This is a genomic window from Luteimonas sp. AC640a (assembly GCF_979256585.1).
This window is the reverse complement of the sequence record NZ_CEEDOV010000007.1, coordinates 659,257-716,927: the sequence shown is the minus strand read 5'-3', so window position 1 is coordinate 716,927 and position 57,671 is coordinate 659,257. Positions and strand designations below refer to the sequence as shown.

Below are 57,671 nucleotides of genomic sequence, written 5' to 3'. Positions count from 1 at the left end.
CGGCAAGGCACTCGTCGCCGGCGCATCGACGGTGATGATCGGTGGCCTGTTCGCCGGTACCGAAGAAGCCCCGGGCGAAGTCGAACTGTTCCAAGGCCGCAGCTACAAGAGCTACCGCGGCATGGGCTCGCTGGGCGCGATGGAGCAGGGCTCCAAGGACCGCTACTTCCAGGATTCGTCGGATGCCGACAAGCTCGTCCCCGAAGGCATCGAAGGCCGCGTGCCGTACCGCGGCGCGCTGGGCGGGATCATCCACCAGCTCGCCGGCGGCCTGCGCGCGACCATGGGCTACGTGGGCTGCGCGACGATCGAAGACATGCGCACCCAGCCCAAGTTCGTGAAGATCACCGGCGCCGGCCAGCGCGAGAGCCACGTGCACGACGTGCAGATCACCAAGCAGCCGCCGAATTACCAGGCGGGTTGAGGCGAGCGGCCATGGACGCGCCGGGCTGGTTGACGCTGATTGCGGCGCCCCTGGTCCTGAGTGCGTCCATCGGCCTGGTGTTTCCCCGCCTCTGGCAGCGCATTCTTTTCAGCGGCTTCGCGGCCGCGGCGCTGTACGCGGTGGCGCATTACCTGCTGCAGGCCGAGATGATTCCGCAGAGTGGGGCAGCGATGCCCGGCCATGCGCTCTCGGTACGCGCCGCAATCGTATTCGCACTGTGCACGGTGCCGGTCGGGTGTCTCGCCGGCTACGTATTCCATCTCTTCTCGCGCTTCATTCGGACTCCCAAGGCATGACTTCCCAGGCAACGCCAGACCTCCACGCCGACAAGATCCTCATCCTCGACTTCGGCGCGCAGTACACGCAGCTGATCGCCCGCCGCATCCGCGAGCTGGGCGTCTACTGCGAAATCTGGGCCTGGGACCACGATCCGGCCCAGATCGCCGCGTTCGCGCCCAAGGGCATCATCCTGTCTGGCGGCCCGGAATCGACGATCGAACACGATTCGCCGCGCGCACCGCAGCAGGTGTTCGACGCCGGCCTGCCGCTGCTGGGCATCTGCTACGGCATGCAGACGATGGCCAAGCAGCTGGGCGGCGAGACCGAAGCCGCCGACGCGCGCGAATACGGCCATGCCGAAGTCGCCATCGTCGCCAAGGACAGCCTGTTCGAAGGCCTGAGCGACCACGCCGGCGCCCAGCGTCTCGACGTGTGGATGAGCCACGGCGACCACGTCAGCGCCGCACCGCCGGACTTCACCGTCACCGCCAGCACCGACCGTGTGCCGGTGGCCGCGTTCGCCAACGAGGACAAGCGCTGGTACGGCGTGCAGTTCCATCCCGAAGTCACGCACACCAAGCAGGGCCTCGCGCTGCTGCGCCGTTTCGTCGTCGACATCTGCGGCTGCGCCACGCTGTGGACCGCGGCCAACATCATCGACGACCAGATCGCGCGCGTGCGCGAGCAGGTGGGCAGCGACGAGGTGATCCTGGGCCTGTCGGGCGGCGTGGATTCGTCCGTCGTCGCCGCGCTGCTGCACAAGGCCATCGGCGAGCAGCTGACCTGCGTGTTCGTCGACACAGGCCTGCTGCGGCTGGGCGAGGGCGACCAGGTCATGACGACCTTCGCCGATGCGTCCAGCTCGCACTCCTTGAGCGTGCGCGTGATCCGCGTCGACGCACGTGATCGCTATTTCAGCGCCCTCGCAGGCGTGAGCGATCCGGAAGCCAAGCGCAAGATCATCGGCAACCTGTTCGTCGAGATCTTCGACGAAGAGTCCAACAAGCTCAGCAACGCCAAGTGGCTGGCGCAGGGCACCATCTATCCCGACGTCATCGAGTCGGCCGGCAGCAAGACCGGCAAGGCCCACGTCATCAAGAGCCACCACAACGTCGGCGGCCTGCCCGAGCACATGAAGATGGGCCTGGTCGAACCGCTGCGCGAGCTGTTCAAGGATGAAGTGCGCAGGCTCGGCGTCGAACTCGGCCTGCCGCGCGAGATGGTCTACCGTCACCCGTTCCCGGGCCCGGGCCTGGGCGTGCGCATTCTCGGTGAAGTCAAAGCCGAGTACGCCGAGATCCTGGCCAAGGCCGACCACATCTTCATCGATGAACTGCGCAAGGCCGACCTCTACGACAAGACCAGCCAGGCCTTCGCCGTGTTCCTGCCGGTCAAGTCCGTCGGCGTCGTCGGCGACGCACGCGCGTACGAATGGGTGATCTCGCTGCGCGCCGTGGAGACCATCGACTTCATGACCGCCCACTGGGCGCACCTGCCGTACGACTTCCTCGGCCGCGTCTCGAACCGGATCATCAATGAAGTCCGCGGCGTCTCGCGCGTGGTCTACGACATCAGTGGGAAGCCGCCAGCGACGATTGAGTGGGAGTGAGTTGGGTGCTGCGATGTCTGGGAGACTTACCGACGCGCGCATCGCGCCAGCTTGGAGATGTTCTCTGAAGCGCGTTTCTAAGCTGCGGCTTAGATGTGCTGCACCGGCGAGCTGATTCGGAAGGAATCTTAGCGCAAGCATAGATTTCGGGAGGACGGTGGGCAGATCGAGTGGGAGACGTTCGGCGAGATCGGGCGCTGCATTCGCCATTCCGGAGGCGCAAGGGATTCTACGGGTGCTGGAGCAGTCGGCGAGATGCGCGAACAAGGCAACCGCGAGTCGTTGACGTGGTTCCGAGTGCAGACGGTAATTCCGAGCCGTTGTTTCTCCGGGTTCTCGCCTTGGCTTCGATCGGCTATTCGCAGACGACAAGTGCGCTGTTCGCGTCGCCGCGCGCTGGGAGTGGAGTGCACTTTGAGCGAAGCCGCCCCGCTGGCGCTGTCCTCGAGTTCTGAGTCCGGTTGGTTTTATCGAAGTAGCCCTGCCGCGCCTCGCGGTAGGCTTGATGATTGTTGCCGTAAGGTCATGTCCTTCCGAAGTGGATCGGAATGCCCCACTAGAAATGACTTGGGCAAGTTGTTCTCTGGTTCGAGTTTCATAGCCAGCGCTGAAGATCATCGGAAGTGGGCTAGGTGCTAATCTCCAAACTTGAAACGCAGGATTCGCGTTGCCCTTGGGGGAGGGATGGAGTGGAGCTTGGCGAAGGATGGAAGTCGCTACTAGCGTCTCGAGGCATTGATCGTCCTGATGGCCGGCCGCTGTATGCATACAAATTTGCGCGTTCTGAATTCGATCACTTAAGTGGGATCCTTCAGCGAAACAGCTCTACGGTTCTTGAGGACCTCAATGGACCAGCGCTTGTCGTGTCTTACGTCGCTGAATGGTTCAGGCGCGAGCGTGCTGGCGGTCACTGGGACTGGATTCGTCCACTCCATGCCATCGGTTTAACCTATGGACCGAACGCGCTCGTTCGCTATAGCGATATCGAATCGCTTGTGGATCGTGGCCTCGCTGGCTGGCGGCGGCCGAAACCTAAAGGCGGTGAACGCCTGCTCTGCGTGGTTCGTGAGGCTGGCTTTCCGGTTGCTTCGGTACGCGAAGACCCGCGCATAGCTTCTTGGCTAAGGCATGCGGTGCTCGCGGCCGAAAAGGGGCTTGAGGTCAGCGAGTCGATCAAGGCTGAAGGCTGGCGAGTCTCTGAGCGGTTGGCGCAGGCACTAGCTGAACCTGCTACTGAGCTCTGCGCAAGAATCGTCGATCTGAGGGCAAGGCTTCCGCATGAAGAAGGGCGTGATCCGGTCGATGCGCTGGACCGGATCGTGCCCAACTGGCGCGACGAGCTGCCTTTCGACATCGAGTCAGATGACATCCGGACGATGGTTGAGCAAATCGTCCGGGTGCGTGATGGCGTAAGTACAGCACTTGAAATCAAGCGCTATTTGACCCTTGTTGACAATCACTGGATGCCGAGGGCAACCATCAGTCTGACCGGGGATCTGGATTCCAGACGCATGCCTAGCGTTGTCAACATGGCGGTTGACGGAGCGCGTCGTGTCAGGATCACTCCGCTTCCTCCATTCTGCGACCAGCAGGTTGCGATTGCAGCAATTGAATCTTGCGAGCGCGATGGTCAAGACGCAATTGCGCTTCGTGCGCTTGTCTCTCGGTTTGACGCGCCGCTATGCCTGAGTAGTGAGGCAAAACTTGCGGTTCTGATCGGCAACACGAGTGCAGTTGAGTTCATCGCGCCCGGCGGTGAGGCCTTGGATGCGCAGGTGATCGCGATGCATGTCGAGCGCATGGACGAGAACGGTGCTCCACTCGCTTTGCGAGTAATAGGAACTTCACCGATCAGAACCAGTCGTCCAATGCTTGTCTTGGCGGTGCATGCCAATAGCTTAGATCGACTTGCATTTTCCGCCGGTTACTCGTCCCTTGGTCAATGCAAACTTTCGGGTCGACTGATCGTTAGCTTCAGTGGAACGGCGACCTTCATACAGGACGGCATTACGTGGAAGTGGCGGACAGCAGTCAATGACGTTAATGATGGCACGCTAGTCTTGGTGGGAAATCTTCTGCGCAGTTCGCATGAGTCGGTGTATCGCGGGTTTCCGGCACTTTGGATCAAGCGGGAGGGGCTCACACGGCAGGCCAAGGACCATGAAATCCACTGGCGGCCTAGGGGGCGGGGCGGCTGGCGCAGACTCCATGACGGGAAGCCTTGGGGAAAGATCGACATCGCGGTGATCATTGGTGGCGAAATGCAGTTGAGCGCGACAGCAGTAGTTGTTCCGCCAAACTTCGCCCAAAGCCTAGACCGAGGCGCAAGAGAGCTGCACGTCACCGGAAGTGGTGCCCGGCAAATTACGGCAAAAGGTGCTTGCGAACTTCGTGTCCGCCGGGAGACGGACATCGATATCGTCGAGCTCGGCCCGCCGGCTTGTGCGCCGAAAGTAATCCTGGGGCTTCGTTGGGACGCGGAGCTAGAGTTGTCTTTCACTGATCCGAGCTACGAGCTTCGGCTACTAAGCGCCTCAGATGCCATCCTGCCCTCTCACTCCACCTTTGCAGTTGATGATCTCAAGGGCATCCGTCTTTGCGCGACGAGCAAGACGCTCCTAACGTTGGAACTACACGCCAGTGACGCGCCGCGTCTGGCGGTCAGTCGCCAGATTGTCGGTGACGTGCCTTTGTCAATATTTGCCAACAGCATTAAGCAGTTATTGGGCAGTTCGGAAGAAATCGATGCTTATGTCGAGTTGAGCGCGAATGGTGGGAGCGAGCATATTGCCCAGGTGCGCCGGTATGCTAAGGAAATCGATCCGTTCGCTGTCGCAAGCGCTAGCCCGTTTGCGGTGCTGGCTGCAACTCGCGGAATGAAGCTGCATGGCGTGTCGCTAGTCCAGCCTTCAGTTGGCGTGGTGGAAGTTGAGGGGCCCGCCAGTCAAGAGGCGATGCGAGATGTGCTGAGTAAATCGCGGCGAAAGGGGCCATGGTTGATTTATGGGTTTGACAGGAACGGCTCACGCATTCGGCCCAAGATTGTCCCAGTCTCGCCGAACAGGTCGGCGCGCGAGAGTGCATTCGAACAAGCCGTTGCCCTCGATAAATCATGCGATCGCGCCAGTGCGATGCGCGCGATCTATGCTGATCCCGCAGGTCTTGATGTACGCGAGCGCAGAGCGCTGATCGATCTGCTTCTACTGGCTCGGCGCGAAGAACTGCCGTTGGCTTCAATCGATGCGCTCAGGCTTATCGCGCAGGCCCCCAGTCTTGCGACTAGGCTGCTTGTCGATTGCCAGACCATGAATGAGCGCAGCGCCTTGCTTGATATTCAGCGTGACCTCCCGTTCCTATGGTGTGCGACGCCCGTGGGAGATTGGGTGTCTTCATTCACCAGCCGAATCGTCAGGGTAAAGGCCGCGCTCGCTGGACATGACATTCACACATCTACAATTTACCGCCGCGAGCTCGCGATATTGGCGGAAATCGTAAGCCTCCGCCCTGAGTTATCTGCACATGTAAATGCTGTATTTCTGAGGGTTATTGTCAGCCAAATGTTGGCTGATGGGCATGCGATTGATGGAACGAGTATGGTCTTGCCGCCCATTGGCCGAACCGACAGCATCCGCAGAGAAATTGACCGCATGGTCGCGCGCCATGAGGAGATCGGCCAGCCCCCGAATGATCTGCTCTCATCTAGGCACCGTGATCGACATATGGCACGTTGGGCCAGCTATGACAGACGCTTAGCGGGCGTGATATCGGTTCCCTTCGCGCTGGCTGATCACGCTAGCGGACTGGAAATTCTCAATAGAAAAGAGCTCGCACGTTGCCGTGATGTCTGGCTTTACGACGCGGAATATTTTGAGGCAATCTTTCCAATTTGCCTGAATGCCTCTCTTCAAGCTGGCGACAATAGCGATCAAGGAAGAATATGATCGATCTCGATAGGTTGATAATGCGGCTGCCCGAGCAAGCGGCCGATGCGATAATCGGCATGATCAGACCGCGCTCAAGGACCCTTGCCCGTCACCTCAAATCGGTCTGGGCCGGGTCGGCCGGGAGCGAAGGCTCCCTGTTGGCTGAGCCTTTCATTGAGGGCGCTTATCCCTGGTTACCACTGGACAAGGGCTGGGATGGTCTTGAAGAAGGAGTATTGGACCCAAGGACGATTGAAGTTCTGAAGCGTGTCTCGTTCCCACCCTATCGGCACCAGGCGGAGGCTTGGGGCCATCTCACGCCGAGCACGCCTTCCTCGGTAATTGTCTCCAGTGGTACCGGGTCGGGTAAGACCGAGTGCTTCCTAGTTCCGATCCTTGATCGCCTAGTCAGGCTTTCGGAAGGGGGAGCGAAGGGGCTGACCGGTGTGCGAGCTCTGATGCTTTACCCGCTCAACGCATTGATCAGCAGCCAAGAAGAGCGCCTTGCACGCTGGTTCGAACCCTTCGAGGGTTCTCTCAGATACTGCCTGTACAACGGGGAGACGCCAAAATCCGTTCGTCAAGTGAGCCGTTCGCCCGAACCATGGCGTGTCGGCGACCGAGCGGCACTGCACGCTTCGCCGCCTCCCGTGCTGGTCACCAATGCGACCATGCTTGAGTACATGCTCATCCGTCAGAGTGATGCCCCGATTCTTGAGAAATCCCAAGGGACGCTGGATTTCATCATCTTGGACGAAGCGCATTCCTATATGGGGGCGCAGGCAGCGGAAATCTCTCTGCTATTGCGCAGAGTGGCGTTGGCGTTCGGTCGCAGACCAGAGCAGATCCGGTATGTCGCCACTTCGGCGACGATTGGCGGTGATAATGCAAAGCAGGAGCTGCGAGCCTTCCTTCGCGACCTGTCGGGAGCGCCGGAGCATGCGATCCACGTTGTCGAGGGCACGCGCGCGCCGCTGCCACCGCCGCCTGAAACCCGCAGTGAGCGGCCTGTGCAGATTGATGGCTTGCGCGATCAGACGGCGCAGGTGGCGGGACAGATCTTGGCTGAGTCCGTGCAGCTTCGCGCAGTACGCGAGGAGTTGCGTTCGGGCAAGCTCTATTCTTGGGGGCAATGGAAGCAGAGCTTGACTGCATTCACCCAAGGATCAAGTGATCCGACGGCAGTGCTGGTCGAGGCTGCCCGCGCTAGAGACCCCAATGCCCCACCAGCGCTGCTCTCCAATGGCGGCGCTTCAATACTGCCTAGTCGCATACACCTGTTCCATCGGACTGTCTCTGGCTTATGGACGTGCATCAACCCCGAATGCAGTGCCAGTCCTTCACGCAAAGACGGCTCTGATTGGGAGTACGGCGCGATCTTGCTAGACGCTAGGGAGCGCTGCCCCCACTGCGAATCGTTAGTCCTTGAATGGGTCTGCTGCACGTTGTGCGGGGAGGGAGCTCTACGGGCGGAAGAATGCGATGAGGGCATGCGCATAGCGCCATGGACCGAAAGCCATGACGATGACGGATTCGAGCAGACGCTTGAGCGCGAGGATCCTGATCTTGCCAAGGAGGAGGAAGAGGAGGCCGAGACCGTCGTTGTGGTGGTCAAACCACTCCGACGTTATCTATTCCTCCCGCCAAAATCGGGAGGCAATCGCGTTGCCGTCGCACACAAGTCCGGATCGCTCGATCCAGACGGCGAGCCCTCAACCCAGTTCTCCGCTGGCGATACTTCAAGTTGCCCAGGTTGTGCGCGCGCGCCGCATCGGGTGGATCCAGAGCGCGGCGCATTACGACCAGTTGTGGCCGGGGCTCCATTCTTGATGGGGCAGATCACGCCAGGATTACTTGCAGATCTATCCGCAGAAACCGCTTCAGACCAGCATTTGCCATTTGAAGGACGTCGGCTGATTACTTTTACCGATGCCCGTCAGGGCACGGCGCGCCACGCGGCCAATATCCAGGTCGCTTCAGAGAGGTCTTTTATCCGTAGCTTCATCTATCACTTCGTGCAAGAAGACCGGACGGATGACCCGCAAGCTCTGGAGAAGATCGAAAGCAAGATCAGCAAGCTCAAAGTATTGATGGGAGATAATCTAGATCCTGATATCGCTGGAATTGTTGAGCAGCTTGAAACGGAACGCTCAACAATGTTGCAGGTTTCGTCCAAACCTTGGACAGATTTGGTCCGGAGGCTAGCTGGCGATGCGACCGTGGAGCATTGCCTGAGAGATCTTTGGTCTGCAAGCAACCGCGACGCGCGTTTTCAGAATTCTTCCATGCTCGCAGAGTTTTTGCTGTATCGCGAGGCGATGCGTCGCCCGGTTCGGGCGAACTCCGCTGAGACGCTTGGACTCTTCAGGTTCGAGATTCCTGGGATCGACGATAAGCGGGGGTTGTTGCCCGCATCGGCAGGATCCTTGGGACTTGGCTACCAAGACTGGGCAGATCTGCTACGGCTTCTGGTCACGCACTTCCTGCGGACCAACGTTGCGCTGGATTTAGAGCGTTGGTGGTTGAACTGGATTGATCGGCGCCAGAGTCATATCGAGGTAAAACCGTGGCAGGCTGGCGATAAGTCAAGCAAGTATGTGCGCTTGTGGCCCAACGCCTATAGCAAACTGCCCACACGCGTTGTCCGGATGATCTTCCAGTCCCTGAACTTGCAGTATGAAAATCAGCGGCACAAGGAAATGGTTGGCGCACTGCTTCACGATGCTTGGCTTGCACTGAAGCCATTCATGGCCGGAAGCCCTAACGGAAATCGTTTTAAGTTGGGAAGCTTGTCTGTCGCCCGCGTTGAAAAAGCGTTCTGGTGTCCGACGACGCGCCGTATCCTAGATACGACGTTTAGAGGATTGAGTCCTTACGATATAAATGGTGTCCATCCGCCGGCAGAATCGATCACGATGCCGCGCTTGCCGTTCTCTTGGCGCCGTGATTGCGCAGGATTGCGAGTGACTGAAGCCGAGATTGATCACTGGCTTGCGACAGATCCTGATGTCAGTGCACTACGCGATGTGAGTCGCTGGGGCGACCAGCAGGATCGCGCGGCCAAACTGTCATCTTGGATTCGTGCAGCGGAGCACTCCGCGCAACAGGCAGCTCATACGCTTAGAAAATACGAGACGCAGTTCAAGGCCGGTAAGATCAACGTGATCAGCTGTTCCACTACGATGGAGATGGGAGTGGACATCGGCAGCGTGGAGGCCGTGCTCAACACTAATGCCCCTCCGCAGATCGCAAACTATCGTCAGCGTGTCGGTCGCGCCGGACGTCAGAGGCAGCCGATCGCACTGGGACTGACCTTATGTAAAAACCGTCCCCTTGACCAAATGATCATCGCTAATCCTGCCGGCTATTTAGCTCGCCAGGTCGCGACCCCCAAGGTCAGCCTTCAAAGTGCCAGCATCGCAACCAGACACGCTGGAGCACTGTTGCTTGCTAACTACCTTTCTCAATGCGGTTCCGAGCTTCACAAACTCAATAATGGCAAGTTCTTCGCACTCGATGCCAGCACGCAAGCGCAAGACAATCCAAGCGCGGCTGACCAGTTCATCGTCTGGCTCGATTTGGCTCTGTCCAATCCGATTTTGGAATCTGCGCTGCTGACACTACTGGCCGGAACGACAGTTGTGCCTAACCAGGACCTAATCGACGTCCTGCGTGATCGACTGCAGGTCATTCGCACCGAGATCAAATCCGAATGGCAGGCGTTGGGTAGCGGTCCTGAAGTTAGATCAGCCGGGGAAACAGAAGTCGCGCTGGTAAACAAGGCTCGCGAGCTGCAGCGTAAGCGTTTAGAGCAGGGCTATCTGCTTGGAGAGCTGGCTTCCAGAGGCTTTTTGCCATCCTACGGTTTTCCCACCGACGTCGTGCAATTCGTCACCGAGACCAAGTTCAGCAGCAAAGGCAACGCAGGCTCCGGGCAGCATTACGAACCGCGGGAAAGCAGTCTGGGCCGCGGATATCCGGCGCGCTCTCGTGAAATCGGTATCTACGAGTACGCGCCTGGCCGCGGCATAGTGGTGGACGGTGTGGTGATGGAGTCAGCCGGTCTTACGCTCAACTGGCAGCGCCCCCTGGATGAGGCTGGGCGTCGCGAGGTACAGAGCTTGCGGACGATGTGGTCGTGCAAATCCTGCGGAGCCCTCTCTTCAAGACCGTCGGCGTTGGATAAAACGCCATGTACCGAATGCCATTCAGATAATCTGACGCCGATGAGCTTTATCAGTCCCGGTGGGTTTTCGGTCGACGCGCGATTCAATGTCCACGACGATCCGACCGATGTTGGTGCTGGCCGGAGCATCGATCCTTGGGTATCAGTGCGCGATGGCTGTTGGCGTGCACTTCCAGATCCAGCGGTTGGCCGCCTTCGTGCGAGCCCGAATGGGATCGTTTTTTGGTTCAACCCCGGCGAACATCGTCAGGGGTATGCCATCTGTTTGCACTGTGGTCGTGCCGAAGCTGAGACAGGAAAGCCCGGAGCCAAGGGGTTAGCAGAACACCAGCCCCTGCGCGGAGCTCCGCTGTCATCGGACGGAATAACCTGCACGGGAGCGCCAGAGCTCGCGCCATACGCGGTAGTGCGCAACTTGGCGCTAGGTCATGAAATTCGGACCGATCTATGCGAGGTCCAGCTCTATGACTGCGGTTCGAAGGCCATCGCTTTGACGATAGGGTTGGCTCTTCGCGAAGCTATTGCAAAGATTCTGGGTGTCGATGCAGATGAGATGGGGTATGCCGCCCCGCAAGCGCCCAGCCAAGCAGCGGGCGAGAGCTGGAGCAGTGTTGTGTTCGACAGGGCCAGCGGCGGAGCGGGGTTTGCGGCCACGCTGGCGCGTGATCCCGTGGGCGTCCTGCGCGAGGCGCGTTCCTTCCTTGACTGTGCGTCAACGGGGAGATGTGGCGACCTGGGAGCGCAGCGTGCTTGCCCGCGATGTGTTCTCGCGCCCGATGCGCAGCAGGATGTAGATGAAACCGATCGGCAGGGAGCTTTTGAACTGTTAAGCGACACGCTCTCAAGGATCGCCATCCCGGGGGAACATCAGCTCTTTGGAGACACGACTACATACGAGCCTTCGCCACTATCCGAGGCGTTGGGTGAGGTACTGCATGATCCTGAGGCCAAGCTGGCAGCGATGCTGCACGGGGATCCTGCTGAGTGGGATTTCGAGGAGTGGCCCATGGCATCGGTAGTGGAGCGGTGGGGCGCACGCGAACGCCGCATCTACGTCGAGGTCGAGGCTAATGCCTTGCATGAAGCGGATGCCGTGACGCGGCGACGCCTCGCTTTGTGGATCGAGCGTGCCAGAGCAACTCTTCGTGTAAAGCCGCCAGAGCACGCCAGCCTCCTAGCTTGCGTGATGCGCAATGACAAAGTCACAGGCTGGGCGTCGCTTGACCGCGAGGCGTACCGTGTCGGGCCGAGCTGGGCGTCCACATCTGCCGCCCCCGTCGTTCGAGGGCAGCTCGGCGGCGTGTCGTTTACTTCAGACGTGATTGATTCCAGGGCTCTTCTTATCGAGCGGAACCGTGAGGCGATCTTCGAGGTTACCAGTGAGCTGGATGGTCCTGCCGAGGAATTTGGACGACGCCTCAAAGCCATGGTAACGGGTCGTGACGAGGCATTGGCCGATGTTCTTTCTGGCCCATGCACCCAGATCCGCTACTCCGACCGTTATCTATTCAGTCCGCTTACCGTCAGGCTCGTCGTTGAGATGTTGGCAGCTTTCTGCGATGAGAAGACGTCAATCGTCGTCGATACGGTTGCGCAGCGTCGCGATCATCGCCGCCTGCGTGTCGGCAAGATGCTAAGGGACGACTGGGCAGAGATTTCAGACCGCAATCTGTTGTTCCAGCATCTTCTGGCCGACGTTTCACCGACCGCCACCTTGAACTTCCATCAGAATGTCCCCCACAGGCGAAGATTGGACTTCCACACTGCTAAGGGAGCCGGGACCATCTTCTTTGACCAAGGGGTCGGCGCTTGGTCGGCAATCGAACCGGTACCTTTTGATCAGAGTAAAGCTGTTGCCGAACAGCGTCATGCAATTGGTTTGCCATTCCTCATTCGAGGAAACGCACACGGCACGTTCTTTGCGTGCAAACTGTCTAGATGATGATTTCAGTGCTTAGAAAAAGGGCGTTGCGAGTAGCCAAGATGGTGGTGAGGGGAGCTTTTTTGTGAAGGTTGCGGGCTTGTTTGCAGGTATCGGTGGATTTGAGTCGGGGCTCGCTGCTGCTGGACATGACACCATGCTCCTGTGCGAGCTATGGGAACCTGCGCGTGCTGTTCTTTCGGCGAGATTTCCCGATATCGAGTGCAGCCACGACGTTCGCGACCTCAAATCGCTTCCCAATGACGTTGATCTACTGGTTGCGGGCTTTCCCTGCCAGGACTTGAGCCAAGCCGGCACGACGGCCGGCATCGATGGAGAGCGCTCCGGCTTGGTAGGCGAGGTTTTCAGACTTCTAGATAAGAGACAAGCGCCCTGGGTTGTGCTTGAAAACGTTCCATTCATGCTGCAACTTGGCAAAGGACGCGCCATGCAGGTGCTGACCGATGCGTTCCAACAGCGAGGCTATCGCTGGGCGTATCGCGTAGTGAGCAGCTTGGCTTTCTTGCCGCAGCGTCGTGAGCGTGTTCTCTTTGTGGCAACAACAACCGACATCGATCCCTCGACCGTTTTGATGTCTGACGAGGTCAGTCCGCAGAAGATTGCCGCCGACCTTTGTACCCACGCCCACGGCTTCTATTGGACGGAGGGGTTACGCGGACTGGGGTGGGTACCCGACGGCGTTCCGACGCTCAAGCGAGGATCAGCTGTAGGAATTGCCTCGCCGCCTGCGATTCTCCTTCCTTCAGGCGACGTGATCACGCCTGACATCCGCGATGCTGAAAGACTGCAAGGCTTCTCTGAAAACTGGACCAAGCCGGCGGAAAATGCGGGGCGATCGTCGCTGCGTTGGTCGCTTGTAGGGAATGCAGTGTCGGTGCCGGTCGCCAAGTGGCTTGGCGCTTGTTTGAAGCGCCCAGGAACTTATGACACAGCACGTGATAGCGAACTGGATCTGGCAGGCGCTTGGCCAAAAGCTGCCCGCTTCGATGGGCGGCAAAGATATGCGGTACAAATTAACGCTTTTCCAAAGTGGGAAGCCAGACCACCGCTGACTGAGTTCCTTCGACACGACGGGAATCTTTTATCGGCGCGGGCGACGCGCGGTTTCATCTCTAGAACAGAGATCGCAAAACTTAAGTTCGTCGACGGTTTTCAAAATCGCCTGCGAAATCATCTGGCACGCATGGAGCATGTGGAAGGACGTCAGCCTGCTTGACGCCGGAATCGATTGATCTCGATCCATTCGTATTCGAGCAGGCAACATAGGCGCGCAGGTGCTGGGCTAGGTCTTCGCCAGTGGTGCCGTAAGCTCCCCCTACGACAGGGGCGAAATCTGACCTACGCCAAGGATCGTCTCTCATAGCGGCCGCGCCGCCTACAAGTGCAAGATTGGGTCGTTGTCCTGGCCACCTCACCTAACCTATACGTTAGGGGACGAGGGCAAGAACCCTCAACAAAGCGCCGACGACCAAAGCTCCGCTAGCGGGGCTTTGTTTAATACGGGATTGGCGTCCCGTCATCTAGGCGCACGAACGCGCCCATCGGTCACGATGCCGGCGCTTTTTTTAGGGTCCGCTTTTTGGTCGGGCCTCGCTTGCCAGCGTATGGCGGGCGGTGCGCGGGGCCTTCGGGCCACCGGTCCTAGATCCGGTACGCCAACCCGCACCGTCCGCCACCTAGTTCGATAAGGCGATTCGCTCGCCACTAGGAGACTGCCATGCCCGATGCTGCTCATGTGCCTGTCTTACATCTGTCGATCGCGAAGTCCGCGTCGGTCTGAGAAACCGTCGGTTTTGAGTCAAGGGTTTCGCGGTTGCAGCCGAGTAGCGGCTCGTAGCGCCTTCACGATAGCACTGCGCGCAAGGTACTGGCTTACTTTCGCGACCCACTTATTGATGGGGTAGGGCATAGCCGTTACGCGACATCATTCAAAGCAGAGAGGGATTTCCGCTCTTGCCAAAGGCATCGAGGGAAGATCCCGCGATTTCCATCCATCGACGGGTTGTATCGCCACCATGGCAAGTCGAACGTCCCGAAGACTGCGTGCCGAAGATGCTGCGAGCGTGCTGTGGCTGGCGGGAGGACGCTTCTGCATGGGTTTTCGAATTGCGTCGCCGGAGTCGCAACTGCGATGAACCAATGCGACCGACATCTCGCTTTGAACGAGCTCGCATTGGAGGAGGACGCTAAGCGACTGCGTTCCCATTTCGATGAGGCGATAACGGCTCATCGAGATGAACTGCTGAAGTATCTGTATCGCCGCACTCGCGATGCCGAGCTGGCTGCAGATCTGACGCAGGAAACCCTGTCGCGAATGATGGTGTATCGCGACAACTCGAAGGTCGAAAGCTACGAGCTCCTGATGTACCGCGTTGCTCACAACCTCGTGCTTGAACATCAGCGCGCCCGATTCCGTCGACATGCGTCAGACCACGTTTCGCTGAGCGTGGTGGGTCCCCTTCCCGCGGACGAGACGCCGGTTGACGAGATCGTGGATGCGCGGATGTCACTTGAACTGCTAAAACGCGCTTTGATCGGATTGCCTCCCAAACGACGTCTCGCTTTCATGCTCAGTCGCTTCGAGGGCATGACCTATCCAGAAGTTGCAGCCCGAATGGGCATCTCAGTGAAAATGGTCGAAAAGCACATCAGCAAGGCCTTGCTAACTTTTCGAGCCGCGGTCGGCGAGCGGGACGGGTAGCGCAGGGCTGTAGAAGTACAAACCGTCTAGAACATTGGTAGCATCGTTCACCCGCGTGAACAGGCGCCCTGCATGGGCGTGTCAGTTATGGCTACAGAGAACGAGCGACTTGCCGAGCTTGCAGCAGATTTCTTGGCGCGAAGCCGCGAGGAAACACCGACTGAGCGTCAGGCGCGCGAGGCTTGGCTGGCCGAGGATACGCGTCACCTGCGTATCTACCGATCTTTGGAACAGCTCGATAAAGACGCGACAGCGCTTCTGGACGATCCCGAACTGCGAGCGCTTCTTAAACGCGACTCCGAATGACGGCACCGGTGAATCAGCTGGCCATTGCGGCGTACTGTTAGGATCGTTTTTCCGGCTGACGCACTCGCCGCATCCGTCAGATTGACGATGAGCCACGAATACGATCGTATCGTTCAACGGGCCGCAGGTTTCTTGGCCCGGAGCTGCGAGGAGTCGCCCCGACAGCGAGCGAACCGCGAGAAGTGGTTGGCTGCCGACCCACGACACGAGCGGGCGTATCGGTATCTTGAGCGGTTGGACGAAGATGCCCGTCGCCTTGGCAGCGACCCCGATCTGCGTTCACTCATCGATAGTGACCTCTAGGCGACGTAATGGAGACAAGTCGCCGAATGCTCGCCGTGGTCGACCGTTCGTTGGGCGCTTGTATGCACAGTTGGCACTGCACGTCTTTGCTGCATTACTGAATTTCCATAATAGGTAGGGCCTTTCTCTTAACCGACATCAAATCTCGTTGGGAGGCGCACCGGCGATCTTGCCGCGCCATGGACGAGGCAATGACATGCGGAAGAGATATGCCCGGCGATGCGGGCCATTTGCAACAAACACACTGGCTGCTGCGGTAGCCGCTTTGCTCCCGCTGGCTGGCGCTGGAGCTCAGTTCAGTGGCGCGCCCATTGAGCAGGATGCGACCGTGGCCTCTCGCACGAAAGATCCTGACGCGGTCGAACTCGGCACTGTGCAGGTCACCGGCACGCGCATCCGCGGTGGTGTGACGCCTTCGCCTGTGGTGACCATCGGCATCGAGAGCATCCGAGAAGAGGGTTTCAAGGACCTCGGCGAGGTCATCCGCAGCATTCCGCAGAACTTCGGCGGTGGGCAGAACCCGGGCGTGGCGGCGGGTGCGTCGACGGGGTCGGGTGGTCTGGCCAACCAGAACATCACGGGCGGCTCGTCCTTGAATCTGCGCGGCCTGGGCCCGGATGCCACGCTCACGCTGCTCAATGGCCGGCGCATGACCTACGGCGGCTTCGTGCAGACCGTGGACATCAGCGCCATTCCGGTGGAGGCGGTGGAGCGCATTGAGGTTGTGGCCGATGGCGCATCCGCCATCTACGGCTCGGATGCGGTGGCCGGCGTGGGCAATGTGATCCTGCGGCGCGACTACGAGGGCGTCCAGGTGGGTGCCCGCTATGGCGATTCCGCGGATGGCGGATTGGGCACACGCGAGTACACCGCCACGGCTGGTGCGATGTGGTCGAGCGGTGGGTTCATCGCGGCGTTCAAGGACAGCACGGTTGATCCGATCCATGCGGCCGAGCGCGACTACACCCGGCAGCTGCGCCCGCCCACCACCTTGTATCCCGGCAGTGATCTGCGCAGCGGGCTGCTGAGCCTGCATCAGTCGCTTGGCGACTCCGTGGATGTGCGTGTGGATGCGCTGCGCACGCGCCGCGACCAGCGCTATGCAAACTGGCCGTCCGCGGCGGTGAACTACTACCACGCGTTTGCGCCGCGGACGACGGCGCATTTGCTCTCACCGACGGTGGAGTTCCACGGCCCAGGGGATTGGACACTATGGGCCGGCGCCACGTGGGGCCGGGACGAGCGCGAGCAGTTCGAAACGCGTGTGTTCCCCGACGCCGATGCGGTGCTCAGGACCAACGACTGCTACTGCAACGAAAGCCGTGCCTATGAGGTGGGCGGGGAAGGGCCGCTGCTTGCGATGCGTGGTGGCGAGGCGCGCGTGGCAGTGGGGGCGGGGTACCGCTCGAACGATTTCCTGCATGCGAACTACCTCACGGGCACCACCACGACGGAAGGGCGGGACGCCAGCCGCTTTGCGTATGCCGAACTCAGCTTGCCTCTCATCGGGTCGGAGACGGCGGTGACCGGCGTGCGCCGGCTCGAGGCCACGGCCGCGCTTCGCAGCGAGGACTACGACAGCTTCGGTCGGGTGACCACGCCGAAGCTGGGGCTGGTGTACGCGCCGAGCGCGGACGTCACCTTGAAGTCGTCGTGGGGACGCTCGTTCAAGACGCCTACGCTGTTCGAGCAACACTGGGACAGGCAAGCGGTGCTGTACAAGGCGCCGACGCTGGGCGCGGTGGGTGCGCCTGCTGGCGCGACCGCGCTGGTACTGGGCGGCGGCAATCCGGATCTCGATCCCGAGCGGGCACGCACGCTCACGGCGTCGGTGGCATTCCATCCCGTGGCGGCACCGAACCTGGAGATGGAACTGACCTGGTTCGACATCGACTACACCGATCGCGTGGTGCAGCCGGTCACCGACTACGCGCAGGCGCTGCGCAACCCCCTGTATGCCCAGTTCGTCCAGCGTGCGCCGAGTGCGGCCGAGCTGCAGGCGGTCATCGAATCGGCAGATGCGTTCTACAACGTGGCCGGCGCGCCGTATGTGCCCGGCAACGTGCTGGCACTGGTGCGCGCGGAATACGTCAACGTGGCGCGGCAACGGATTCGCGGGCTTGATCTGTCGGGCTCGTACCGGATGGATCTCGGGGCAGGGCGATTGACGCTGCGTGGCTCCGGCAGCTTGCTGGACAGTTCGCAGCAGAGCGCGGCGGGGCAGGCGGACTATGCGCTCTCGGGTGTGCTGTTCAATCCGGCCAAGGTCAATGCGCGGCTTGGCGGTGTGTGGGCAGTGGGCGGCTTGTCCGCATCCACGTTCGCCAACTACACCGGCGGCGTGACCAACACCGCGGACGACGAGAAGACGGCCTCGTTCACCACCTGGGACGCCACGCTGCGCTATGCAAGCGACCGGCCGGGCGCGTGGTCCGGGCTGGAACTTTCGCTGTCGGCGCAGAACCTGCTCAACCGCGCGCCGCCGCTCCACACCATGCTCAACAGCCTGCACGCGCCCTTCGACTCCACGAACTACTCCGCCATCGGGCGATTCGTGAGTGTCTCCGTGTCCAAGCACTTCTGATGTGGTGATGAAGCGGCTTGGAAGCTTCGGTCTGGGCGGGGGCGTGCCGTTTGGGCACGCCCTTCCGCTACCGCTTCGGCGCCAGTGGCGCGGGCTGGGGGCGGCATGCGTGCTGTTTGCAGCGTTTGGCCATGCAGTAGCCGCGGACGTCGCGCCGCGCAGGTTGCTGGAAGTCGTCGACTTCGGCACGCCCGTCATGTCGCCCGATGGATCGCGCGTGGCATTTCGCGTCGAGCAGGCGAGCGTCGAGCGGAATACATACGACACCACGTGGTACGTGCAATCGATGGACGGCGGGCCACCACGGCGTGTGGCCGATGGTGGCGTGCCGCTGCGTGATTCGGCAGGCAACGCTGTGCCGCCTGATGCCACGTGGTCACCGGATGGGCGCTGGATCTACTACCGCGCCTTGCACGACGACCGGATCGATGTGTGGCGCGCCGCTGCGGATGGTGCAGGCAGCCAGACACTGACGCACGATCCTGCCGACGTGCGTGCCCTCGCAGTGAGCCAGGACGGCGCCACGCTGACGTACAGCGTGGGCGCTAAACGCGGGGAGGTGGCCGACGCCGAGCAACGCGAGTACGACATCGGCATCCGTGTCGATGGGTCTGTGCCAGTGGGGCAACCGCTGTTCCGCTCTGGCCTGCTGGAAGGGCGGCCGGCGACGCAGCGGTATGGCGGTGTCTGGTTTGACCGGGGCGGGTTGCTGTCCACGGTTCCCGATCGATGGAAGACGCTCGATCTGCGGCACACGGATGCGGGCGTCGTTCCTGCCCGAGCGCCTGCCGCGCGGCTCGTTGCTGAGGACGTCAAGGGAGGCGAGGGCGTGCCGACGCTTGTGGCCGAAGAACGCGATGGCGCGCGTATCGCAGTGGTGCGCCGCACGGCGGTGGGCGTTGCGCTGTCGATGCGCCCGCGTCGCGATGCAGGCCGCGAGGTGATCTGCCAGGCCGAGCTGTGCACGGGCAAGACGATCACGTCAGTGCAATGGCGTCCTGACGGCGACGAAATCCTGTTCACGGTGACGGATCCGCTCGCAGGCCTGGCGCAGTCGATCTTGGCGTGGAACGTGCTCAGGGATGAGGTGCGCGAGGTTGTCGCCGCGCGTGGCCTGTTGAGCGGCGGCCGGGACAGCCGCAGCCAATGCGCGGCGTCGACCGGGACGCTTGCGTGCGTCACCTCGGAAGCCGATCGGCCGCCGAGGCTGGAGCGGATCGACCTGGAGACAGGCGCGCGGCGCGTGCTGTTCGAGCCCAATCTGGCACTCGCCCAGGACATCGCAGCGCGCACGCCGGCCGCGCTGCTGCGCTGGACCGATGCGCACGGCGATGTGTTTACCGGCCAGCTGTTTGCCGCACCTCGCCGGGATGGCAGGCCGCCGCCACTCTTCATCGCGTACTACACATGCCCGGGGTTCCTGCGTGGCGGGATGGGCGACGAGTGGCCGCTGGCCTCGCTTGCGGCCAATGGCATCTCAGCGCTGTGCATTAACCAGCACCATGTGCGTCTGTCCGACAGAGTGGCCCTCTATGACCAGACACTGGGCGCGGTGGAAGCAGTCATCGATCTTCTAGCGGCGCAGGGCGCGATCGATCCCGAGCGCATCGGGATGGGCGGGCTCAGCCTTGGCAGTGCGATCACGCTGTGGGCGGCCATGCATTCCGACCGGATATCGGCGGTCTCGGTGGCGTCGCCGGTGGTTTCGTACAACTACTACCTGATGGGCAGCCTGAAAGGCGATGCGTTTACGGCCGGCCTGCACGGCATCTGGCAACTCGGCGCGCCGAACGAAACCCCGGAGCGTTGGGCGCAGCTGTCGCCCGCCTTGAACATCGATCGAATCCGCGCGCCGGTGCTGATGCAGATCCCGGAGCAGGAATATCTGTACGCGTTGGACTACACGATCCCGCTGCTTCGGGCGCAGCGGGCTGATCTCTACGTGTTCCCCAACGAGCCGCACCAGAAGTTCCAGCCGCGTCACAAGCTCGCAGTGTACGAACGCAATCTGGACTGGTTCCGCTTCTGGTTGTTGGATATGGAAGACGATGCACCGGGAAAAGCTGCGCAGTACGCCATCTGGCGCGGCATGCGTGAAGCGCAGGGGCGCGCTCATGTGGCGCATCGCTCACCTGATCGGTGACGTTCGGTTGCGCACCCAGTTTTCGGCCATGCACAGGGCGAAGATCCGCATGAACGATGTATCGCGGGCGGCGAGCTCGGCGTCGAAGTAGGCCTCCAGTGCCGGCACCTCCAGCAGGCCGCGCTCGCGCAGCTGGCCGTCGAGCAGAAAGGTGCGCATCCCGTGTTTGCTACGTCGGTAGACCGCGCCCGAGTAGGCGGCGAACGAACCCTTGCTGCGTCGCTCAAGGATGGGCGGCGGCAACTGGTCAGCGAAAGCGGCACGAGCTACCGCGCGGTTCCGGCCGCCTGCGATCCACATCCATGACGGCGTCCGCAGGCAGGTTTCCACGACGGGCTGAGAGAGCAGGGGAAGCCGCATCCAACGCTTGGTGCCGCGCAGAGTGATGTCCCGAAAGATCTGTGTGCCCGCGAGGTCAGTGATCCGCTCGATATCGCCGGCGTAGGCGCGAGCCGGCGGCACGGTCCATGGGTGCGGGGTAGGGCGCCCAGGGGCAACGCTTGCGGGGATGAAGCTTCTGTCTTCCGCGGGCCCGGACCGCGGCGGACGCCGCAGCTTTCTCAGTGTCAGACGACCCGCCTTCCAGAGCGTGCATTGGTGAAGCCTTGAAAGATCCCGGACTGAAGCCAGACCTGCAGCGAGTACACGTTCCCGGTAGGCATCGGCTGCGGGCGCCGCACTGCGGAGGTAACCGAAGACGGTGTCACCGCCGCCACCTGAGAAGAAGCTGCTTGTCCCGAACGATTCGGCTGCGCGCTCCATGGTCTGATCGACTGCGTGCTGCAGCGCCGCCACACCCGGGCTGGCGGTGTGTGGCGGCAGGGCAAACGAAAATGCTGCGTCTTCGAACCTCAAGGTGCCTAGGCGCAGGGGGACGCCCAGCTCAAAGGCCATGAGCTCGGCGTAATGCTGTTCGTCCGCACCGGGCACCGGCGTGCTGAGGTTGAAGCAAGTGAGCTCGGCACGCGTGTCGCGAAGGCAAGTCGCCACGATCGACGAGTCGAGACCGCCGGAGAGCTCCAGCAACACGGATCTATCCGCATCCGCCCAAGCCGCCACCACGGTCTGCACAGCGGAACGGACGTCGTCAGCGGCATCTCCCAGCACGTTGTGCCGATGCCCGCACTCGACGAATGCCCAAGGCGACCAGACTTCACGCACCGCCGCGGCATCCGGGGTGAGCAGAAGAGATGTGCCTGGCAGGAGCTCGTTGACGTGCTTGAGGCCGGTACGCACGGTTTTGACATGCGGAAAGACGAGCGACTGCGCAATGAAATCCCAGTCGATCTCGCTACGCGAAACGCCGAAGGCACCACACAGCGAGATGTCGGAAGTCACGATGCCAAGCCCGCGCCCACGCGTGTAGACGCACGGCACGCCGCCGGATGGCTCTCGCATGACTATCAGATGCGGCGAGTCGCTGGACGGGCACAGCAGGAGGTAGTCGCCCCAGCATTGCGAAAGCAGGTGAGAGGCGAGGGCATCGGCATCGAGCGAATGCGGGAGGTCGTTGGCTGTGGCAGGCCGACCACTCCGCAGGAAGAGGTGGCCGACAACCACGCCTTGCTGCAGACGCAGGACCGGCGTATCTGGTGCGGTGAAGATGGAGACCGATTCCGACGCATGCTGCAGCTGCAGGCCTGAGCGACCGAGGGCTTCCGCGGCAGCAGCGTTCGTCTCTGGACGGGTCGCTTCGGTACCCGAGCCGGTCACGCAAGCGAGATAGCGATAGCCCATCAGATTGTCCGGATCGGGGCGTGGGCCATGACGTTTCCCACGGAGTCGTTGAGGACGAGATCGTCCGTTTGCAGCCAGCAATGCGCTGCGAAAGGATCCGTCGAGACGCCGAAGACCAAATGCGCGTGCAGGCCCCGTCGTGCGAGGAAGCGCAGCAGCGACAGTGAATCCAACAAGCAGCGCGGTTCGATTGGAACAACGAGGCGGGCACGCGTGAAAGCATCGACTGCGCGCAGAAGGTCGGCCTCGCTGCTCATGCCTCGTTGATGACCCGTGTGGCATTGGCGATACGCTGATGCCCTGGCTACCAGGTGAAGAAGAGGCACGTGTTGGGACCGCAGCTGACTCCGCACGTAGGCGACGACTGCTGCGACTTCGGGAACTGCGAGTAGAGCAGCACGGCCAGACGAGTCGTCGCGCTCAAGCGCGCTGCGATGCGGCGCGGGAGTAGAAAACTGCGGGTGCAGTTCGCCATCTTCAGCGTCGACCAGAACCCGGTGTGTCGTCAGCTCGGCGAGTGCCGCCGAAGACACTTCTCCGGTTTGCACGAATGTTCGAAAGATACTCTCCAGCACTTCTGAAAGACGGAAGTACCGGTCTGATTCGAGATCGAGGAAGATCAGCTGACCGTCGATCTCGCAGTACGAAACTGCGTTTGCAATTCGATAGGGCATATCGGTCGATCCGAGACAAAGGGCGCGCCTTGCGGCGCGCCCTGCCGGTCAGTCGGCGGAGATGCCCAGTGCGGGCGTGAAGCCCAGCTCTTCGTTCTGCATGCCCACGATGCCCTGGGTCTCGATGCTGGCCACGCCGAGCTCGATGACCGCAACCGGGGCCGCGGTGCGGGTGGTGGTGTCGTTCGTATCCATCTCAGTCTCCTCGGGTTGTGTCATGGCGATTCCATGACGAGCCGAGTGTCGAGACGCGGAAACGTAATTTTCAATTGATTCTTGTTGTGTACTTTCTGTATTACCTGGAAATGTGAGGCGCGTCGTATACACGTTCGCGCATGCTGCGAACGTGTCAGTGCAGCGCGTCACGTGCCTCGGTCAGCAGGTGCACGGTTGTCGGCACAAGCTTGCGGCGACGCGCGTGGTAGGCGCGCAGCGCGCATTTCAGGTGCGGAACCTCGGCGCGCTCCCAGGCATCGATGAGATCTGCGAGCTCCGCTCGCGCGTCAGCGACAAGCGTTCGCTTCGCGGTGCGGATCGGGGCGAGTCGATCGTTGGCATTCCGTGCCGCGATGTGCAGTTCCGGCTGCGGCGTACGCCGCGCGATGGTGTCGAACAGCTGCCAGGTTGCTTTGGCAATGTTTTCCTGCGCATCGAGATCTCGCTGCCGCGTGCCATTGGGCAGAGCGCCGTGGTCGAGGGACGCTATCAACTGGATTTCCATCCACTCGTAGAGCGCGCGCAAGGCGGCTTCGGTAGGCAAGGGCATATGGAATCCATCGCGGCCCTTGTCCACGACCAGCCGCTCACCGCTCAGGTGATGCAACGCGAAACGCACTGGCGTGAGACTGGCGTCGAACTCGGTGGCCAATGTGGCCGGTTCGAGGCGCTCACCGGGCGCGAAGCGCCCGCACTGCAAAGCGCGACGGATTTGTCCGTACAGGCGCGCTCCTTTCGACTGGCTCGCGATCATCGCGGCACTCCATGTCTGCGTATCCCAGGTCCTGCAGTCGATATTACATACGCGTGACCGGGCTGCAATGCGCGCTGGAGGAATCTTGGCCTCGGTCCGGTCGTGCATGCACGCAGCATGTGAGTCCGGCTCTTGCGAAATCGGAAACCATGAACCGCGGCGTCTCACGTCCGCCGAAATCAGAAATGCTCGGGGAGCGTTTCATCCTTATGCTCAGTTCGAGCCAATCGACCGGGTTGGTTGACTGCCAATGATCATTCATTGACGATCGAGCGCTTCTCGACCCTATCTTTCCGACGTGCCAGACGCACTCCTGCTCCAGAGATCTGAACTGCTGCTTCAGAACATTCTTGAAGTGACACAGCGCCCCCTGTACGACGACTCGTCAAGAGTCACGATCTCGGCGTGTTTGTGTCGTATGGCGGTACGTCACTCGGCTGCGTTTCGAGCTTTGGCTGAAAGAGAGATGTTCGTGAGTGGGTTCGTCGTGCTACGTGCCCAATTCGAAGCCACCCTTCGTGCCGTGTGGACTCTCTATTCCGCTACAGATTTGCAGATTGAGAAGATCTCAGCCCCACTGTCTTCGGAGTCGGAGCTGGCCGCAAAAAACCTGCCTCAAGTGCAAGGAATGTTGGAGGCAATCAGTAAAGTCCCGAACGCGTCCATTCCGCATGCAGCGCTGTTGGAGTTCAAGGGGAGCGCTTGGCATGCATTGAACTCGTATGTCCACAGTGGCATCCATCCGGTTAACAGACTCGCGGAAGGTTATCCTCTTGAACTGATCCTGCAGAACGTGAAGTTCAGCAACGGTCTCGCGATGATTGCAGCTATGCAATTCTGCGTCCTTACTGGAATTCCGGGATTGCAGAAAGACCTTGACCCTCTGTTCGAGCGCTATGAGGACTGCTTCCAACTAGCTCGCTAGCGCCAGACTCCTAAGCGTGCTCTGCATTCAGCATCCACGCCGGACATTGCGTTTGGTAACGGCCAAAAGCGGACACGCGCGTCGACGTGACTCTTGAGCCTTCGTCACTACTCTCCACGCCTATTTTCAATGCTAGGTCACATCGTTTTGGAATGATCCTAGATTGATCCGAAAGGCCTAAGCGAAATAGCCAGCCGCATGCCACGCATGCCTTCGAGCCAGCATGCGCATGCCCCTTGTCAAACTGGGCCGTCCTGTCACCCTTGAGCCTCAGCACAGGATGCATCTGCGTCCGTGCTTGGAGGGAAGCAACGCATGAAGCTATCTCGGATGTCGAGGCTCGCCCTTTTCTGCTGCCTGCTCTTGGGCGGAGCAAGCGTCGCAGCAGAAGGACCGCCCGTGCCGCCCCAACAGGAAGATCGCACCGGCGCGGTCGACCTGCGAGGACTTCCGGCAGAAGTACAGTCCACAAGGGCGAAATTCGAGTTCTTGCAGCGCTGCTCTGCTTACTGGCGAATGAAAGTGCACTACGAGCGAAACCGGAACGAACCCGGGAGTATTTTCAACAACCCTGGCGCCGTGGCGGCGAAGCCACCGATCGAGCGACGTCTGTTCGAGCGCAGCCAGGCGATCATCGCTGCAGGAGATCCCGGCTGCGAGCACTGGATGCGCGAAGTCTCGATTCCGGATGCGAATTGGCAGTTCTACAACGCCACGATTGCGGAAGCCCTGAACGGGAGCGGGGTAGCAGCGCTCTGCTTCGTCACGAGCTCATGGAACCCGCTCGACGTGCCAGGATCGGTCTATCCATTTCTCCGCCGCAATTACGCCCACTATGCGCGTCACTTCATCGACCGCGAGATCGCGAACGGCTCTTGGCCGATGGTGCTGGCGGCTTACAACGCGCAGCGTGCGTATCACGGGGTGCAGACCGCAGTCGCGCTGTCCAAGGAAAGCCGCTACCTCTGGTCGCGGCTTATGGAGCTTGGTGCTCACGATCCCAACTTTCGATCGGCCTTCGGCCAAGACGCTGCTGAGCACGGTGCTGGTTTGACGCTGACGGAATTTGCCGAAGCTGATGAAAAAGCGAATGCTCTGTATCGCGGAGCGTTTGGGTCTCGTCGGATGACGGAAGACGAGTTCTATGAGAACTGCGGAAATCTATAGCCGCAGTCGGCAACTGCGCCCTCGTAGCGCGGGGCTCTCGCCATCAATGCCCGTTTCCCGCCATAAGCGAACGCGATCGAACCGTTTAATCTGGAGCATCACGTCAGCCGTCGCATTGCCCGGTATTCACGAAGACGTCGATGGCCCTGCCAACGCGAAAGCCAGAGTGTCCCCAGCGCGCAGACTCCGGCGTAAGCCAGCAAGTCCCTGGCAGGTGCTTGCCAGGCAGGGTCACCAATAGCGAATGCAATGATCGCGGCAACACTGGCGTAGGCGAGCAGGGCAATTGCGGCGATCCGGGCAATGCGCAGCTCACGCATGCCGGCGCGCAACTGGGTCAGCCGGGTGTACGCATAGGTGAGCACACTCTGTGCGGCGTCGACCGGAGATGGCTGCGTGTCGCGTAGGAGCAGCCACCAGATGGTGGGCAGGTAAGCGACGAAGAAGGGCATCACCAGCCAATACGCAGGTGTTGTCGTGCCGCCGAACAGTGGCCGGGCCAGAAGCGCGATTCCGACGAGTGTCAGCACGATTTCGAAGCACCGCCGAAGCCGTTGATGCCAGCGGGTGCGATGAACGCTTGCGGCCAGCGCTGCGGCGTCGGCCGGTGGGCGCGCAGTCTGCCAGGCGGACTGCATCAACTTGTCGAACTCGGTCATGCGATGTCTTCCTGCGAAAGCAGTGTTTTCAGGATGGCGCGGCCCCGATACAGGCGGACGCCAACGTTTTCTTGCGAGATTCCAAGCAGGCTGGCGATCTCGCCGTAGTCGAAGCCCTCCAACTGCAGCATCAAAGGTTGTCGCAGCCGCAATGGCAGGGTGACAAGCGCTTCGAACAGCCACTCGCTACGTGCACGCCCGGCTTCGTCGGTGGTGGCGGGGTCGGGAACGTCGTGCTGGATGGGATCCAACTGCAGCGGTGCGGGCGCACGCGTCGCGGTGCGCACATGGCTGGCGCCGAGGTTGTGTGCGACCCGCAGAACGAATGGGAGCAGCCGGTCGTGCGCACGCAGCGTCGGCAGGGCCTGCCAGATCGCGAGCAGCACCTCCTGCATCAGTTCTTCGCGCAGCGCAGGGTTGAGCTCGTAGCCGCAGACAGCGCGCCACAGTTGCGGATGGAAGGCGTTGACCTGGGACCACGAGGGCGGCATCGGACTCGGATTCGGTGGGATCAGATAGTCAGTCGTCGAGCAGCGCCGGTTTCTTACAAAAAGATTTTCGCGAGTTTGTGCGTAAGAAACCGGATGGACGGCGCGACTTAGCCGGGTACACCCACACCGGATTTCAACATGCATCGTCTCATCTCATGGTCTCTCACCGGACTGCTGGCCTGCGGGCCCGCGCTGTCCCTCCAGGCGGCTTCGAAGCCGCTGGCACTGGACCGGGTGCGCATCGTCGACCTCGAAGCGGGTCGCAGCGGTGAGGCGCAATGCGTCCGGATCGAGCAGGGACGCATCGCGCGCATCGCGAGTGCCGGCAGCCGTGCCTGCCGACGTGGCGCCACCGTCGTGGCGCTCGATGGCCGCTATCTGATGCCTGGTCTCATCGACATGCACGCGCATCTGACGCTGGGCCCACTCGAGGTGCGCCGGGAGGGAGAGGAGGTGATCATCGAGGCACTGCCCGACGACGCCATTGCCGACCACAACGCTGCACGGCTGGTCGGATTCGGCATCACCACAATCCGCAATCCCGCGGGCGATCTCGCGGCAGCCATGCGCTATCGCATGCGGCGGGCCGAGGGCGCGGTTATCGGCCCCGAGAGTTTCGACGCAGGCAAAGTGCTCAACGACGCCGACCTGCCAGGCCTCGGCACCGGCGTCCGCACGGTGGACGACGTGCGTCAGGCCGTGGCCGCGCAGGTCGACGCGGACGCCGACTGGATCAAGCTCTACACGGGTCTGACGCCCGAGTTGCTGCAGGCCGGTATCGACGCGGCGCATGCGCATGACCGGCCGGCGGTGGCGCACCTGGAGGACGTGGCGTGGACGGCCGCGTTGCCGATGGGACTCGATGGCATCGTGCATCTGATGCCGATCAGCCCGGAGCTGTTGGCCCCTGAGGATGTCGAGGCGTATCGCGACGCGCGCCGTCCCGGGACGTTCGGCTTCTTCGAGTGGTGGGAGCGTTTCGACCCGGAGGGCGCGGAGGCTGACCGCATGGTTGCCGCTTTCGATCGCTACCGTCCCGTGTTCGACGCCACGCTCGTCGCCTTCCATGCCGCATTCGTGCAGGACCAGGCCGATAGCCCCTATCTGGAAGAGGCCCGGCGCTACGCGCATCCGCGTCTGTTCGAAAACTGGACGTCGTTCTTCACTTTCGCGATCGGCTGGGAGCCAGACGACTTTGCGCGCGCACGTGCCGTGTGGCCGAAGGTGCAACGCATGGCCGTGCGTTTGTACGCGAGCAATGCACGCATGACGATCGGCACCGACATGAGCAATCCCTGGATCGCGCCGGGCGTCAGCTTTCATCGCGAGATGAACCTGTTGGCCGATGCCGGTGTTCCGACCGCCCGAGTACTGACGGCGGCGACGTGGCAGGCAGCCGGTGCGTTGGGAGTCGGCGATCGCCTGGGGCGGGTCGCGACTGGTTACGAGGCCGATCTGCTGGTACTCGATGACAATCCACTCAAGGACCTGGCGCATGCGCGTGAGGCTCACGCGGTGGTCGTCGATGGCCGCTATCTCGATTCGGCTGCACTGGCGACACTGCGGGGTGACGAATGAGCCCGCGCGAAGAACGCGCCGCGCCGGAGGCTGCACGCAGAGTCAGGCGACCGTGGCGCTGGATCGCTCTTGGCGGCGTCGTTTGCCTGCTGGCTTGGCTCGCTCTTGGCATCGGGTTGGTCACAGGCGTGGACAGGACGACACGCCTGGTGCTGGTCACAGTTGCAGCGGTCGCCACCGAAGGTCTTGTCTGGCTGAGCGCCGCGCTGCTCGGGCTGCGGGTATTCGAAGCCCGGCGCCAACTGTGGCAGACCCTGCGGGCACGTGTAATGCGCTGAGCCACGCCCTCGAAGAAAGCGGGCGCCGCTCGGCGCCCGTTCTGGCATCACATCCGCGCTTGGTCGTGGCATCCGACCCTCTAAGGATTTCCGGTCGCACTCGGCGTACCGCTCGACATCGCACGCCGGACCAGGAGGGTGTCGGTGAACTGTTCAAACGCGGTCACCTGTCCGCCCTCCAGTCTCCAGACGTGGGCCACGCGCGCCTGCATCGGCATGCCGGTGGCGCGCCAGACGCCGTGGTAGGTACCCACGACGACAACGTGTTCTCCGCCGTCGATCAGTTGCTCAAGCTCGAAGCGGTAGTCGGCCCATTCGCGGCCTAGCACCGCGAACACGTTGTCGACGATGGCCTGTGGACCCACCCAAGTGCCGGCGCAGGGGAAGCCGGCCATTTCGGTCCACCGCACGTCGGACGCCATGTCGGCCATCATCGCGTCGACATCGCCCCTGGCCGACGCCTCGTAGTGGGCGCGCACGATCTCGATCGAAGTCGTCATCACCATCAGCCCCAGGGCATCTCGCCCAGTGCGACTTTGGCGCCGATCTGCAGCGCGACGCCCATACCGGCATCCGGGTAGCGGCGGGTCATGGCCGCGATCAGCACGGCACTGTCGGTCGCGGTGGACAACTCTTCTTCGAACGCGAGCAGATAATCGCGTGTGTAGCGGATTGCCGCTGCGTCGGTGGCGGCGCCAGGCGCCATGTGGCCAGGCACCACGACCGCAGGACGGCGCGCGGCCATGGCGTCGAGGGTCTTGATCCACTGCGCGCGTGCCTCGGCCCCGGCCGTGTCAGCGGTCCATACATGCACGCCGGAGAACACCAGCACGCCGCCGAACACCGCGCCGAGCGCAGGCACCCAGAGGTAGCGCCGATTAGCCAGGCCCTCCGCATCTATGATCTCGATGGTGTGGCCTTCCAGCGTGAGAGTGGGCGCGTCGAAGGGTTCGGGCATCACGATGTCCGACAGGGACTGCGGCCCGTTCTCCTTGAGCTGCGGTCCCCAGGTTTCGAGCTTCTTGGCGACGTTGCGGCGGATGGCCTCGATCGTCGCCGACGCGGCGATCACGCGCGCCTCAGGAAACGCGGTCTGGATGGGGCCGAGGCTGAAGTAGTAGTCCGGGTCACTCTGGCTGACGTAGATCGTGGTCAGCCGCTTGCCACTGGCCTGGATCGCGGCGGCGAGCGCCACGCCGTCGGGCAGCGTGAAACCGCCGTCGATCAGGATTGCTTCGTGTTCGGCGGACAACAGGACTGGGGCGCGGAAGAAGCCGTGCTCGCCAGCAGGGAAATGTGTCCACGTCAGGGGTGCATCTGCAGCCATCACGTTATGTACTCCGAAAAAGGCCGTCGCCACACCGGCGGCGGCTACAGTTTTGATCACGTCTCGTCGGGTTGCCATTGGATCGTGCCTTGTGAGTGGTTCGCGGAAAGGAAAGCCCGGACTTCGTGAGGCCAGGCAGGCGTGGGTTAGCCGACCTGCAGCCTGGCCAACAGCGCGTGCGGCTTGGCGTAGGCCTCTTGATGGGCGACGACCCGGCGCGTGCCACCCGATTCGACGAGCAGCGTCGGCACGCCAGCGGCATTGCTGGCCTGCAGCAGCGCCTGCGCCCCATGGGTACGCGAGCGGTTCTCGGCAATCAGGTCCGCGTCGGTGGACGAAAGCCGGGACGCGGCCTCCTCGAGATTCCACGATGTAAGCAAGGCGATCAGCGTGGCCTGCGAGGTCAGGTCGCTGCCGTCCACGTAACGCGCCTGCTGGAAACCATGCAACACCTCCAGCTCACGCGCCGGCGCGGTCAGGGCCACTGCGGTGAGCGCGAGCGTCGCGGGGCCGCTGTCGAAACGTCCGGCGCGATCGCCGAGCACGCGCTCCCGGTACTGCGCGCTGAAACGCTGGCCCGTCATCGCTTCGATGCGCTGGTCGTTGGCCCAGGCGTACGCCGCGAAGTCGTCATCCATTGGACGGCTGCCAAGCCCCGAAAACAGTCCCGTGGGGTGCAACCGCAGCTTGATGCCGGGCATGCCCCCTACCACCCGCGATATGGCAGGCGAGAGGCCGTAGCACCAGCCACAGAAGGGGTCGAACAGGTAGTGGAGGGTCTTGTCCATGCTGGATCTTCCGGAGCTGTTGCAGACCGACAGCCTAAGGAAGTTCGATTGACCATTAAATACATACGTGATAAACGAAATGTATGCTGAAAGCACACAATCACGACACTGGCAGCATTGGGGGACTCGGCAACCTGCGGCGCCTGGCGTACTTCGTCGCCGTGGTTGAGACGGGCTCGTTCACCGCAGCCGCAGATCGGCTGGGTATCACCAAGGCCGTCGTCAGCCAGCAGGTCGCGCGCCTGGAACGCGAGTTCCGCACTTCGCTGCTGATCCGCACCACGCGCAAGGTCCACACCACCGAACGGGGGCAGGCGTTCTATCTCCGCTGCGCGATGATCCTGCGCGAGGCCGAGCACGCATTCGACGATCTCACCGATACGTCAGCTGAGCCCTCCGGGCTGCTGCGGCTTACGGCACCTTTCGACTACGGCGTCGGCGTCGTCGTGCCGGCCATCGCCGCTTTCATCCGGCGCTATCCGACCTGCAAGGTTGATGCAGTCCTCAGCGACCAGACGCTGGACATCATGTCCGGCGATATCGAGCTGGCCATCCGCGTGGGCTGGCTGGAGGCAACGAGCCAGCAGGCGCGGAAGATCGGCGCCTTCCGACAGCTGCTCGTTGCATCGGCGGAACTGGCGCCACAACTGGCTGGCATCGCTGCTCCCGGCGAAATCGCACGTCTGCCATTCGTCGCCAACACCGCCCTGCGCGACCCGCTGCGCTGGCGCTTCATGTGCGACGGCGCAGAGCCCGCCACCGTCACCTTGCAGGCCTCCATCTTTCTCGACGCGACGCTCGCCGTCCGCGAAGCCGTGCGTCAGGGGGCCGGACTGTCCGTGCTGCCGGACTACGCGGTCGTAGACGATATAGCCGAAGGCCGCCTGGTACACGTGCTGCCGCAGTGGCAGTTGCCTGCCGGCGGCATCCACGCTGTTTTTCCCGCAGCGCGCTTCCGCCCGGCAAAGGTCCGGGCGTTCGTCGACCTGCTGGCGGAGATGGCGTCGCAACGCGAGCACAGCGGCGGACCCGACGCGGAAACAGTCGTGCCACGCGACGGGCCAAAACCAACATAAGAGCATCCGACATCGAGGGCTACGAGCACGCGATCCAGACGGCGTTCAACGAAGTTTCTGACTCCATTGCTGACTGAAAAAAAAGCTGGACGAACAACTCGAAGCGCAACGTGCCCTGGTCGACGCGAGCGAGCGCAGCAACACCCCCCGCGTACGCGCGTATCGCAACAGTGTCGATAGCTATCTCGACGCACTCGACGCGCAACGCACGTTGTACGCGGCGCGGTAGGAATTCTTCTCCCTTTGCCCGGCCGAGGCCAGCAATCGGGTCACGCTGTACGCGGTGCTAATCGATGGGGGCAGACGCACATTGAAGAGAGGGCCAGTTCGCACTACCAGTACCAGAAGAGGTTTGACGTCGTCGAAGGCATGATGAAGAAACTTTTCAATGCGTCGCATTTCCATGCTGCGTCATCTTGAGGAGGGCGCGCGTTACAGAATTTCCGAATCGCGGCAGGCAAGAGGTCTGCTATCGGCCAGAAGCGGACACACGCGTAGATGTGACTCTTCAGCATTCGTCGCTAGTCTCCACGCCTATTACTAGTCTCCACGCCTATTATTAGTGCCGGTTCGCATCGTTTTGGAGCGATCCTAGATTGATCCGAAAGGCCTAAGCCAAATAGCCAGCCGCATGCCATGCGTCGCTCGACGCAGCAATGCGAATGCCCCTTCCGGCCTGTCACCCTTGAGCCTCAGCACAGGATGCACCTGCGTTCGTGCTTGGAGGAAAGCAACGCATGAAGCTATCTCGAACGTTGAGGCTCTCCCTCTTCTGCTGCCTGCTGGTGGGCGGGGCAAGCGTCGCCGCAGACGGGCCGCCCGTGCCGCCCCAAGAGGAAGATCGCACCGTCATGATTGATCTGCGAGGACTCCCGGCAGAAGTGATATCCACACGGGCGAAGTTCGAGTTCTTGCAGCGCTGCTCTGCTTATTGGCGGCTAAAGGTGCATTACGAGCGAAACCGGGACGATCCGGCGAGCGTTTTCAACAACCCTAGCGCCGTGGCGGCGATGCGGACGATCGAGCAACAAATGTTTGTGCGCAGCCAGAGGGCCATCGCCGCAGGAGATCCCGGCTGCGAGCGCTGGATGCGCGAGGTCTCGGTACCGGATGCGAATTGGCAGTTCTACAACGCGACGCTCGCGGAGGCACTGGACGGGAGCGGGGCGGCAGCGCTCTGCTTTGTCTCGAGCTCATGGAGCCCGCTCGATGTGCCAGGATCGGTCTATCCCTTTCTCAACCGCAACTACGCTCGCTACGCGCGTCGCTTCATCGACCGCGAGATCGCGAACGGCTCTTGGCCGATGGTGCTGGCGGCTTACAACGCGCAGCGTGCGCATCACGGAGTGCAGACCGCAGTCACGCTGTCCAAGGAGAGCCGCTATCTCTGGTCGCGACTCATGGAGCTCGGCGCTTACGATCCCAACTTTCGGTCAGGCTTCGCTCAAGACGCTGCCGAGTACGGCGCTGGTTTGACGCTGACAGAGTTTGCCGAGGCGGATTCAAAAGCGAATGCGCTGTATCGCGGAGCGTTTAGGTCTCGCCAGATGACGGAAGACGAGTTCTATGAGAACTGCGGAAATCTATAACGTGCCTGCAGTAGGCAACTGCGCCCTCGCAGCGCGGCGTTCTCCCCAATAATGTCTGCTTCCGGCCGGAAGCGGACTTACCACTTGACAGCAGGATCAGTGCTCGCGAACAGAGCCTGGCGGCTGCATGAACTCGATGGTCGCGCCGTCAGGGCCAACGACGTAGATCACCCGCGTTCCAGCCCGCGCGCCACCCGCGATCGGCTGCGGCGTGCCTTGTGCCTTCCAACCATAGGTGGCGATCTGCGACAAGAGCGCGTCGATGTTATCGACCACGAAGGCGACATGCGCGAAGCCTGGGTCGAACGGCTTGGCCGGTGAGCTCGGCCGATCTACGCCCTGATACTCCAGGAGTTCGATCGTCTGACCTGCCAACGACACGATTGCAAGGCGTACCTCTGCCCCGTGCGCACCCGTCACTTGGCTGAGGAACTCGCCCCCCATCTCGCCCGTACGCACGAGCTCCGCCCCAAGCCCATCAAGCCAAAACCGAAGCGCCTCATCGAGGGAGGCGACCGCGAAGCCGACGTGGTCGGCACATCGCACCTTGAAACTTGCATGCTCGCTCATACGGACAATCGTACTGGCCAAAGCTGTTCGTCTGCTACCGGCCAGAGCGGACATCTAGTGCTAAATCAAGCCATACCACGAAGTGGCGTCGGCTTGAATGATTGGCGAGACGCTGCTCTTGCGCTCAACGACGAGAATCTTGGCCTCATCGAAAGAATGGACGACATGCTCCGTGCCACAGCGGCATAGAAGACGTTACCCGTCTCAAGAATGACGCTGCGCTCGACGCCGGAGTCCTTGGAGCGCATTTCCACCCGCCCATTGAGGACTGCGAAGATCTCCTCTCAATCATTGATGTTCCACTTGTGGGGCCTATCCGGCCAATGAAAGAGTTAGGCGCCTTCATGCCCGACGCTCATCGACCCATGAGCTGAATATCGGGTAGGCAGCCTTAGCGGCCTCAATGATTGGGGCTGCGGTTGAAGGGATTTGAAAGTTGTAGCGATTTGTCATGAACTCTCGCAAAGGCGCGGTCTCAAGAAAGTCTTGAGGTTCAGACGCGGGGTCGTCCAGCCCAATTTCAGAGTAGCCGAGGCAGAGCAGCCTACAAAACTGCTCGGAGTCGGTTGCCAAGACCTCAAGTTCTCCCTCAGAACCGAACATGACAACTGGTGCTAGTTCGGTGGCATCTCCGTCGACAAGCCACACAGCGTATACATCTCCGCAGGCACCTCTACCAAAGGGGAGAAACTGTTCATACGACGCGGGGTCGTCGCGAAACCAAAGTTTTAAATCATCCATGCCGATGGTAGAGAGTTCGAAGCACCCGCTAATCGGATACCCGTTTTTTTGAAGGAAGGCACATAGATCAACGATTGGCCGAGGTAGAGCGGGCGCCTTCGGATGCGCCAGTTCAATGTCGGTTGGCTTCATGAGAGTGAGGCTCTTAAAGCTTGAATTAAGCCGTGCCGCGAAGAGGCAGGGACTTCCTTCGAATAAAAGTGGACACCTGATAGTCAGGTGCATGCACGTTCGTAGTCGACTGCGGTAGTCGGAGTCGAGTGTAGGCGCTAGTGATTGCGCAAATCACGTACGAATTTCGGTCTGCAGGCCATGAGCGCTGTTGGAGTTCTGCTGGGGGTCGAGATGGGGCTTCACGGCCTTGTTGCATGATTCCATGTGCGCGTTGTCGGTCATGAGGCGCGACCAATCTATCGATCGCACGAAGCCAGTAAAAACAGGTGTCAGAGTGCGGTTTCCGAGTCCCGCGTTCTGACGCTGGACCAGATCGACGCACTCAACCGGCTACTCGAACTGATCTCGGCGCATGGCGATGTGGTGTCGGCCGGCGAGATGGCGGACTACGCCACGCAGACGATGCCCGTGGTGGGCCACGCGATCTTCGATCACGCGGCCGAGGTGCAGAAAATCCTGCTGCAGGTGGAGCACCAGCGCATCGATGGCGGCGCGCTACGTTCGAACCGGGTGCGCGAAGCGCCGGCGGCTTACGGCGTGCTGCCTATGCGTAGCGCCTTGAGGCGCGTCCAGTCGCCTGTCGGCGTTCGGCCGCACTGACGTTGCCGGCATGAGAGCGGACAGGCATGGCGTCTGTCCGCTCTCGGGTACGGAGCGGTTGGGTCAGCGCGACGCCGATGCCGGTCGCGCTGGCGTGGCTGCGGCCGAGCTGGTGTCGCAGGCCGACGCGGTGCAGGCGCTTGATTGCATCGGCACGAGGCGTTGGTCCCGGCACGCCTTTAGGGCTCTTATATGAACTATTAAGTGCTAAAGAACCGATAAGAGGGCATAAGTGATCTCTTGACATGGCTTTATATAAGCTCTTATATGATCCACAAGACGCAATTTCGCGTGGAAGGGTTCTGATATGAACCGTTATCTAGAAGGCGCGACGGCATCACCCGAGGCCGTCCAGCGCGCTCTCGGCGCGCGGCTCGCCGGCTTGCGGCTGGGCCGCAACCTGACCCAGGCGCATCTGGCCCGGGAGGCGGGGGCGTCGCTCAGCAGCATCAAACGCCTGGAGGCGGGTGAGAACACCTCGGTGAACACGTTGCTGCGGGTGCTCGCGGTACTCGGCCTGGACGGGCGCTTGCTGGACAGCCTGCCGGATCCCGCCGTGCGGCCGGTCGAGCGGGTCCGGCACGGAGGCCGCGAGCGTCGCCGTGCGCGCGACACGCAGGCGCCGCCCAAGGCGACCGACTGGGCCTGGGGTGACGACGGCGATGGCGACGCCGAGGAGACGGGCGCGTGACCGATGCGACCGTACGGCTCTGGGGGCGCGATATCGGCGCGGTGAGCTGGCTCGCCGATCGCGGGGTCGCGTCGTTCCAGTACATGCCGGAATTCATCGACAGCGGCATCCAGCTGGCGCCGGTGGAGATGCCGCTGCGGTCCGAGCCCTACGAGTTTCCGGGCCTGCCCCGGGAGGCCTTCAAGGGCCTGCCCGGGATGCTGGCCGACGCGTTGCCGGACAAGTTCGGCAATGCGCTGATCGATGCCTGGCTGGTGGCGCAGGGCCGGGCGGCCGGCCGGTTCAATCCGGTCGAGCGGCTGTGCTACATCGGTACCCGCGGCATGGGCGCGCTCGAGTTCCATCCGATGCTGGCCGGCGTGGCGGGGCGATCGCGCCCGGTCGACATCGATGCGCTCACGCGGCTGGCGAATGACGTACTCAATCACCGCGGGCAACTGGCCGGCGTGCTGGGCGGCGAGGACGACCAGGAAGCGCTGGAGGACATCCTGCGCGTGGGGACCTCGGCCGGCGGTGCGCGCGCCAAGGCGATCCTGGCCTGGGACCCGCAGAGCGGGGAGTTCCGCTCCGGGCAGGTCAAGGCGGGGGAGGGGTTCTCGTACTGGCTGCTGAAGTTCGACGGCATTTCCGGCAATCGCGACAAGGAACTGGCCGATCCCCAGGGCTTCGGCTTGGTGGAGTACGGCTTCCACCTGCTGGCCGTGGCCGCCGGGATCGACATGAGCGAATGCCGCATCCACCGCGAGGGCGGGCGGGCACACTTCATGACCCGTCGCTTCGACCGCAGTGCCAGCGGCCGCAAGTTGCACATGCAGTCGCTGGCGGCGATGCGGCATTTCGATTTCAATGCGGCTGGCGCCTACTCGTACGAGCAGGCCGTGGAGACCATTCGCAGACTGGGATTGCCGGCGCTGGATGTCGAACAGCAGTTCCGCCGTGCGGTGTTGAACGTGTTGATCCGCAATCAGGACGACCACGTCAAGAACATCGCCTTCCTGATGAACCGCGCGGGCGAGTGGCGGCTGTCGCCGGCCTTCGACGTGAGCTACGCCTACAACCCGGACGGCAGCTGGACCCACCAGCACCAGATGAGCCTCAACGGCAAGCGCGATCATTTCGAGCTCGATGATCTGGTGCGGTTCGGCGTGTTCTGCGGCTTCAAGCCGCCGCGGGCGCGGGCGATGATCGACGAGGTCGATGCGCAGGTCGGCCAGTGGCTGCGGTTCGCCGAGCAGGCGGGGGTCGACGAGCGTATGGCGGCGGCGATCCAACGCAGCCTACGGCTCGGCATCGTCGGCCGATGACCGCCCACACCGCTCCGGCGGCCCGTTCACCCGGCCATGTGACGCTGCGGGCCTCTGAGGAACGACGTTCCAGTAGGGATAACCGTTCCAGGTTCACTTTCTGTCGTTGGACCGAGTGACAAGCGGGGCGGGTGAACCGTCTGCGCAGTTCCGGCACGGGGCTTGCATGGAAGCCCGGTGATCTGTTTTTGAGCATCCAGATGCCGCACCCCGCGCAATCCACCGTCATCGCCGGCCCCTGGACGGTCCAGCCCCATGTGCCGGCCCGCCGGACGCCCGAGCGTCGCGGAGCCGCGCAGCCGACCGACACCGTCCAACTGCGCGAAGGCCTGACGCCGCCGCAGCTCGTCACGATGGAAGCGCTGGAGATCTTCGGCTGGCGGCTGGCATTCGTTCGCCGGCCCCTGTTCCAGGCGCCCATTCCGGTGTTGTTCGATCGGGCCGGCACACGCCACGTCGTGATCCGCGAAGACGGCACGCTGGACGAGCAGCCGGTGTTGAAGCTGCGCAGCTGACGCGCAGCCGCAGCGTTCACTGGGCGCGCATTGCGCGCGATCTGGAGGGCAGGGTTTCTCCTCGCGGGCGCAGATCTCTCGCGCGTCGTCGGAAGATGCCGACCGCCTCCCTCTTCCTCGGGCAGTCCGTGTTTTCGCATCAGGCGATGCAGATCCTCGTTGACGCGTCTCCGTTCTTCAGGAGCAGTTGTTGAATCGTGGAGATACAACGCAACTCGGCTAAAGGCCAAGAACTTCTTTAGGTTCCCATCGTCACTCAGATTTTATCGGTCAAGATCCGCATCCAGATCTACCAGTGTCGCGGCTGCATTGCCTAGCCTGGTTCTGAGGAGACCCTCCGTGGCAGCAACCTATGGGAGCCAGAATGGAGATGGCGTCAGTTGGGACAACAAATTTCAGCGACCGCAACCTATGAATCAGCACATTGGGCTGCCTAGGCATCTTGGCGAATACTCCACCAGATAGCGCTTATTCGAGCTTCCACATCCAAAGCTGCTGCAGGCGGCAGTTTGCGATTCGCTTCTTCCAGAAGAGGCGCGGCAAAGTCATCGAACACCGCTCGGGCATCGCCGGCATCCACAGAAGCGAGAAGTTCCTGCATGTCGGAAAGCCGCTCTACCCGGACGTGCAGATGCTTCATGCACAGTTCGGATGCGGCTTCCCCCCCGAGTGCTGCGGCGACCTCGGTCATCAATGCCACGGTTTGATCGGTGATGTGTGCCGCGACAGGGTCGAACTGACAGAGCGTTCCGAGCACATCGCCCTTCGAGTCGAAGAGGGGCACACCGCAATAGGCGGACATCGAGTCTCGAGCGGGATGCCCGGCGAGTCGTGGGTCCATTCTGGCATTCGTGATCACCACCGGCGCGGCCGCATCTTTGACCAAGCTGCAGTAGGAGCCTTCAAACGGAATGTTGTTGGGCAGGCCAATCGGCGTGTCGTCACGATCAACAAGCATGAAGTTGACCGCGAAATTTTCGTCCAGCAGATAAAGCGCCGTGAACCGCAGCTTGGATTCATCGTTGAGCAGTTCCAGTGCCGCGCGAATATTGCCCGACGCGATCAGGAAGCGGAGTTGTTCGCGTTGCTCGGTTTCAAAATTTCGCATCTTGGACGCCTTCTGAGGTCTGTAGCTTTGATTCGGAGCTCTGCCGTTAGACGACTTTTCACGATGTCAGACCCCTTGCTTTCCGTCAGTCAGCCAGCGGTAGCAGAGGTGTCATCTGGAATCTCGATCCCGGGTAATTCCGGAAAGATCGGGTCACAGGCGCGCGGCTCTCGAAAGCGGTAGCCGACACCCGGAATGGTCGCAATGAGCTCCTCGTCAAACCCGGTATTGAGGGACTTCCTCAACTGATAAAGGTGGCTGCGAAGCGCGTCTGATTCGGGTGTTCTGGTGCCCCAGATCTTCTTGAGCATCTCTTCCCGTGTCACAACGCGGGGATGGGCACGCATGAGCTCGACGAGGATCGCCATACCCGTGTCCTTGATGTGCAGATGCTTTCCCGCACGCGTCACGAATCCACTCCAAGGGTCTGCTCGTACGTCGTCGATCTCAAAAGCTTCCGGAGCGACTTCGTTGCGGCTACGCCGCACCAAGGCTTCGATTCTGGCGGCCAGTTCCTGGGGTGAGAACGGCTTGACCAGGTAATCATCGGCGCCGGAGGCGAGGGCTTCCACCTTGCTCTCGACAGTATTGCGAGCGGTCAGAAAGATGATGGGCGTTGTGGGGTTGGACGTGTCCCGAAGCGCCCGGCAAACCGCCAACCCGCCCAAGCCAGGCATCTCGAGATCCAGCACGATGGCATCAAAATGGTCTTGGGCGGCCAAGGTCAGCGCTTCTTTTCCACAGGCGGCGAAGTCCACCGAGTAGCCACTGTTCTCCAACCAGTCCCCCACCAATCCAGACAGCCGGGCATCGTCATCGACAAGCAAAACCGTGACCTCTCGTTGCCGTTTGCTGCTCACTGCTGACCCTCCTCCATCTGGCTGTGAAGGCGGGGGACAATAGCTCCCACGCCTCTCATTTCAAAAGAGAAAATTCTGGGTCATCGCAGCGAACGTCTTCCGTGCGATTTCCCACACAAGGAGGCAGCCCGTCGACGTGTTTGCACTCGAATCTTCTAAGAAATTTCTCATCGCCTAAAGGGGGGGTAGGGAGACTGTGAGAGAGCAGTGCTTGTGCTCAAGAATCCCGGACAAACAACGAACAGTTGAAAGGCGGAGCACAGCCGAGAAGCCGCGCTCCGGTGGGTAGTCGCGCTGCGCACGCGTCGGGTGGAGTGGGCCGTGGATCGCGGCGCCCTTGCCGGCGTAGAGCTGACCGAGATTGTCGATGCGCTTGGGCAGTGTTGTGAGCAGCCCAGAGCGCAGCTACGACACAAGCGTGCAGATCAACCTAATGTGGTATTGGCCGCGCCTTCGGTTCGGGACTCGACGGGCGGTCTGCAGATGAAGCAGGTATGCGGCCAGCCGGAGAGACATCGATCTGATCGATCCGCCAGCTCGATGCACGTGCGATGTCGCGCACTTCCTGCACCTGCGCCGCCGTCAGGTCAACGTTCTGCAGATACACCATGCCGGAGAGGTGGACCCCTTCTTCGTGCAGCCGTACCGAGCACCCCTCTACCCAAGGCAGTCGCGAGATCACATCGCACAGTTGCGACGTCACCGGGTCGGTGCCGTCGCGTTCGAGTGCCTGCGGCTTTGCGTCGTGAAGATCACGCACCGCGCCGCGCAGATTCGATGCGCCGTCATGAAGAATGCTGCCCGAGATGACGAGGGCGGCCACTGCATCCGCCCACCAGAAGCCGAAGCCGATGCCGGCGATACCGACGATACCCGCGAGTGCAGTCAGCCAGTCCGCACGGCCGACATCCGCGTCCGTGCGCAGTGGCTTGAGGGACAGTGCCTTCGACAACGCGAGCTTCTTGCGGCCCAGAATGATGGGCGGTATCGCCGAAGCGGCGAGAGCCGCCATCATGACCCAGCCTTGCCAGATCACCGCGTCGCCGATGCGTACCGAACCAACAACCGGTCGTGTTGCGGAGATCAATGTGTGCAGGCTCTCGAAGACCAAGGCCAGGCCCACGCCGGTCAGCGCCACAGCCGAAATCAGGAAGTTCACGTCGAAGGCGCGTTCCCGGCTATTGACGTATTCGGCATCCACACCTTTTCGGCGGAACCAGCTGGCAACCAGAAAGGCCGACGCCGGCAGCATGCTCAAAAGGTCCTCGATGAGCGCTGTTTTCATCGCCTGCGAGCCACCCAGAGCGAGATACATCATCACCGAGACAAGCGACATCCAGAACAACGTCCAGGCACACAGACGTTCTGCGCGATGCAGGGCAGCTTGCTGCTCCGGAGGGAGCGCACGCGGTGTTGGTCGACGATTGACGTTCATCGGGCCGACTCGTGGGCTACCAGATAACGATCCAGCAGGACGTGCCATGCGTTCTCGCCTGGCGGGAGAGCGAAGCGACGAAGCGCGAGCGGTGATGGACGTGCTTCTCGGATCGGGACTTCCTTCGACCAGCCCACGCGGGGCTCCCAGGGGGAGTCCTTCGCATGACCACCGATCACCATGTGCAGGCGAGCTTCCTCCAGCTGGGCCATCAAGGCGTCGTGCCCGCCGACGATCCAGTGAACGCGGAACCCATGCGCGCGGGCGAACCGCTTCACGATCTCCGCATCGCTGCCACTCACCTTGTCGTCCGGACCGATCACCACGTGCGGCGGATCGGCGCTTGCGCCCACCGTCATGCCGTACTGCGCGCCTCGGCTTGAGGACTCTGCCGTATCGCGCGGATAGGGCGCGCATCCCGCGCAGACGAGGGACAGCACGGCAAGGGCAGAGAGTCGAATCAGGGTCGCGAGCATGCGGGTCTTATGCGCCGGTCCAGGTCAACAATGCGTCACGCCGACCGCCCAATGGCGCATGCATTCCGGGTCTGCATCGATCTGTATATTCATCAGCCCCTCCAGCAGGCATCCGGGCGATGCGATACGCGACCTTCATCGGCGGAAGTTGGAACAGCAGGCGCGAGCTGTTGAACAAACCCGCCGATCTGATTGAGAAAAAGGGTCGGGACGGCACGGTCGAGCATTACGAAAAGTTCAAACCAACAGGCGAGTTTGCAGGCCTGCCTGGGCTGCGCTCCGACAGTCATGTGACCTACGTGCTGTCGACGATGAGCCGGGAGGTACTGCTGCAGGCGTTACAAAGTATGGGGGAACCCCTTTTCGTAGAAGTTGATTCCGACGAGTAGAACTTGACTCAACGCACTCGACGTGAGAGCACCCGTTTCACGCTCGCCCTGGAAGCGGCAGCAGCAGAGCAGCAGGCAGTTAGGACGCCTATCAAGGCAGCGAGGGTCATGCTCGACGCGATCGAGAGCGGCGAACCTCTCGCGCATCTGTTGCTGGGAAGCGATGCGCTGAAATTGGCTCAAAAAAGTGGCCGTTGTGCTCACGGAACTGGCCCAGCGGGAATCTTTGTCCCGGTCTAAAGACGGCTAGCCACTGCTGTAAATCGGTCAAGCTGCACAAGTGACAGGAACGCGCCTCTCCGGCTGGTTTCCGCATCCTCTCACCGGAAGAGTGCGCGCTGGCCCGCTTGTGTCACGGTAGTCAAGCCTTCAAGGACGGCTCCAGGCTGCTTTCGGCCGGGCGCGGATATCCGTACGTGAGCCGGCGCTTGGTCGGGGCCGTCCTACGCTGTCTTTTGAGGTAGCGAGGCCATCAGATAGCCGCAACGTGCACGTGGTGGATCCGTCGCGGCAACTGCGCATTGGCATAGCATGGCGCCTGTTCAACTCCCCGGCCCCCGCCTCATGTTCAAAGCCAGCCTTCGCAGCCATCTGACCTTGTGGTTCGGCGGGCTGTCGTTGCTCACGCTGCTGGTCGTGGGTGCCTACGTGGGCCATATCGCGACCGAACAGGTGCGGCAGGCAAGCGGCAACGCATTGTCCGACGCTGCCGGATCCACCGCGGCGCTGCTGGGCCTGCAGCTGCGGGAACGCCAGCAGGAGATCTACCTGCTCAGCCGCGAGCCCCACCTTGTGCGGGGCGATCTGGATGATCCCGACATCCTGCACTCGATGGAATTGCGCAGCCAGGCCCGCGCGGAGTACGCGTGGATGGGCGTTGTCGATATCGACGGCCGTGTGCGTCAGGCCTTCAAGGGGCTGTTGCGAAACCAGTCGGTACAGGCCCGCCCCTGGTTCCAGGCGGGACTGCGCGGCCCGTACACGGCGGATCCGCATGAAGCCGTGTTGCTGGCCAAGATGCTGCCATCCAATGCCAGCGGCGAGCCCTTGCGCTTCATCGATTTCGCCGCGCCGATCGTCAATGCTGACGGCCAGGTCATCGGTGTCCTGGGCGCGCATGCCAACTGGAACTGGGTGACCGGGATTGTCGAATCTGCCGTCGTGCGATCCGGATCGAGCGCTGACATCGAGGTGCTGATCGTCAATGAGGACGGCCGGATCCTGTATCCGGAGCGGCTCGCCGGTCAGCGGCAGACCCGCTTGCCCGAGCGCGCCGATACCCGGCCGGGCTGGTCGGTGGACAACCAGTACCTGAGCGGCATCGCGTCGGTGCCGCGGCCTCTCGACACGGACCTGTCCTGGTACATCGAGGTGCGCCAGCCATTGGCGACCGCCTTGCAGCCGGCGCGCGTTCTGCTCTACAAACTGATGGTGCTGGGCGTCCTTGCCGCATTTCTGTTCGCCGCCGTGGCGTATTACCTGGCGCGCAATCTCAGCCGGCCGATCGAGCAGTTGGCGCACGCGGCCAAGCAGGTGCAGCTCCATCACAGTGGTGTTTCATTCCCCGTGCACCAGCCCGTGCTGGAAATCGCCCAGCTCAGCCAGTCGATGCAGAACATGACCGACTCCCTGCTGGGCAAGGAGCGGGAACTGGAAGCGGCCAATGCGTTCCTGGAAGCGACCGTCGCCCAACGCACCGCAGCACTCACACAGGCCAATGCCGAACTTTTGCAGCTCGCCACGCACGACGCGCTCACGGGTGTCCATAACCGCCGCCGTCTGGACGAGAAGCTGGTCGAGTGCAATCTGCGTCTCAAGCGCACGCAACAGGGCTTTGCCTTGTTGTTGATCGACGCAGACCACTTCAAGTCCATCAACGACACACATGGGCATGCCACCGGCGATGAGGTACTCGTGCGACTGGCACAGGTGCTCCGGCGCCTGACCCGCGCCACGGACTTCGTGGCGCGCTATGGCGGTGAAGAGTTCGCGGTCGTGATCCCGCACAGTGAAGGCGAGCAGGGCCCGCAGGTGGTGGCGCAGAAAATCTGCGACGGCATCGCCGCGACGCATTTCGACGGTGTCGGACGCGTCACGGTCAGCATCGGTGTGGCGCTTGCGCAAGCGTCCGATCCCGACGCCGCCGCATTGATCAGGCGTGCCGACGCGCAGCTCTATCTCGCGAAGCAGTCGGGCAAGAATCGGGTCGCGTTCACCGGATAAAAGCCGCCGCAATCGCCGCAATACCTGTACGAGCGAAGCAGCGGGCAATCGGGGTGTTCGTGGAGCGCCGGTGCAATGCGCGCCAAAGCAGGGCCTGGCCGCGCAGCGGTTGTCGCGTGCGTCCTGCCGGTGACATTGATCAAGCGCGGACCTGATGACTCTGCAGCGCACACCAGCGGCGTCGGGCGCGGCGGTGTAGGAGACCTCGATCGAGACCGGCCCCTGCGCTGCAGACGCGGCGGAACCTCCGATCCGTCGCCCGGTTGCGTCAGCGTTGGGCATCAAGGAATGCGCAACCCGGTCGATAGTGCACACAAGGGACCCATTCAACTTGAGTGCTGCCGCACACGGAGCGTCATGAGATTCAACAACATTGCGAGGTTGTTCGCCGGCAGGGGCGCGACCACCGAGACTGCACAAGCAGATTTCGCCTTGGCGGAAGCGCGGAGCCTCATCGCTGCCATCGATCGGGCCCAGGCCATCATCGAGTTCGATCTCGACGGCACGATCCGCACCGCCAACGCGAATTTTCTATCGGCAGTGGGTTACAGCCTCGCGCAGATCCAGGGCAAGCACCACAGCATTTTCGTTGAGGGCGGGTACGCGACTTCGCTGGAGTACACGCAGTTCTGGGAGGCGTTGCGCACAGGCGAACCCCAGACCGGACGCTTCCGCCGGATTTCCAGCACCGGCGCGCCGGTGTGGATCGAGGCGTCCTACAACCCCGTGCTCGACGCCGCCGGGGCGCCCTGCAGGATCGTCAAGTTCGCGACCGATATCACCGCCAAGATGCGCGAGGCGGCCAATTTTGCAGGGCAGATTGCCGCCATCTCCAAAGTGCAGGCGGTGATCGAGTTCGACCTGCAAGCTCGTGTGCTCTGGGCGAACGAGAACTTCTCGGCCGCCACTGGCTACACGCTTGCAGAGATCCAGGGCAAGCACCACTCGATGTTCCTGCATCCCGAAGAACCGCGCGGTGAGGTCTACCAGGCGTTCTGGGCGAACCTGGCTGCAGGCAACTTCGACGCGGGTCGCTACCGTCGCATGGGCAAGGACGGCAGCGAGATCTGGATCCAGGCGTCTTACAACCCGATCTTCGATGGCGATGGGCGACTGTGGAAGGTCGTGAAGTACGCGACCGACATCACCGCGGAAGTGATGCGCGAACGGGACCTCGCGGTCGCGGTGGCCGAGGTCGGTGAAGTGGTCGCAGATGCGGGCAACGGTGACCTGCGGCGGCGGGTCTCGATGGCGGGCCGCAGCGGCGCGATCGCCGAGCTATGCAGCGACGTCAACGCGCTGGTCGAATCCATGGGGCGCATGGTGGCCCACGTCTCGGCAGCCTCGTCGGAAGTGCATACCGCAGCAAGCGAGATCGCATCCGGCAACGAAAACCTGTCACTCCGCACCGAGACCCAGGCGTCATCGCTGGAGGAGACGGCGTCCTCCGTGGAAGAGATTGCGGCAACGGTTCGCGCCACGGCGGAGAACGCCAGGCAGAGCACAGCGCTGGCGCAGAACGCGACCCAGGTCGCGGAAGAAGGCCATGAGCTGGTGAGCCAGGTGGTCGGCACGATGCGCGAGATCCAACGCGGCGCCACCCAGATCGCCGAGATCACGTCGGTCATCGAAGGCATCGCCTTCCAGACCAACATCCTGTCGCTCAACGCGGCCGTCGAGGCGGCGCGCGCCGGTGCGGAAGGACGCGGCTTCGCAGTCGTGGCGACCGAGATCCGCGCCCTTGCCCAACGCTGCGCGGAAGCGTCGAAGAATATCCGGGGTCTGATCGCGGAGTCGGGCAGGACTGTCGATGCGGGCGCGAAGATCGCGGCCGATGCGGGCGCCACCATTTCGCGCACGGTCGACAGTATTCGACAGGTCAACCGCTTGATGGCCGACATTGCCGTCGCGGCCGCCGAACAGAGCTCGGGAATCGATCTGATCAAGGGCGCGATCAACGCGATGGATGAGGCGACGCAGCAGAACGCGGCGCTGGTCGAAGAGGCGATGGCAAGTGCGCGCAGCCTCGAGCACGAAGCCGATGCATTGGTGGGGCAGGTGTCGCGCTATCGCGTGCGTGAGACGCAGGCCGGGGCGGAACTCATGCTCACCCTGGTGGCATGAGACGCCGCGCTCTCCGTCTTGTGTCGCTGAACTGATCGACGCGGCTTTGCAGGCACAGGCGCTAGCGCACCGACCCCGCCGCCCGCAAACACACCTCGCGAATCGACTCCACCAGCTGCGCCGGTCCCGACGTCTTCTCTTTCAGGATCGGCGCCACCGGTCCGACCAGCGCTTCGGTGAATGCGCCGACGATGCAGGCGGCGGTGACGTCGGCATCCTGGACAGGGAATTCCTGGCGTTCGATGCCGGCCAGCAGGATGTCGCGGAACACGTCGCCGAAGCGGCGGCGGCCGCGGATACGTTCGGCGTCCACTTCGGGGTCGACGGGCTCGGCGATGAACGCGTAGGCCAAGGCGGGGCCGGCGAGGGCGCGGCGCACGAAGGCTTCGATGGCGGCGCTCAGCTGGTCGCGCGCATTGGTGTGGGCGGCAGCCGCGCTGCGCAGGATCACGATTTCGGCGTCGATGGCGACAGTCAGCACTTCGACGAACAGTTCCGTCTTGGACGGAAAGTAGCGATAGATCAGCCCGGTGGAGACGCCAGCCTCGGCTGCAACGGCGGCCACCTGGGCGCCGCGGAAGCCGTCGACGGACACCAACGTGCGCGCGGCGTGGACGATCCGCTCACGGTTGCGGGTCATCCGCTCTTCCATCAGGTCTGAACGCCGATAGCTCAAAACGTGATCCTCGGTTCAATTTGTGAATATTAGTTCAATTCTTGGCCGGAACCCGCTAGCCTGTGCCGATCAGGACCACCGCGCGGGCGCCATGCGCGTGGGGTGGTCGCCCCCCGGCAGCCCTGGAGTCCAGCATGCGTATTCCGTCCATCGATTTCCAACTCGGCGAAGAGATCGAGATGATCCGCGAGTCCGTGCAGGACTTCGCCGCGCAGGAAATCGCGCCTCTCGCCACGCGTGCCGACGAGGACAACCTGTTCCCGCACGCGCTGTGGACCAAGCTCGGCGCGCAGGGCCTGCTGGGCATCACCGTCGAGGAACAATACGGCGGCACCGGTCTGGGCTATCTGGCCCACGTGGTCGCGATGGAAGAGATCTCGCGCGCATCTGGCGGCATCGGTCTGTCCTACGGCGCGCACTCCAACCTGTGCCTCAACCAGCTGCGCAAGAACGCCAGCGAGGCGCAGAAGCAAAAATATCTGCCGAAGCTGTGCAGCGGTGAGCACGTGGGCGCGCTGGCGATGAGCGAGCCGGGCGCGGGCTCGGACGTGGTGGGCATGAAGCTGCGCGCCGAACTGCGCGGTGACCGCTACGTGCTCAACGGCAACAAGATGTGGATCACCAACGGGCCGACCGCCGACGTGCTGGTGGTCTACGCCAAGACCGATCCCGATGCCGGCCCGAAGGGCATCACCACTTTCATCATCGAGAAGGGCTTCAAGGGGTTCTCGACCGCGCAGAAGCTCGACAAGCTCGGCATGCGCTCGTCGGATACCTGCGAACTGGTGTTCGAGGATTGCGAAGTGCCGGTCGAGAACGTGCTCGGCGAAGTGGGCGGCGGCGTCAAGGTATTGATGTCCGGCCTCGACTACGAGCGCCTGGTGCTGGCGGGCGGTCCGCTGGGACTGATGGCCGCGGGCCTGGATACGGTGCTGCCGTACGTGCACGAGCGCCATCAGTTCGGCGAGGCGATCGGCAACTTCCAGCTGATGCAGGGCAAGATCGCCGACATGTATGTCGCCTACAACGCCTGCCGCGCCTATGTGTACGCGGTGGCGAAGGCGGCCGACGCCGGCAAGATCACCCGCCAGGACGCGGCCGGCGTGATTCTCTACGCTGCCGAGAAGGCGACGTGGCTGGCCGGTGAGGCGATCCAGGCGCTGGGCGGCAACGGCTACATCAACGAGTACCCGGCGGGCCGGCTGTGGCGTGACGCCAAGCTCTACGAGATCGGCGCCGGCACGTCGGAGATCCGGCGCATGCTGATCGGCCGCGAACTGTTCCGCCAGACCAGCTGAGGCGCGCACCGATGGCCATCCTGCAGAGCCGGATCGACCCGGCCGGTGAGAGCTTCCAGACCAATGCCGCTGCGATGCAGACGGCACTCGACGATCTGCGTGCCACGCATGCGCGCATCGCGCAGGGCGGCAGCGAGGCCGCGCGCGAAAAGCACCGCAAGCGCGGCAAGCTGCTGGTGCGTGATCGCATCGATGCACTGATCGATCCCGGCGCGCCGTTCCTCGAGGTCGCACCGATGGCGGCGCACGGCATGTACGGCGGCGAAGTGCCCAGCGCGGGCGTCGTCGCCGGCATCGGTCTGGTCAGCGGCGTCGAATGCATGATCGTCGCCAACGATGCGACGGTGAAGGGCGGCACCTATTACCCGATCACGGTGAAGAAGCATCTGCGTGCGCAGGAGATCGCGCAGCAGAACCGCCTGCCGTGCATCTATCTGGTCGATTCGGGCGGCGCGTTCCTGCCGATGCAGGACGAGGTGTTCCCCGACCGCGACCATTTCGGCCGGATCTTCTACAACCAGGCCAATCTCTCGGCGCAGGGCATTCCGCAGATCGCCTGCGTCATGGGCTCGTGCACCGCAGGCGGCGCCTACGTGCCGGCGATGAGCGACGAGACGGTGATCGTCAAGGAACAGGGCACGATCTTCCTCGGCGGCCCGCCGCTGGTGAAGGCCGCGACGGGCGAAGAGGTGGACGCCGAATCGCTGGGCGGCGCCGACGTGCACACGCGCATCTCGGGCGTGGCCGATCATTTCGCCGAAGACGATCTCGATGCGCTGTCGCGCGTGCGCGACATCGTCGCCTCGCTCAACTGGCGCAAGCAGGGCGAGCTGCTCACGCAGACGTCGGAAGAGCCGGCGTATCCGGCCGAAGAACTCTATGGCGTGATTCCGGCCGATACGCGCAAGCCCTACGACGTGCGCGAAGTCATCGCGCGCCTCGTCGACGGCTCGCGTTTCGACGAGTTCAAGGCGCGCTACGGCACCACACTGGTCACCGGCTTCGCGCATCTGCACGGCTATCCGATCGGCATCGTCGCCAACAACGGCATCCTGTTCTCCGAGAGCGCACTCAAGGGCGCGCACTTCGTCGAGCTGTGCGCCAAGCGCGGTATTCCGCTGCTGTTCCTGCAGAACATCACCGGCTTCATGGTCGGCAAGAAATACGAGAACGGCGGCATCGCGCGTGATGGCGCGAAGCTGGTCACCGCGGTCGCCTGCGCGAAGGTGCCGAAGTTCACCGTCGTCATCGGCGGCAGTTTCGGCGCCGGCAATTACGGCATGAACGGCCGTGCGTACTCGCCGCGTTTCCTGTGGATGTGGCCCAACGCCCGCATCGGCGTGATGGGCGGCGAACAGGCGGCCGGCGTGCTGGCCACCGTGCGCCGCGATGGCATCGAAGCGAAGGGTGGCACCTGGTCGGCGGAGGACGAGGATGCGTTCAAGGCGCCGATCCGCGAACAGTTCGAGCAGCAGGGCCATCCGTATTACGCCAGCGCACGACTGTGGGACGACGGCATCATCGATCCGGCCAAGACCCGGCGTGCATTGGGGCTGGCCCTGTCGGCGGCATTAAACGCACCGAATGAAGAAACCAAGTTCGGCATCTTCCGGATGTGACCGGGCGCGACGAGGACACCGCAATGACCGACACACCGAACATCGGGATCGAACGCAACGGCGCCGTGGCGACCTTGTGGATGGATCGCCCCGAGCGGCACAACGCGTTCGACGAACACCTGATCGATGCGATCGATCGCGGCCTGCAGACGCTGGGCGCCGACGACAGCGTGCGCGTCGTCGTATTGGCGGGTCGCGGCCGCAGTTTTTCCGCCGGCGCCGATCTCGACTGGATGCGCCGCGCCGCCGACTACGACGTGGCGCGCAATCGCGACGAAGCCGAAGCACTGGCGCGCATGCTGCGCCGCCTGGCGGAACTGCCGAAGCCGACGATCGCGCGCGTGCATGGCGCGGCAATCGGTGGCGGGCTGGGTCTGGTCGCCGCCTGCGATATCGCGGTCGCCAGCGAGAAAGCGGTGTTCGCGACGTCCGAGGTCAAGTTCGGCCTGATTCCCGCGACCATCGGCCCGTACGTGCTGCGCGCGATCGGCCCGCGCCAGGCCGCGCGCTATTTCCTGACGGCTGAACTGATCCAGCCGGCGAAGGCGTACGAGATCGGACTGGTGCATGAAGTCGTCGCCGAGGACGCGCTTGACGCCGCGATCGACACCCTGGTGCAGGCGCTGGCGCAGGGGGGGCCGAATGCACAGGCCGAATCCAAGCGGCTGATCCGCGATCTCGATGGCCAGACCATCGGCGATGCGTTGATCGCCGACACCGCCGCGCGCATCGCCGACATCCGCGCCACCGACGAAGCCCGCAAGCGACTGGATGCGTTCCTGTCCGCACGCCGCGCAAAGGACGCCCGATGACCACTGGATTTTCCGAAGGCGCGCTGTTCGACACCGTGCTGATCGCCAACCGCGGCGAGATCGCGTGTCGCATCATCGCGACCTGTCGCCGGCTCGGCATCCGCACCGTGGCGGTGTACTCCGACGCCGATCGCAACGCGCGCCATGTACGTCTGGCCGACGAGGCCGTGCACATCGGGCCCTCGGCGGCGCGCGAAAGTTATCTGCGCGCCGACAAGCTGCTGGATGCCGCGCGCCGCACCGGTGCGCAGGCGATCCATCCGGGCTATGGCTTCCTGTCCGAGAACGCGGCATTCGCGCAGGCCTGCGCCGATGCCGGCGTGGTCTTCATCGGGCCTAGCCCCAAGTCGATCCAGGCGATGGGCGACAAGCGCGAAGCCAAGGCGCTGATGCAGGCCGCCAATGTGCCGGTGACGCCGGGCTATCACGGCGACAACCAGGATCCCGCGTTCCTGCAGCAGCAGGCCGATGAGATCCGCTACCCGGTACTGATCAAGGCCAGCGCCGGCGGCGGCGGCAAAGGCATGCGCCTGGTCGAGAAGAGCGAGGACTTCGCGGCGGCGCTGCTCTCCTGCCAGCGCGAGGCCGAGAGTTCGTTCGGCGATGCGCGCGTGCTGATTGAGCGCTACATCGTGCGGCCGCGCCATGTGGAGATGCAGGTCTTCGGCGACAGCCACGGCAACGTGGTGCACCTGTTCGAGCGCGATTGCTCGGTGCAGCGTCGGCACCAGAAGGTGCTGGAAGAAGCGCCCGCGCCCGAACTGAGCGACGCGCAGCGCGAGGCCATGGCACAGGCTGCGGTCGCCGCCGCGCGCGCGGTCGACTACATCGGTGCCGGCACGATCGAGTTCATCGTCGGCGAGAGCGGCGATTTCCACTTCATGGAAATGAACACCCGGCTGCAGGTCGAACATCCGGTCACCGAACTGGTCACCGGCATCGATCTCGTCGAATGGCAGCTGCGCGCGGCCGCCGGCCAGGCGCTGCCGCTGCGTCAGGATCAGATCCACCACCGCGGCCATGCGATCGAAGCGCGCCTGTATGCAGAGGACGCGTTGAAGGGTTTCCTCCCGTCAACCGGCACGCTGCAGGTCATGCAGTTCCCCGAAGCGAGCGCGCATGTGCGGATCGACACCGGCGTGGAGCAGGGCGACGCGATCAGCCCGTGGTACGACCCGATGATCGCCAAGCTAATCGTCTGGGACGAGGACCGTCCGCGTGCCCTGCAGCGTCTGCGTCAGACCATCGATGCGGTGCGCGTCGTCGGCGTGACGACCAATGCGGTGTTCCTCGGCCGTCTCGCGCGTCAGGCAGATTTCTCTGCCGCGCGCCTGGATACCGGACTCGTCGCACGCGAGATCGACACGCTGCTCGCGCCCTTGCCCGAAGCCGACGATGCAGCGTGGATGCTGGCCGCGCTCGGGTTCTGGGCGCATTCGCAGGCGGCAACGAACAGCGCGACTTCGAACCCCTCTCCCTCCGGAAGAGGGGCAGGGGTGAGGGCCGCTTCGCCCTGGGCCATCGCCGACGGCTGGCGCCTCGACACCCACGCCGCACGCTTCATCGAGTTGTCGGCGAACGGACAGACCCGCCGGATCGCGTTGCGCCAGGACCACGACGGTCTGCGCATCGGCTTCGATGGCGAGGCGGTCACTCCCGTCAACTTCCAATGGACCGCACCGACACTGACCGCTGCCCTCGACGGCGTGCGTCGCAATGTCGATGTGCTGGTGCAGGGCGCGCAGGTCGTGCTGTATCGCAGCGAAGATCGCTTCGTGTTCGAACACGTCGATCCGCTGCATCGACACACCGGCGCCGAAGCGCATGCCGGCGCGGTGATCGCGCCGATGCCGGGCCGCATCGTCGAACTGCTGGCACCGCTCGATACGCCGATCAAGAAGGGCACGCCGCTGCTGGTGATGGAAGCCATGAAGATGGAACACACGCTGCAGGCCCCGCACGACGGCGTGGTCAAGGCGTTCCTCGCAAAGCAGGGCGATCTGGTCGCTGACGGCGCGGTGCTGGTCGATTTCGTCGAGGGCGATGCGGAGGAGGGCGCGGCATGAGCGACTTCGTTCGCGTCGTCGAAGTCGGTCCGCGCGACGGGCTGCAGAACGAAAAAACGCTGGTGCCGGCCGCAACCAAGATCGCATTGATCGACCGGTTGTCGGTCTGCGGTTTCCAGGTCGTCGAAGCCAGCAGCTTCGTCAGCCCGAAGTGGGTGCCGCAGCTGGCCGATGCCGAGGAAGTGCTTGCCGGCATCCAGCAGTGCGACGGCGTCGCCTATCCGGTGCTGGTGCCCAACGCGAAAGGCCTGGAGCGTGCGCTGGCCGCCGGCGTGCGGCACATCGCGGTGTTCACGGCCGCATCGGATGCGTTCAACCTCAAGAACACCAACATCGACGTCGATGGCTCGCTCGAACGGCTGAAGCCGGTCGTCGAGCAGGCGCGTGCTGCGGGTGTGTCGGTTCGCGGCTATGTGTCCACCGTGCTCGGCTGTCCCTATCAGGGCCATGTCCCGCTCATCGACGTCGTACGCGTCGCCAGCGCCTTGCATGCGATGGGCTGCGACGAGATCTCGCTCGGCGACACCATCGGCGTCGGCACGCCCGCCAAGGCCCGCGAGATGCTGCTGGCCTGCGCGCAGGCCGTGCCGATGACGCAGCTCGCCGTGCATTTCCACGACACCTACGGCCAGGCGCTGGCCAACGTGCTGGCGTGCCTGGAAGCCGGCGTGCGCGTGGTCGACAGCGCGGTCGGCGGCCTCGGCGGTTGCCCGTATGCGAAGGGCGCCAGCGGCAACCTCGCCACCGAGGATCTGCTGTACATGCTCGAAGGGCTGGGCCTGCGCACCGGTATCGATCTGGACACGGTGACCGACACAGCGGTGTGGATCAGCGGCGAACTGGGCCGCAAGCCGGCCAGCAAGCTCGCGACGGTGGCGCTGGCGAGGAACGCCGCTGCCTGATTCAAGGCGTCGACAGAGTTTGCCAGCGAGCCGCTGAAGTCGATGCGGATAATCGCAACGCCAGTAAGAAAACGGCCCGCAATGCGGGCCGTTTTCCGTCACCTGACGCGATGGATCAGACCAGACGCGTCAACCAGCCATGCCGGTCCGGCGCGCGGCCGTACTGGATGTCGAGCAGATCCTTGCGGATGCCCATCGTGATTTCGCCCGGCTGCGCATCGGCATCGCCGACACTGAAATCGGCGCCCTTGAGCACGCCGATCGGGGAGATGCTGGCCGCGGTGCCGCAGGCGAAGACCTCACTGATCTCACCCGAGCGCACGCCTTCCATCCACTCGGCGATCTCGACGCGGCGTTCGGTCACGGTGTGGCCGCGATCGCGCAGCAGCTGGATCACGCTGTCGCGGGTGATGCCCTCGAGGATGCTGCCGGTCAGCGACGGGGTGATGACGCTGCCGTCCTTCTGCACCAGGAACACGTTCATGCCGCCGAGTTCTTCGACGTATGTATTGGTTTCCGCATCGAGGAACAGCACCTGCGCGCAGCCGTTTTCGACCGCCTCGCGCTGCGGCAGCAGCGACGACGCATAGTTGCCGCCGCACTTGGCCGAACCGGTGCCACCGCGGCCGGCACGTGCGTAGTCGCGCGAGAGCCAGATCGAGACCGGCTTGATGCCGCCCTTGAAGTAGGCGCCGGCGGGGCTGGCGATCACGTAATAGGCCACGCGACGCGCCGGGCGCACGCCGAGGAAATCCTCGTTGGCGATCATGAAAGGCCGGATGTACAGGCTCGATTCGCCGCCGCCCGGCACCCAGGCTTCATCGGTCTTGACCAGCTGCTTGATCGACTCGACGAACAGATCCACCGGCAGTTCCGGCAGCGCCATGCGACGGGCCGAATGCTGCAGGCGACGACCGTTGGACTCCGGACGGAAGGTCCACACCGAACCGTCGGCATGACGGAACGCCTTCATGCCTTCGAAGATTTCCTGGCCGTAATGCAGCACCGCGGCGGCGGGCGAGAACGTCAGCGGGCCGTAAGGCCGCACGTGCGCGTCGTGCCAGCCGTCCTCGACGGTCCAGTCGATGGCGACCATGTGATCGGTGAAATGCACGCCGAAACCGGGATCGGCGAGGATCTTCTCGCGATCGGCCTGCTCGCGCGCCTGCTGCGAAGGGACGTGGCGGAAGGTGGGGAACGTGGCGTCAGTCATGCGCGGGACTCAGATGTGCAGGGCGTGGCCGAGTGCGCGGAGTGCGGCTTCCTGCACGGCTTCGCCCAGCGTCGGGTGGGGGTGGATGGTACCGGCGATGTCTTCGAGCGTTGCGCCCATCTCGATCGACTGCACGAATGCGATCGACAGTTCGGACACCTGCACGCCGACGGCCTGCCAGCCGAGAATGCGGTGATCGCCCGCGCGCGCGACCACGCGCACGAAGCCATCGGTCGACTCCAGCGACATCGCGCGGCCATTGGCCGCGAACGGGAACATCGAGGTCTTGATCTCGATGCCCTGCGCCTTGGCTTCATCCGGCGACAGACCGACGACGACGACTTCCGGATCGGTGAAGCACACCGCCGGAATCGCCGCCGGCATGAAGTGGCGCTTCTTGCCGCTGACCACTTCAGCCACCAGTTCGCCCTGCGCCATCGCACGGTGCGCCAGCATCGGTTCGCCGGCGACATCGCCGATCGCCCAGACGTTGCGCATCGAGGTCTTGCACTGGTCGTCGATTTTGATCGCCTTGCCGGCGAGATCGAGACCCAGCGATTCGAGGTTGAAGCCATCGGTCTTCGGACGACGACCGACCGCGACCAGGATCTGCTCGGCGTCGAGCGTGAGCTCGTTGCCGTCCGGATCGCGCACGCGCAAGGCGCCGCCGTCGGTCAGGCCGAGCACGCTGTGCTTCGTCAGCACCTTGACGCCCGACTTGTCGAGATGCGTGGCCACCGGCTTGGTCAGCTCACTGTCGTAGGCCGGCAGGATGCGGTCCTGCGCTTCGACCACGGTGACTTCGCAGCCGAGCTTGCGATAGGCGGTGCCGAGTTCCAGACCGATGTAGCCGCCACCGACGACGATCAGATGCTTCGGCAGCGAGGTCGGCGACAGCGCTTCGGTCGAGGAAATCACCTTACCGCCGAACGGCAGGAACGGCAGTTCCACCGGCTCCGAACCCGTGGCGAGCAGCAGGTGCTCGCACTTGATGCGCAACGTGCCGCCGTCCTCGCCAGCGCCGGCGACATCGACGGTCTTGCCGTCGACGATCGTCGCCCAGCCTTTGATCAGCTGCGCGCCGTTCTTCTTCAGCAACGCGCTCACGCCGCCGGTGAGTTTCTTGACGATGCCGGCCTTCCAGGCAACGGTCTTCGCCAGATCCAGCGCCGGTGCCTGCACGCTGATGCCGAGCGGGGACGTGCCGGCTGCGTAACTGGCGACCTTGGCGAATTCTTCGGCGGCATGGATCAGCGCCTTGGACGGAATGCAGCCGATGTTGAGGCAGGTACCGCCCGGGTTGACGCCTTCGACGACGATGGTCTTGACGCCGAGCTGGCCGGCGCGGATGCCGGCGATGTAACCGCCGGGGCCGCCGCCGATGACCAGCAGCTGGGTTTCGATGGTCTGGGACTGGCTCATCAATTACTCCACGAACAGCAGTGCAGGGGTTTCCAGGCGGAGACGGATCGCCTGCACGAATTCGGCCGCGTCCATGCCGTCGACGATGCGATGGTCGAACGAGGACGAGAGGTTCATCAGCTTGCGCGCGACGACCTGGCCCTCGCGGAACATCGGACGTTCGATGATGCGGTTGACGCCGACGATCGCCACTTCCGGGTGGTTGATGATCGGTGTCGACACCACGCCGCCGACGGGGCCGAGGCTGCTGATGGTGATCGTCGAACCGGACAGCTCATCGCGGGTCGCCTTGCCTTCGCGCACGGCGGCGGCGAGACGCCCGATCTCGGCTGCGGTCTGCCACAGATCCAGCGATTCGGCATGCGCGATCACCGGCACCGACAGACCCACTGCGCTCTGCGTTGCGATGCCGAGCTGCACGCCCTCGTAGCGGGTGACGATGTTGGCTTCGTCATCGAAGCGGGCGTTCATCTGCGGGAAGTCGCGTGCCGCGAGCACTACCGCGCGTGCCAGCAACGGCAGCAGGGTCAGCTTGCCGCGCGTCTTGCCCCAGCGGTCGTTGAGCTTGGCGCGCAGCGCTTCGACTTCAGTGACGTCGATTTCTTCCACATAGGTGATGTGCGGAATGTTCGACCACGACTGCTGCATCTTCTGCGCGATCTTGCGGCGCAGGCCCATGATCGGCACCTGCTCTTCGCCGGTGCGCCGCGCGTAGCTGCTGCCGCCTGCGCCACCACCGACCGGCTGCGCCTTGCCGCCGGCTTCGGCGTAGG

Annotated in this window: 48 protein-coding genes (2 of these 48 only partly in view); 29 read left to right on the top strand and 19 right to left on the bottom strand. The window is 62.9% G+C overall.

Going from position 1 to position 57,671, the window contains the following annotated elements; translation table 11 throughout:
• The 11 genes from guaB to ACZ9YD_RS07445 form a co-directional block, all read left to right on the top strand.
• Window positions 1-424, top strand: partial view of an IMP dehydrogenase gene (gene guaB, locus ACZ9YD_RS07495; protein WP_465074495.1) — the final stretch only. The gene continues 1,034 nt to the left of window position 1, outside the view; only the last 424 of its 1,458 coding nucleotides appear in the window; its start codon lies off the left edge, out of view; it ends in the stop codon at window positions 422-424.
• Window positions 425-435: 11 nt separating this feature from the next.
• Window positions 436-741: a hypothetical protein gene (locus tag ACZ9YD_RS07490; RefSeq protein ID WP_465074494.1), complete on the top strand. Its 306-nt coding sequence runs from the start codon at window positions 436-438 to the stop codon at window positions 739-741.
• The gene (guaA, locus tag ACZ9YD_RS07485; protein ID WP_465074493.1) at window positions 738-2,333 is read left to right on the top strand and encodes a glutamine-hydrolyzing GMP synthase; all 1,596 of its coding nucleotides are present in this window, start codon (window positions 738-740) and stop codon (window positions 2,331-2,333) included. The genes ACZ9YD_RS07490 and guaA overlap by 4 nt, the downstream gene beginning before the upstream one ends.
• A gap of 632 nt (window positions 2,334-2,965) precedes the next feature.
• On the top strand, window positions 2,966-6,274 hold the full coding sequence (locus ACZ9YD_RS07480; protein WP_465074492.1) for an STY4851/ECs_5259 family protein: 3,309 nt from the start codon (window positions 2,966-2,968) through the stop codon (window positions 6,272-6,274).
• Window positions 6,271-12,384, top strand: coding sequence for a DEAD/DEAH box helicase (locus tag ACZ9YD_RS07475; protein WP_465074491.1), 6,114 nt, complete (start codon window positions 6,271-6,273; stop codon window positions 12,382-12,384). The genes ACZ9YD_RS07480 and ACZ9YD_RS07475 overlap by 4 nt, the downstream gene beginning before the upstream one ends.
• A 64-nt stretch (window positions 12,385-12,448) precedes the next feature.
• Window positions 12,449-13,600: a DNA cytosine methyltransferase gene (locus tag ACZ9YD_RS07470; protein ID WP_465074490.1), complete on the top strand. Its 1,152-nt coding sequence runs from the start codon at window positions 12,449-12,451 to the stop codon at window positions 13,598-13,600.
• A 915-nt stretch (window positions 13,601-14,515) separates the two neighbouring features.
• Window positions 14,516-15,085, top strand: a complete 570-nt coding sequence (locus ACZ9YD_RS07465; RefSeq protein WP_465074489.1) for an RNA polymerase sigma factor — start codon at window positions 14,516-14,518, stop codon at window positions 15,083-15,085.
• 72 nt (window positions 15,086-15,157) lie between these two features.
• A complete protein-coding gene (locus tag ACZ9YD_RS07460) occupies window positions 15,158-15,391 on the top strand; it encodes a DUF4880 domain-containing protein (RefSeq protein ID WP_465074488.1) in 234 nt (77 codons plus the stop codon).
• 87 nt (window positions 15,392-15,478) lie between these two features.
• A complete protein-coding gene (locus ACZ9YD_RS07455) occupies window positions 15,479-15,694 on the top strand; it encodes a FecR/PupR family sigma factor regulator (protein WP_465074487.1) in 216 nt (71 codons plus the stop codon).
• Window positions 15,695-15,959: 265 nt separating this feature from the next.
• On the top strand, window positions 15,960-18,278 hold the full coding sequence (locus ACZ9YD_RS07450) for a TonB-dependent receptor plug domain-containing protein (protein WP_465074486.1): 2,319 nt from the start codon (window positions 15,960-15,962) through the stop codon (window positions 18,276-18,278).
• 7 nt (window positions 18,279-18,285) lie between these two features.
• Window positions 18,286-20,421, top strand: coding sequence for an Atxe2 family lasso peptide isopeptidase (locus ACZ9YD_RS07445; protein WP_465074485.1), 2,136 nt, complete (start codon window positions 18,286-18,288; stop codon window positions 20,419-20,421).
• Here ACZ9YD_RS07445 and ACZ9YD_RS07440 read toward each other — a convergent pair.
• The 4 genes from ACZ9YD_RS07440 to ACZ9YD_RS07425 all read right to left on the bottom strand — a co-directional run bounded on the left by ACZ9YD_RS07440 (window position 20,407) and on the right by ACZ9YD_RS07425 (window position 23,802).
• The gene (locus ACZ9YD_RS07440; protein WP_465074484.1) at window positions 20,407-22,158 is read right to left on the bottom strand and encodes an asparagine synthase-related protein; all 1,752 of its coding nucleotides are present in this window, start codon (window positions 22,156-22,158) and stop codon (window positions 20,407-20,409) included. The two genes, ACZ9YD_RS07445 and ACZ9YD_RS07440, sit on opposite strands and share 15 nt — an antisense overlap.
• Entirely contained in the window at window positions 22,158-22,832 is a 675-nt protein-coding gene (locus ACZ9YD_RS07435) for a lasso peptide biosynthesis B2 protein (RefSeq protein WP_465074483.1), read from the bottom strand. The genes ACZ9YD_RS07440 and ACZ9YD_RS07435 overlap by 1 nt, the downstream gene beginning before the upstream one ends.
• 48 nt (window positions 22,833-22,880) lie before the next feature.
• Window positions 22,881-23,027, bottom strand: coding sequence for a benenodin family lasso peptide (locus ACZ9YD_RS07430; RefSeq protein ID WP_465074482.1), 147 nt, complete (start codon window positions 23,025-23,027; stop codon window positions 22,881-22,883).
• A 154-nt stretch (window positions 23,028-23,181) separates the two neighbouring features.
• On the bottom strand, window positions 23,182-23,802 hold the full coding sequence (locus tag ACZ9YD_RS07425; RefSeq protein WP_465074481.1) for a GntR family transcriptional regulator: 621 nt from the start codon (window positions 23,800-23,802) through the stop codon (window positions 23,182-23,184).
• A 418-nt stretch (window positions 23,803-24,220) separates the two neighbouring features.
• Here ACZ9YD_RS07425 and ACZ9YD_RS07420 point away from each other — a divergent pair, with 418 nt between their 5' ends.
• Together ACZ9YD_RS07420 and ACZ9YD_RS07415 are read left to right on the top strand one after the other, a co-directional pair.
• Window positions 24,221-24,727 (top strand): DUF6988 family protein, encoded by a 507-nt coding sequence (locus ACZ9YD_RS07420; RefSeq protein ID WP_465074705.1) that lies wholly within the window; start codon window positions 24,221-24,223, stop codon window positions 24,725-24,727.
• A gap of 315 nt (window positions 24,728-25,042) precedes the next feature.
• Window positions 25,043-25,894 carry a hypothetical protein gene (locus tag ACZ9YD_RS07415; protein ID WP_465074480.1) on the top strand — a complete coding sequence of 284 codons (852 nt, stop codon included), beginning with the start codon at window positions 25,043-25,045 and terminating at the stop codon, window positions 25,892-25,894.
• Between the two features lie 98 nt (window positions 25,895-25,992).
• On the opposite strand, the gene ACZ9YD_RS07410 is transcribed toward ACZ9YD_RS07415, so the two are convergent.
• Together ACZ9YD_RS07410 and ACZ9YD_RS07405 are read right to left on the bottom strand one after the other, a co-directional pair.
• On the bottom strand, window positions 25,993-26,553 hold the full coding sequence (locus tag ACZ9YD_RS07410; RefSeq protein ID WP_465074479.1) for a hypothetical protein: 561 nt from the start codon (window positions 26,551-26,553) through the stop codon (window positions 25,993-25,995).
• Complete coding sequence (locus tag ACZ9YD_RS07405; protein WP_465074478.1) at window positions 26,550-27,188, bottom strand: RNA polymerase sigma factor; 639 nt, start codon at window positions 27,186-27,188, stop codon at window positions 26,550-26,552. The genes ACZ9YD_RS07410 and ACZ9YD_RS07405 overlap by 4 nt, the downstream gene beginning before the upstream one ends.
• On the opposite strand from ACZ9YD_RS07405, the gene ACZ9YD_RS07400 reads away from it, so the two are divergent.
• Window positions 27,183-28,622 carry an amidohydrolase family protein gene (locus tag ACZ9YD_RS07400; RefSeq protein WP_465074477.1) on the top strand — a complete coding sequence of 480 codons (1,440 nt, stop codon included), beginning with the start codon at window positions 27,183-27,185 and terminating at the stop codon, window positions 28,620-28,622. The genes ACZ9YD_RS07405 and ACZ9YD_RS07400 overlap by 6 nt on opposite strands.
• Before the next feature lie 128 nt (window positions 28,623-28,750).
• Entirely contained in the window at window positions 28,751-28,900 is a 150-nt protein-coding gene (locus ACZ9YD_RS07395) for a hypothetical protein (RefSeq protein WP_465074476.1), read from the top strand.
• Window positions 28,901-28,980: 80 nt separating this feature from the next.
• Here the strand turns inward: ACZ9YD_RS07395 and ACZ9YD_RS07390 are convergent, their stop codons facing one another.
• From ACZ9YD_RS07390 to ACZ9YD_RS07380, 3 genes are all read right to left on the bottom strand, one after another.
• Entirely contained in the window at window positions 28,981-29,400 is a 420-nt protein-coding gene (locus ACZ9YD_RS07390) for a nuclear transport factor 2 family protein (protein ID WP_465074475.1), read from the bottom strand.
• 5 nt (window positions 29,401-29,405) lie between these two features.
• Window positions 29,406-30,227 (bottom strand): MBL fold metallo-hydrolase, encoded by an 822-nt coding sequence (locus tag ACZ9YD_RS07385; RefSeq protein ID WP_465074474.1) that lies wholly within the window; start codon window positions 30,225-30,227, stop codon window positions 29,406-29,408.
• A 146-nt stretch (window positions 30,228-30,373) separates the two neighbouring features.
• Window positions 30,374-31,015: a DsbA family protein gene (locus ACZ9YD_RS07380; RefSeq protein ID WP_465074473.1), complete on the bottom strand. Its 642-nt coding sequence runs from the start codon at window positions 31,013-31,015 to the stop codon at window positions 30,374-30,376.
• Window positions 31,016-31,098: 83 nt separating this feature from the next.
• Between ACZ9YD_RS07380 and ACZ9YD_RS07375 the strand changes: the two genes are divergently transcribed.
• The gene (locus ACZ9YD_RS07375; RefSeq protein ID WP_465074472.1) at window positions 31,099-32,091 is read left to right on the top strand and encodes a LysR family transcriptional regulator; all 993 of its coding nucleotides are present in this window, start codon (window positions 31,099-31,101) and stop codon (window positions 32,089-32,091) included.
• A gap of 737 nt (window positions 32,092-32,828) precedes the next feature.
• Window positions 32,829-33,680 carry a hypothetical protein gene (locus tag ACZ9YD_RS07370; RefSeq protein WP_465074471.1) on the top strand — a complete coding sequence of 284 codons (852 nt, stop codon included), beginning with the start codon at window positions 32,829-32,831 and terminating at the stop codon, window positions 33,678-33,680.
• A gap of 96 nt (window positions 33,681-33,776) precedes the next feature.
• On the opposite strand, the gene ACZ9YD_RS07365 is transcribed toward ACZ9YD_RS07370, so the two are convergent.
• Window positions 33,777-34,250, bottom strand: coding sequence for a VOC family protein (locus ACZ9YD_RS07365; protein ID WP_465074470.1), 474 nt, complete (start codon window positions 34,248-34,250; stop codon window positions 33,777-33,779).
• Window positions 34,251-34,592: 342 nt separating this feature from the next.
• Window positions 34,593-35,123: a hypothetical protein gene (locus tag ACZ9YD_RS07360; protein ID WP_465074469.1), complete on the bottom strand. Its 531-nt coding sequence runs from the start codon at window positions 35,121-35,123 to the stop codon at window positions 34,593-34,595.
• Between the two features lie 246 nt (window positions 35,124-35,369).
• Here ACZ9YD_RS07360 and ACZ9YD_RS07355 point away from each other — a divergent pair, with 246 nt between their 5' ends.
• The 4 genes from ACZ9YD_RS07355 (at window position 35,370) to ACZ9YD_RS07340 (ending at window position 38,275) form a co-directional block, all read left to right on the top strand.
• Window positions 35,370-35,765: a hypothetical protein gene (locus ACZ9YD_RS07355; RefSeq protein ID WP_465074468.1), complete on the top strand. Its 396-nt coding sequence runs from the start codon at window positions 35,370-35,372 to the stop codon at window positions 35,763-35,765.
• A gap of 307 nt (window positions 35,766-36,072) precedes the next feature.
• A complete protein-coding gene (locus ACZ9YD_RS07350) occupies window positions 36,073-36,456 on the top strand; it encodes a helix-turn-helix domain-containing protein (protein ID WP_465074467.1) in 384 nt (127 codons plus the stop codon).
• Complete coding sequence (locus ACZ9YD_RS07345; protein ID WP_465074465.1) at window positions 36,453-37,760, top strand: type II toxin-antitoxin system HipA family toxin; 1,308 nt, start codon at window positions 36,453-36,455, stop codon at window positions 37,758-37,760. The genes ACZ9YD_RS07350 and ACZ9YD_RS07345 overlap by 4 nt, the downstream gene beginning before the upstream one ends.
• Window positions 37,761-37,891: 131 nt before the next feature.
• Complete coding sequence (locus tag ACZ9YD_RS07340) at window positions 37,892-38,275, top strand: hypothetical protein (protein WP_465074464.1); 384 nt, start codon at window positions 37,892-37,894, stop codon at window positions 38,273-38,275.
• Window positions 38,276-38,708: 433 nt separating this feature from the next.
• Here ACZ9YD_RS07340 and ACZ9YD_RS07335 read toward each other — a convergent pair whose 3' ends face one another.
• From ACZ9YD_RS07335 to ACZ9YD_RS07320, 4 genes are all read right to left on the bottom strand, one after another.
• Entirely contained in the window at window positions 38,709-39,383 is a 675-nt protein-coding gene (locus tag ACZ9YD_RS07335) for a hypothetical protein (RefSeq protein ID WP_465074462.1), read from the bottom strand.
• An 89-nt stretch (window positions 39,384-39,472) separates the two neighbouring features.
• Complete coding sequence (locus tag ACZ9YD_RS07330) at window positions 39,473-40,243, bottom strand: response regulator transcription factor (protein WP_465074461.1); 771 nt, start codon at window positions 40,241-40,243, stop codon at window positions 39,473-39,475.
• A gap of 430 nt (window positions 40,244-40,673) precedes the next feature.
• Window positions 40,674-41,678, bottom strand: coding sequence for a cation efflux transmembrane domain-containing protein (locus tag ACZ9YD_RS07325; RefSeq protein WP_465074460.1), 1,005 nt, complete (start codon window positions 41,676-41,678; stop codon window positions 40,674-40,676).
• Window positions 41,675-42,154, bottom strand: coding sequence for an ABC transporter substrate-binding protein (locus tag ACZ9YD_RS07320; protein WP_465074459.1), 480 nt, complete (start codon window positions 42,152-42,154; stop codon window positions 41,675-41,677). The genes ACZ9YD_RS07325 and ACZ9YD_RS07320 overlap by 4 nt, the downstream gene beginning before the upstream one ends.
• A gap of 119 nt (window positions 42,155-42,273) precedes the next feature.
• Here ACZ9YD_RS07320 and ACZ9YD_RS07315 point away from each other — a divergent pair, with 119 nt between their 5' ends.
• The 3 genes from ACZ9YD_RS07315 to ACZ9YD_RS07305 all read left to right on the top strand — a co-directional run bounded on the left by ACZ9YD_RS07315 (window position 42,274) and on the right by ACZ9YD_RS07305 (window position 46,890).
• Window positions 42,274-42,543 (top strand): hypothetical protein, encoded by a 270-nt coding sequence (locus tag ACZ9YD_RS07315; RefSeq protein ID WP_465074458.1) that lies wholly within the window; start codon window positions 42,274-42,276, stop codon window positions 42,541-42,543.
• A 564-nt stretch (window positions 42,544-43,107) separates the two neighbouring features.
• Window positions 43,108-44,766 carry a sensor domain-containing diguanylate cyclase gene (locus tag ACZ9YD_RS07310; protein WP_465074457.1) on the top strand — a complete coding sequence of 553 codons (1,659 nt, stop codon included), beginning with the start codon at window positions 43,108-43,110 and terminating at the stop codon, window positions 44,764-44,766.
• A 357-nt stretch (window positions 44,767-45,123) separates the two neighbouring features.
• Window positions 45,124-46,890, top strand: a complete 1,767-nt coding sequence (locus ACZ9YD_RS07305; RefSeq protein ID WP_465074456.1) for a methyl-accepting chemotaxis protein — start codon at window positions 45,124-45,126, stop codon at window positions 46,888-46,890.
• 61 nt (window positions 46,891-46,951) lie between these two features.
• Here ACZ9YD_RS07305 and ACZ9YD_RS07300 read toward each other — a convergent pair whose 3' ends face one another.
• Complete coding sequence (locus ACZ9YD_RS07300; protein WP_465074455.1) at window positions 46,952-47,566, bottom strand: TetR/AcrR family transcriptional regulator; 615 nt, start codon at window positions 47,564-47,566, stop codon at window positions 46,952-46,954.
• Window positions 47,567-47,700: 134 nt separating this feature from the next.
• Here ACZ9YD_RS07300 and ACZ9YD_RS07295 point away from each other — a divergent pair, with 134 nt between their 5' ends.
• The 5 genes from ACZ9YD_RS07295 to ACZ9YD_RS07275 are packed head-to-tail and all read left to right on the top strand — an operon-like array spanning window position 47,701 to window position 54,263.
• The gene (locus tag ACZ9YD_RS07295; RefSeq protein WP_465074454.1) at window positions 47,701-48,864 is read left to right on the top strand and encodes an isovaleryl-CoA dehydrogenase; all 1,164 of its coding nucleotides are present in this window, start codon (window positions 47,701-47,703) and stop codon (window positions 48,862-48,864) included.
• A gap of 11 nt (window positions 48,865-48,875) precedes the next feature.
• On the top strand, window positions 48,876-50,483 hold the full coding sequence (locus ACZ9YD_RS07290; RefSeq protein WP_465074453.1) for a carboxyl transferase domain-containing protein: 1,608 nt from the start codon (window positions 48,876-48,878) through the stop codon (window positions 50,481-50,483).
• A gap of 23 nt (window positions 50,484-50,506) precedes the next feature.
• Window positions 50,507-51,295, top strand: a complete 789-nt coding sequence (locus ACZ9YD_RS07285) for an enoyl-CoA hydratase/isomerase family protein (protein WP_465074452.1) — start codon at window positions 50,507-50,509, stop codon at window positions 51,293-51,295.
• Window positions 51,292-53,361: an acetyl/propionyl/methylcrotonyl-CoA carboxylase subunit alpha gene (locus tag ACZ9YD_RS07280; protein ID WP_465074451.1), complete on the top strand. Its 2,070-nt coding sequence runs from the start codon at window positions 51,292-51,294 to the stop codon at window positions 53,359-53,361. Before ACZ9YD_RS07285 ends, ACZ9YD_RS07280 begins: the two co-directional genes overlap by 4 nt.
• Window positions 53,358-54,263 (top strand): hydroxymethylglutaryl-CoA lyase, encoded by a 906-nt coding sequence (locus ACZ9YD_RS07275; protein WP_465074450.1) that lies wholly within the window; start codon window positions 53,358-53,360, stop codon window positions 54,261-54,263. The genes ACZ9YD_RS07280 and ACZ9YD_RS07275 overlap by 4 nt, the downstream gene beginning before the upstream one ends.
• A 115-nt stretch (window positions 54,264-54,378) precedes the next feature.
• On the opposite strand, the gene ACZ9YD_RS07270 is transcribed toward ACZ9YD_RS07275, so the two are convergent.
• The 3 genes in view from ACZ9YD_RS07270 to ACZ9YD_RS07260 are tightly spaced (at most 9 nt apart) and all read right to left on the bottom strand, a layout consistent with a single transcriptional unit that may run on beyond the window.
• The gene (locus ACZ9YD_RS07270; protein WP_232135156.1) at window positions 54,379-55,476 is read right to left on the bottom strand and encodes a branched-chain amino acid aminotransferase; all 1,098 of its coding nucleotides are present in this window, start codon (window positions 55,474-55,476) and stop codon (window positions 54,379-54,381) included.
• A gap of 9 nt (window positions 55,477-55,485) precedes the next feature.
• Window positions 55,486-56,898 (bottom strand): dihydrolipoyl dehydrogenase, encoded by a 1,413-nt coding sequence (gene lpdA, locus ACZ9YD_RS07265; RefSeq protein WP_465074449.1) that lies wholly within the window; start codon window positions 56,896-56,898, stop codon window positions 55,486-55,488.
• A 3-nt stretch (window positions 56,899-56,901) separates the two neighbouring features.
• Window positions 56,902-57,671: the 3' portion of a dihydrolipoamide acetyltransferase family protein gene (locus ACZ9YD_RS07260; protein WP_465074448.1), read on the bottom strand. It continues 577 nt past the right edge of the window; 770 of the gene's 1,347 nt are visible here — the last part of the coding sequence; its start codon lies beyond the right edge, outside the window; its stop codon occupies window positions 56,902-56,904.

Coding starts and splice junctions, on each gene's coding strand:
- ACZ9YD_RS07490 (WP_465074494.1), top strand. CDS start 436: ATGGACGCGCCGGGCTGGTTGACGCTGATTGCGGCGCCCCTGGTCCTG.
- guaA (WP_465074493.1), top strand. CDS start 738: ATGACTTCCCAGGCAACGCCAGACCTCCACGCCGACAAGATCCTCATC.
- ACZ9YD_RS07475 (WP_465074491.1), top strand. CDS start 6,271: ATGATCGATCTCGATAGGTTGATAATGCGGCTGCCCGAGCAAGCGGCC.
- ACZ9YD_RS07465 (WP_465074489.1), top strand. CDS start 14,516: ATGAACCAATGCGACCGACATCTCGCTTTGAACGAGCTCGCATTGGAG.
- ACZ9YD_RS07460 (WP_465074488.1), top strand. CDS start 15,158: ATGGGCGTGTCAGTTATGGCTACAGAGAACGAGCGACTTGCCGAGCTT.
- ACZ9YD_RS07455 (WP_465074487.1), top strand. CDS start 15,479: ATGAGCCACGAATACGATCGTATCGTTCAACGGGCCGCAGGTTTCTTG.
- ACZ9YD_RS07445 (WP_465074485.1), top strand. CDS start 18,286: ATGAAGCGGCTTGGAAGCTTCGGTCTGGGCGGGGGCGTGCCGTTTGGG.
- ACZ9YD_RS07440 (WP_465074484.1), bottom strand. CDS start 22,158: ATGGGCTATCGCTATCTCGCTTGCGTGACCGGCTCGGGTACCGAAGCG.
- ACZ9YD_RS07435 (WP_465074483.1), bottom strand. CDS start 22,832: ATGCCCTATCGAATTGCAAACGCAGTTTCGTACTGCGAGATCGACGGT.
- ACZ9YD_RS07430 (WP_465074482.1), bottom strand. CDS start 23,027: ATGGATACGAACGACACCACCACCCGCACCGCGGCCCCGGTTGCGGTC.
- ACZ9YD_RS07425 (WP_465074481.1), bottom strand. CDS start 23,802: ATGATCGCGAGCCAGTCGAAAGGAGCGCGCCTGTACGGACAAATCCGT.
- ACZ9YD_RS07420 (WP_465074705.1), top strand. CDS start 24,221: ATGGCGGTACGTCACTCGGCTGCGTTTCGAGCTTTGGCTGAAAGAGAG.
- ACZ9YD_RS07415 (WP_465074480.1), top strand. CDS start 25,043: ATGAAGCTATCTCGGATGTCGAGGCTCGCCCTTTTCTGCTGCCTGCTC.
- ACZ9YD_RS07410 (WP_465074479.1), bottom strand. CDS start 26,553: ATGACCGAGTTCGACAAGTTGATGCAGTCCGCCTGGCAGACTGCGCGC.
- ACZ9YD_RS07400 (WP_465074477.1), top strand. CDS start 27,183: ATGCATCGTCTCATCTCATGGTCTCTCACCGGACTGCTGGCCTGCGGG.
- ACZ9YD_RS07405 (WP_465074478.1), bottom strand. CDS start 27,188: ATGCATGTTGAAATCCGGTGTGGGTGTACCCGGCTAAGTCGCGCCGTC.
- ACZ9YD_RS07390 (WP_465074475.1), bottom strand. CDS start 29,400: ATGACGACTTCGATCGAGATCGTGCGCGCCCACTACGAGGCGTCGGCC.
- ACZ9YD_RS07385 (WP_465074474.1), bottom strand. CDS start 30,227: ATGGCTGCAGATGCACCCCTGACGTGGACACATTTCCCTGCTGGCGAG.
- ACZ9YD_RS07380 (WP_465074473.1), bottom strand. CDS start 31,015: ATGGACAAGACCCTCCACTACCTGTTCGACCCCTTCTGTGGCTGGTGC.
- ACZ9YD_RS07375 (WP_465074472.1), top strand. CDS start 31,099: ATGCTGAAAGCACACAATCACGACACTGGCAGCATTGGGGGACTCGGC.
- ACZ9YD_RS07370 (WP_465074471.1), top strand. CDS start 32,829: ATGAAGCTATCTCGAACGTTGAGGCTCTCCCTCTTCTGCTGCCTGCTG.
- ACZ9YD_RS07365 (WP_465074470.1), bottom strand. CDS start 34,250: ATGAGCGAGCATGCAAGTTTCAAGGTGCGATGTGCCGACCACGTCGGC.
- ACZ9YD_RS07360 (WP_465074469.1), bottom strand. CDS start 35,123: ATGAAGCCAACCGACATTGAACTGGCGCATCCGAAGGCGCCCGCTCTA.
- ACZ9YD_RS07350 (WP_465074467.1), top strand. CDS start 36,073: ATGAACCGTTATCTAGAAGGCGCGACGGCATCACCCGAGGCCGTCCAG.
- ACZ9YD_RS07335 (WP_465074462.1), bottom strand. CDS start 39,383: ATGCGAAATTTTGAAACCGAGCAACGCGAACAACTCCGCTTCCTGATC.
- ACZ9YD_RS07325 (WP_465074460.1), bottom strand. CDS start 41,678: ATGAACGTCAATCGTCGACCAACACCGCGTGCGCTCCCTCCGGAGCAG.
- ACZ9YD_RS07320 (WP_465074459.1), bottom strand. CDS start 42,154: ATGCTCGCGACCCTGATTCGACTCTCTGCCCTTGCCGTGCTGTCCCTC.
- ACZ9YD_RS07315 (WP_465074458.1), top strand. CDS start 42,274: ATGCGATACGCGACCTTCATCGGCGGAAGTTGGAACAGCAGGCGCGAG.
- ACZ9YD_RS07310 (WP_465074457.1), top strand. CDS start 43,108: ATGTTCAAAGCCAGCCTTCGCAGCCATCTGACCTTGTGGTTCGGCGGG.
- ACZ9YD_RS07305 (WP_465074456.1), top strand. CDS start 45,124: ATGAGATTCAACAACATTGCGAGGTTGTTCGCCGGCAGGGGCGCGACC.
- ACZ9YD_RS07295 (WP_465074454.1), top strand. CDS start 47,701: ATGCGTATTCCGTCCATCGATTTCCAACTCGGCGAAGAGATCGAGATG.
- ACZ9YD_RS07290 (WP_465074453.1), top strand. CDS start 48,876: ATGGCCATCCTGCAGAGCCGGATCGACCCGGCCGGTGAGAGCTTCCAG.
- ACZ9YD_RS07285 (WP_465074452.1), top strand. CDS start 50,507: ATGACCGACACACCGAACATCGGGATCGAACGCAACGGCGCCGTGGCG.
- ACZ9YD_RS07280 (WP_465074451.1), top strand. CDS start 51,292: ATGACCACTGGATTTTCCGAAGGCGCGCTGTTCGACACCGTGCTGATC.
- ACZ9YD_RS07275 (WP_465074450.1), top strand. CDS start 53,358: ATGAGCGACTTCGTTCGCGTCGTCGAAGTCGGTCCGCGCGACGGGCTG.
- ACZ9YD_RS07270 (WP_232135156.1), bottom strand. CDS start 55,476: ATGACTGACGCCACGTTCCCCACCTTCCGCCACGTCCCTTCGCAGCAG.
- lpdA (WP_465074449.1), bottom strand. CDS start 56,898: ATGAGCCAGTCCCAGACCATCGAAACCCAGCTGCTGGTCATCGGCGGC.